Origin of the sequence: Pseudomonas haemolytica (assembly GCF_009659625.1) — a bacterium.
Taxonomy (GTDB): Bacteria; Pseudomonadota; Gammaproteobacteria; order Pseudomonadales; family Pseudomonadaceae; genus Aquipseudomonas; species Aquipseudomonas haemolytica.
Genome location: NZ_VOIW01000002.1, coordinates 859910 through 905156, shown reverse-complemented (window position 1 = coordinate 905156; position 45247 = coordinate 859910). Strand labels below are relative to the sequence as shown.

Genomic DNA, 45247 nt, shown 5'->3' with positions numbered 1-45247 from the left:
TTCGAAGCCATGACAGGCGCATCATCGACGTGCTCCTGTCGGACCAATACGGTCTGCTGAGACTTGCTGCGCACCGCCGGCATCGGGTTTGAAACCACCTGATCCCCAGCCTTCAACGGCGCAACCGGTACCGTCCTGATCGGCGTTGCCTGGCTGCTGAGCAATATGGGCTTGGCAGCTTCGGCGTGCTCATCCAAGCGGGCCTTATTGAATTGCGTGGCGAGCCGCTCCAACCATTCGCGGGCGCGGCGAGACTTGATGCCAGCCAGCACTTGCGTACTCATGCGCAGCACAACGCCCATACCGCCTGTCGCCAGCGCCAACAATAGATTGATCAGTACCTCGGCACTGATTTCCCCCAACAGCTCGTTCATATACGGCGGGGGCAACAAACGCATCCAACTGACCAGTGTCGCCAGGTAGATGAACAGCAAGGGTTCATCGCTGAGCACGAGTAGGCCCTTGGCAAGGGTCTCTGTGCTTAACGCCAGTAGCTTTTCAAGCTCGTCCTGGGAAAGGTAATGCAGTAGCTTTTCAGCATTGGCCAGCGGATCTGCAAGCCACTGAAACAATTGTTTGATGTTGTCCCACAGTGAATAAAGCGCTTCGCCAAATCCTCGGGCGTAGGCGTGGTGCAACGAAAGGTAGCGCTTGAGAAAGTTCGCCTCGGAATAGCCCTTCCATAGCGGTTCGAATGTGTCGTGCCATTCGTTGCGCAGCCAGTCTTCCAGCGGTGCGATAACCGACTGATAAGAGACATACAGGGCCTTGAAATGCGCCGTGGAAACGTTGGGGTAAAAACTGACTCGGTACTGCTGGTTGCGATCACACTCGGTGATTTCCAGAATGCCGCTGGGGCCGATGGTTTTATGGATCGGCTTGCCCAGCGCGCCACCGTTTAGATCTATGCGTTGCACCATCACTGGCGTATTGCCAATAGGCACGAACCGAACACTCTGGAACATGTGCACCAGCGTCAGAGTGCCGTTGGCCTGACATGTAGCGACAGTACTGCTGGGCAGGATAGAGCGGTTGATCGGTGCTACCAGCGCCACTTCATTTCCGACCTTGAACACCTGCTCGACATCCAGTGCCGAAAAGCTGAGGAAACTCTCTGCCCAGGTGTCGTAGGCGTTGAGGCATTGGCGGAAATCGGTGAGTACGGATTCGACGTCACGCGTCTTAGAATCCATCGCGGCCAGAACCAGAAAGCCGATAGCCTGGTTGGTCGCTCCGATCATGGGAGCCCCCCGTCAACCGAGGCTCTAACGAAAAATACCATCTGCAATCCCTCGCACTGTTTAATCAGGCGAGGGACTTTGCAGCGGTTTTCAGGGCTGAGGAGTAGAGCTTATCCGGCGGTTATGTGGGATTTTTCACCAGGCTCAGGTTGCCCAGCAGGTTTTTCCACAGCACGCCGGTGTTGAAGCTGGCAGCAGGGGAGATGGCTTCGCTGAAATCGTTGTTGTGTTTCACTCGCATGGTGCCGAGGGCGAAGCCGAGCATGTCGTCGCTCAGTTGCCAGGTGCCGCCGTTGACGTGGGTGACCAGGATTTCGATCTGTGCGCCGATGGCATAAGTATCTACACAACTCTGGGTATTGCGCTGAACCTGTGGCGTACCGAGAGTTGTGTAGATACTCATGGCTTTCGCAGGCAAGCCATAATGCCAGTCAGTTAAGCGCAGATCCCCTGTGGGAGCGGGCTTGCTCGCGAAAGCGGAGGGTCAGTCAACCTCAATGTTTGCTGGGCCGACGCCTTCGCGAGCAAGCCCGCACCCACATTTGATCTTCGCTGCTTTGAGCATTTCGTTCGCTTAACTGACCGGCATTAAGGCAAGCCAGGTCCCACATTAAAATGAGGGCTACCCTGGATAATGGCGCCAAAATTCCGGGTTTGTGGCAAACTTCGCGGTTATAAATGCCGGGATCGTCGTCAAAGCGGCGCGATGGAATAAAGCGTTGCCAGTTTGATGGCCGCTGGACGGGATCAAACGACTTACAGTTTGGTACGACGGTACCAATATCTTCTGCCTGACAGATTTAGAGGAACGACCGTGCATAACGTCGTCATCAGCGGCACTGGCCTGTATACCCCGGCCAACAGCATCTCCAACGAAGAGCTGGTGCAGTCTTTCAATGCCTATGTGCAACAGTTCAACGCAGACAATGCCGCCGCCATCGAGCGTGGCGAGGTGCAGGCGCTGACCGAGTCGAGCGCGGCATTCATCGAGAAAGCGTCCGGTATCAAGAGCCGTTTCGTGATGGACAAGGACGGCATCCTTGACCCGCAGCGCATGGCTCCACGATTGCCTGAGCGCAGCAACGACGAGTGGTCGGTGCTTTGCCAGATGGCTGTCGGCGCTGCGGAACAAGCCCTGCAACGCGCCGGCAAGACCGCCGCCGATATCGATGGCGTGATCGTTGCCTGCTCCAACCTGCAGCGTGCCTACCCGGCGATCGCCATTGAAGTCCAGGAGGCTTTGGGTATCCAGGGCTTCGGTTTCGACATGAACGTGGCGTGCTCCTCCGCCACTTTCGGCATCCAGAACGCGGCCAACAGCATTCAGTTGGGCCAGGCCCGGGCGATCCTGATGGTCAACCCGGAAGTCTGCACCGGCCACCTGAACTTCCGTGACCGTGACAGCCACTTCATCTTCGGTGACGCTGCCACCGCAGTGGTCCTGGAGCGCGCCGACCTGGCGACATCCGAGCATCAGTTCGACGTGGTAAGCACCAAGCTGCTGACCCAGTTCTCGAATAACATCCGCAACAACTTCGGCTTCCTCAACCGCACCGCGGAAGAGGGCGTCGGAGCCCCTGACAAGCTGTTCGTACAGGAAGGCCGCAAGGTATTTCGCGATGTCTGCCCAATGGTGGCCGAGTTGATCGGTGCGCACCTGGCCGAAAACCAGCTCAGTGTCACGGATGTGAAGCGCTTCTGGCTGCACCAGGCCAACCTGAGCATGAACCATCTGATCGTGAAGAAATTACTGGGGCGCGAGGCGTCGGTGGAAGAAGCGCCGGTGATCCTCGATACTTACGCCAATACCAGCTCGGCCGGTTCAGTGATTGCGTTTCACACCTACCAGGATGACCTGCCCAAGGGCGCTGTTGCCGTACTCAGCTCTTTTGGCGCCGGATATTCGATTGGCAGTGTGATCCTGCGCAAGCGCTGATTGCGCGGCCCGACGCGGTCAAATGTGGGAGCTGCCTGTATCGCAGGCAAGTCAGCTGCCACATTGACCGTATCTCCAAGGCAAGATTGAGGTAAACGATGGCAGCAGCGGACGACGCGCACCTGCTTGAACGCCTGCTCAAGGGAGAGCAGCGGGCCTACAAGGAATTAGTCACCACTTATCAAAGCGCAATGCGGGCGGTAGCATATGCCATCGTCGGCCAGCGTCACGCCGACGAGGTGGTGCAAGATGCCTGGCTCTCGGTGGTGCGCAACCTCGCCAAGTTCGAAGGGCGATCCAGCCTGAAGACGTGGCTGTTGACCATCACGGCCAACTCCGCCAAAAGCCGTTACAAACAAAATCGCCGGGAAGTACTGCTCGATGATTTGCCTTCGCCCCACGGCACCATTGGTGATGACCGCTTCAGCCCGGATGATGGCCATTGGGCAGTTGCCCCGTATGCCTGGCACCAGGACACCCCGGAAGCGCTGTTGACCGAAGATGAACTGCGCAAATGCCTGGAGCACACGATTCTGAGTTTGTCCCAATTGCAAAGCAGTGTGCTGGTGTTGCGTGAGCGCCAGGGCCTGGAGCTGGAAGAAATCTGTAATCTTCTGACCCTTTCGCTCTCCAACGTGCGTGTGCTGTTGCATCGGGCACGGCTTAAAGTCTTCGCCACGGTGGAGCATTTTGAGGAAACGGGAGAATGTTGACCTGTAGAGAGCAAGTAGCACGCTCCAGTGACTATCTTGATGGTCAATTGACCTTTCGTGAACGTCTGATGGTGCGTCATCACTTGATGTTCTGCCCGAACTGCCGGCGCTTTATCCGTCAGATGCGCCTGATGCAGGCGACGCTGAAGATCCTGCCGCAGGAGCCGGTGGAGGGGGCTGATGCGCTGGCTGAACGGCTGGCGGCCGAACGGCGCAAAGAGCAATAAAACAGCTCCAAGTTGTAAGCGACAAGTGGCGCGCTTCTACTTGAAGCTCGTCACTTGCCGCTCAAAGCTGTTTTTCTTAGAACTTGGCTTCAGCATCCAACTGCAGGGTGTTGGTGTTGGCATCACGCTGAGTGCGGCTGGCGAAGTCAGCCTTGGTCAGGAAGTAGGTGGCGCCGAGGGCGAAGTTCTTGTCGATGTCGTAGCTGACTTTCATTTTGTGGCCGCGTGAACCGGTGGTGCCGTTGGCGAAGTCCGAATCGGTGAAGGCACCTACGACCGCATTACGTTGCACGTCGCGGTAGTTGTAGTCCAGGTTGAAACCGAACACTTTGGACTTGGCGCCCAGCAACCAGGCGGTGTCCTGATCGGTCACGGCATCGTTGTTTTTCACGTATTGGCCGTAGAACGACAGGGGCACTGCCAGGCCGCCGACATCTGCCTGTGCAAAGCCTTCATACAGGCGGAATTCGTTGTTGGCCGAGTTACCGTTGACCGCCAGTGCGCAAGGCGTGGTGGTGGTCGTGCAACGGCTGTCCTTGTCGTTCTGGTAGGCGTAGACGCTGCCGCCCAGGGTCATTTTCAGGTTGTCGGTGACCGAGAAACGCGTCCCCAACTGGCCGGACGTCAGGCGCAGGTCGTGGCGAAATTGCACGCCGTCGCCGTCGACGTTGTCCTTGAGGTTGTAGTTTCCGAGGCTACCGAACAGTTCGGCGCTGCTGCCCAGTGGGTATTTGTAGGTGACTGCCAGGCCTTCAGGGTTGATGTCGCTATCCCAGATCACGTCGCCCATGCTTACCCACGGCTGGAGCATCTTGCCGCCGATGATGTGCAGGTTCTTGATCTGGTCCGGGTGGTAGTCGATGTAGCCGAGGTCCAGCCAGATCGATTTTTTATCGAAGTAACCGTCCTGATCCTGGTTGGTAGAGCGCGCATCGTCGCCACCACCAGTGGCGATACGAATACCGGTGTCTACCTGCGGGTTGATTTCGGTGTACGCACCCAGGCGGGCACGGATACGTTGACGGTCCTTATCGCGCCCACCGTTGTTAGGCTCGCCATCGATCTTGATGGTTTCCTGACGGAAGCGCACATCCCCCTTGAACTGGGTCTTCGCAGCCCAAGCCAGCTTCTGGTCGAACACGCTCAGGTCGTTGGTTTTTTTCGCGGTGGCCGCGATCTGCTCGTTGGTCTCTTGTTGAGCTTGCCGTGCGATCTGCTTTTCTTTCTGGTCATTGGCCAGTTCCGCTTGCAGTTCGGTGTACTGCGCTGCGGTGATCTGGCCGTTGGCCTTGAGCATGTCGAGCAATTTAGCGTCGACTGCAGCGCTGGCCGGTAGGCTCAGGGCCAGCAACAGGCCGCCACACAGGACCGCCGCAGTTTTAGTGGAAGCAAGACGCATATCAATCTCCGAAAGTGAGGAGGGATGGCAAACCATCCAGGACACAACCGACCGATAACGGACGGAAAAATAGCCGCCTGCTAGAAGCCGGCGCTCTAAAAACAGGCGTCAGTATCGCGATCGTTTATGACGGAGTAGTGGCTAAGTGATTTCATCTAGATGACAAACGGGTTGAGGGCGGAACTAATTATTTTCACGTCTGTCGGCGTGTTTTCGTGGTGTGCGCCGGGGTCTGATAAGCGATACTCGCCAGGCTTTCACGTCAAGAATCAGTGAGGATGCCGATGCCGTTGCAACGCCTGGACAGCCTGTCCGCAATCGCCCCAGAGCTCTGGGACGCCCTGGTGCCGCAGGCTCAGCCCTTTGTGCGGCATGGGTTCTTGAGCGCGCTGGAAGACAGCGCCAGTCTGGGCCGGCATTCGGGCTGGCAGCCGGAGCATTTGCTGCACTGGGAAGGGGAGCGGTTGGTGGCGGCATTGCCCAGTTATCGCAAATGGCACTCCTACGGCGAGTACGTGTTCGACCATGGCTGGGCCGATGCCTGCCAGCGCGCCGGTATCGACTACTACCCCAAGCTGCTGACGGCCGTACCGTTCAGCCCCGTCAGCGGCCCACGTCTTTTGGCCGCCAATGCCGAGGACGGCTTCGAACTGTTGAACAGCCTGCCGGGCTATCTGGAAATCGAAGGGCTCTCCAGCGCTCATATCAATTTCACCGACGCCTTGGCCGATGATGCTCTGGCCCGGCAACCGGGCTGGATGCAACGCCTGGGCTGCCAGTTTCATTGGCAGAATCGTGGCTACCGTGATTTCCAGGATTTCCTCGACGCCCTGAGTTCACGCAAGCGTAAACAGATGCGCAAAGAGCGCGAACAAGTGGCAGGGCAGGGTATCGAGTTCGAGTGGCTGAAAGGCCATGAGCTCAGCGAAGCCCAGTGGGATTTTGTCTATGCCTGCTATGCCAACACCTACGCGGTACGCCGCCAATCGCCCTACCTGACCCGGGCGTTTTTCAGCCTGTTGGCCGAACGCATGCCCGAGGCGATCTGCGTGGTATTGGCCAAACAAGGCCCGCGCCCGGTGGCCATGGCCTTTAGTCTGATCGGTGGCGACAGCTTCTACGGCCGTTACTGGGGCTGCCTGGCAGAATTCGACCGGCTGCATTTCGAAACCTGCTTCTACCAGGGTATGGACTATGCCATCGCCCACGGCCTGCAACGCTTCGACGCCGGCGCCCAGGGTGAGCACAAATTGATTCGCGGATTTGAACCGGTGATTACCCGCTCCTGGCACTACCTGCGCCATCCTGGGTTGAAGAGTGCCGTGGAGGATTTTCTTGAGCGGGAGCGGGTGGGGATTCTGGCGTATGCCGAAGAGGCGAGGGCAACCCTGCCTTATCGGCAGGGCTGACTCGTTTGCCTTTAAGCCTGCTCCTCCTTGCCCAACCAACGGTAGGTCACGCCGCCGATCACCGCGCCGAGGATCGGCGCGAGCCAGAACAACCATAATTGCTGGAGCGCCCAGCCGCCGACAATCAACGCAGGCCCCGTGCTGCGGGCCGGGTTGACCGAGGTGTTGGTGACCGGGATCGAGATCAGGTGGATCAGCGTCAGCGCCAGGCCAATGGCGATAGGTGCCAGGCCCGCCGGAGCGCGGCGGTCGGTGGCGCCAAGAATGATCAGCACGAACATCGCTGTCATCACCAGCTCACAGACAAACCCTGCCACCATCGAATAACCACCCGGTGAATGCTCGCCATAACCATTGCTTGCCAGCCCGGTGGCCAGTTCGAATCCAGGCTTGCCGCTGGCGATAAAGTACAGCAGCGCCGCGGCGACAGTGCCGCCGATCACCTGGGAGACGATGTAGGCCGGCAACTCCTTGGCCGGAAATCGTCCGCCCACTACCAGCCCCACCGAAACCGCCGGGTTAAGGTGGCAGCCGCTGATGTGTCCGATGGCAAATGCCATGGTCAGCACCGTGAGCCCGAACGCCAGGGCCACACCGAGCAAACCGATTCCGACGTTGGGGAACGCTGCGGCCAACACCGCACTCCCGCAGCCGCCCAACACCAGCCAAAACGTACCCAGTCCTTCCGTTACGGAACGCTTGAACAGTGACATGAACACATCCTTAGTAGATTTCTCTATCTGATTAACGGGTCTGTGAAGCATCCCTGCGGCCTTAAATCAGGGCCCTCCAGGGGCCTGATTGCAGTACAGCAGGATTGTGTCTCAAGACCAGCGGGATAGAGAAAGCTGTCAGAATTGTTCGGAATTGCCGGTGCACCTATCCAATGAAATCAATCTATTCCCACGAATCCGCCGGTCTGATGCTGCCACAACCGCGCATAAAGCCCGCCATGTGCCAGCAGCTCGGCATGGCTGCCGGTCTCGGCGATCTGGCCTTTCTCCAGCACCACCAACCTGTCCATTCGCGCAATGGTCGACAACCGGTGCGCAATCGCAATCACCGTCTTGCCCTGCATCAGGGTTTCCAGGCTCTCCTGGATCGCCGCTTCCACTTCCGAGTCCAGCGCTGAGGTGGCTTCGTCCATGATCAGGATCGGCGCGTCCTTGAGCAGTACGCGTGCGATGGCGATACGTTGCCGCTGACCGCCAGACAGTTTCACCCCGCGTTCACCCACATGGGCATCCAGCCCGGTGCGGCCTTCGGAGTCCGACAGCAGCGGGATGAACTCATCGGCGCGGGCCTTGTGCACGGCGGCCCAGAGCTCTTCGTCTGTTGCGTCGGGTTTGCCATACAGCAAGTTGTCGCGGATCGAACGGTGCAGCAGCGAGGTGTCCTGGGTGATCATGCCGATCTGTTCGCGCAGGCTTTCCTGGGCCACTTCGGCGATGTTCTGGCCGTCGATCAGGATGCGCCCGCCTTGCAGGTCGTACAGGCGCAGCAGCAGGTTGACGAGGGTCGATTTGCCTGCGCCGGACGGGCCGATCAGGCCGATCTTTTCCCCGGCCTTGATCTCCAGGTTGAGGCCGCCAATGATCCCGCTCTTCTTGCCGTAGTGGAAGTCCACCTGCTCGAATCGCACTTGACCCTGGGGCACGTCCAGGCGTGGGGCGTTGTCGCGATCGATCACGGCCAGTGGCTGGGCGATGGTTTTCAGGCCGTCCTGCACGATGCCGATGTTTTCGAAGATGCCATTGACCACCCACATGATCCAGCCGGACATGTTGACGATGCGGATCACCAGCCCGGTGGCCAAGGCAATTGCACCGACGGAAATCAGCGATTGGGTCCACAGCCAGAGGGCCAGGCCGGTGGTGGTCACAATCAGCAGGCCGTTCAAAATACAGATTACGGTGTCCATGCTGGTGAGCACGCGAGCGGCCAGTTGGGTTTTTTCGGTCTGCTCGATGATCGCTTGCTTGGCGTATTCCTGCTCATTCTGCGTATGGGCGAACAGCTTCAAGGTGGTGATATTGGTATAGCCGTCGACAATTCGGCCCATTAACTTGGAGCGCGCTTCCGAGGAAATCACCGAGCGTTGCTTCACGCGCGGTACGAAGTAACGAAGAGCCAGGCTGTAGCAAACGATCCAGGTGATCAACGGGATCATCAGCCGCCAGTCGGCCTCGGCAAACAGCACCAGGGCGCTGATGGCGTAGATCGACACGTGCCAGATGGCTTCGGCTGTCGCCACGGCCGAGTCACGCAAGGAGTTGCCGGTTTGCATGATCCGCTGGGCGATGCGCCCGGCGAAATCGTTCTGGAAGAAGTTCAGGCTCTGCTTGAGCACGTAGCTGTGGTTCTGCCAGCGGATCAGGCTGGTCATGCCGGGGTTGATGGTCTGGTGCACCAGCAAGTCATGCAGCCCGTTGAAGATCGGGCGCAACAGCAGGGCGACCACGGCCATCCAGATCAACTCGGTGCTGTGGATCTGGAAGAAATTCGCCGGTGGCGTGCCCTGGGCCAGGTCGATGATGCGACTCAGGTAGCTGAACAGCGCGACTTCGATGAGCGCACCGACCAGCCCGACCACCAGCAGTGCGGCGAAGCACGGCCATACTTGGCGAAGGTAATAGAGATAGAAGGGCAGGACTTTTTCGGGAGGGGCCGCGCTGGGAGCGTCGCGGAAAATATCGATCAGTTGTTCAAAGCGACGATAGAGCATTAGGTTTGACGCCCGCCGGGCGGGCTCTCCTTTCAAATGCGCACGGTGCCGTGCGGGCACCGCGCGAAGCTACCTGCAGACCTCAGTCGATGCGCTTGGCCGACTTGATCAGAACAGGATCGATTGGCACGTTCTGCATGCCTTGCTTGGTGGTGGTCTGGGAGTTGACGATGATGTCGACCACGTCCATGCCCTTGACCACTTTGGCGAATACGGCATAACCGGCATCGCGACCGGGGTCGAGGAAGGCATTGTCGGCGACGTTGATGAAGAATTGGCTGGTGGCCGAGTTCGGGTCATTGGTGCGGGCCATGGACAAGGTGCCACGCACGTTGTGCAGGCCGTTGCTCGCTTCGTTCTTGATCGGTGCTTCGGTGGGTTTTTGCGACATTTGCGCAGTGAACCCGCCGCCCTGGACCATGAAACCCGGGATCACACGGTGGAAAATCGTGTTGGTGTAGAAGCCCTTGTCGACATAAGCGAGGAAGTTTTTGCTACTGATCGGCGCCTTGACCGGGTCCAGTTCGATCTCGATGTCGCCATTGGTGGTGGAGATCAGCACGTGGGGCGCCTTGGCAGGCTCGGCCGCCATCAGGTTGGCAGCGAACAGAACAGAACCGGCAAAGAAGGCGAGTTTTTTCAGCATGGGTCAGTGATCCTGGGTAGTGGTTTCGACTGTCTTTAGAAAATCGAGCAAGGTCGCATTAAAGACTTCGGGTTGATCCAAGGGCGTGGCATGGCGGGAATCTTCGATCACCACCAGTCGCGCATCGGGCAGCAGTTTTACATAGATTTCTTTCTGCGCCACGGGGGTGTAGTCGTGGTCGGCGCTGATGACCAGGGTTGGACAGGTAATCCTCGAAAGTTGTTCCTGCACGCCCCAGCCCACAATCGCGTCGAAGCTGGCGAGATAAGCACGTTTGTCGTTTTTTGCCCAGCGTTCGGCCATCTTGTGGCGCAGGTCGGCTTGCTGTGGTTTGGGGAACAGTCGCTCGCTCAGGGCCTTGCCGATGGTGCTCAGGCTGAGTACGCGGGCCAGGGTCCAGCGCTTGGCCCACTGCCAATAGTCATCGGCACTGCGCACCTTGACCTCGGGCGCGCTGTTGACGATGCACAGGCTTTTAACCCGGGTGGGTTCCTCCACCGCCAGCTGGAAAGCGATCATGCCACCCATGGATAACCCCACCACGTGGGCGGCTGGCAGGCCCAGGTGTTCGATCAGGGCGAGCAGGTCGAAGGTGAACCCCTGGATACTGTAGCGCTCGCGGGGTTTATCGGAGCGGCCATGACCGCGCACGTCGACCACGATCAGGCGGTAGTGCCGGGCCAGTACCGGCACTTGCATCTCCCAATCCTGGCAGCTTGAGCCCAGGCCATGGATCAGTATCAGCGGGTTGCCGTGGCCGTATTCCTCGTAATGCAGGCTGCAGCCTTCATGGTCGAACCAGGCCATGGGTGAACTCCGTTTCAGGCTTGTTGGGGAGCGGCAAAAGGCGCGTCCAAGGGAGCGGTGTCAAAGGTACGCAGCAATTCCACGAGGATCTGCGTCGCCGGCCCCAGGGGTTTGTCCTTGTTCGCATACAGGTAGAACGTCGGGTTGCGGCTGCCACCTTTTTCCAGGGGTAGCTGTTTGAGCAAGCCCTCCTTGAGTTCGCGTTCGATCAGGTGGCGAGGCAGCCAGGCAAAACCCAGGCCGCTGCTGACGAAGGTAGCGGCGGTGGCCAGGCTGCCGACGGTCCAGCGCTGCTCCGCGCCGAGCCAGCCGACGTCCCGCGGTTGCTGGCGGCCGGAGTCGCGGATCACCACCTGCATCTGGCTTTCCAGATCCTGGAAACTCAGCTCACGGTTCAGGCGATGCAGTGAGTGATCGGGGTGGGCCACGGCGATGAATTCCACATCGCTCATTTCCGTGCCCAGGTAGCCCGGGATGATGAAACTGCTGATAGCCAGGTCGGCCAGGCCATCGAGCAGCAACTCTTCGACGCCGGACAGCACTTCTTCGCGCAAGCGGACCCGGCAGCCACGGCTCTGCGGCATAAATGCGGTGAGGGCGCGTACCAGGCGCGCATTCGGGTAGGCCGCGTCCACCACCAAACGTACTTCAGCTTCCCAGCCTTGTTCCATGTGGTGGGCAAGGTCTTCCAGTTGACTGGCGTTCTTCACCAGTTGCCGGGAGCGGCGCAGCAGTACTTCACCGGCTTCGGTCAGCACCGCCTTGCGCCCGTCGATGCGCAGCAGCGGGACGCCAAGCTGGTCTTGCATGCGGGCCACGGTGTAGCTCACCGAAGATTGCGAACGGTGCAGCGCTTCTGCTGCCTGGGCAAAGCCTCCATGGTCGACCACGGCTTGCAGCGTGCGCCATTGATCGAGGGTAACGCGGGGCGCTTTCAAGATGAGCTCCTCTTGTCCTAAGCTGGCGATCCTTATTGGAGACTGCCGAATGAGAAAATTCTGTTGTGTGTTGCTGGCGCTGCTGCCGATTAGCGCGTTTGCCTATCCCATCGACGTGACTAAAAAGATCGACGGTGTAAGCGTGGACTACACAGCATCCGATGTGGACGCCGACATCAGTTCGATCCAATTGAGTAATTACGGCGCTAACGACGCGGTGTGTTCGGTAACCTTCACCAACGGCCCGGAATCACCGCGCCGTCGCACTGTGACCGTGCCCGCCGGCAAAAGCACCAACGCCACGGCCAAGTTCAACCGGGCGATCATCAAGATGCGTATTGCCTTGGTCTGCGCCCCAAAATAAAGCAGCAGCGGAGCATGTCCACAGGAATACTCCGCTTAAGAACAAATTTCTAGATGGGTTATAGCAGTTTTTTGCGCTTTTTTATCGAATAGGCCCTGGATAACCTTCGCTCCATCGACTTACAGCAATTACCGATGGAGCCTACGAAGCCATGTCCAATGTCCTGATCATCGAAAGCAGTGCGCGCCAGCAGGATTCGATTTCCCGCCAGCTCACCCAACAGTTCATCAGCCACTGGCAAGCAGCCCATCCGGCGGACCGCATCACCCTGCGTGACGTGGCGCTCAACCCAGTGCCTCACCTGGACGCCAACCTGCTGGGCGGCTGGATGAAGCCGGCCGATCAGCGTAACGACGATGAACAGGTTTCCCTGGACCGCTCCAATGAATTGACTGACGAGCTGCTGGCTGCGGACGTATTGGTTATGGCCGCGCCGATGTACAACTTTGCCATCCCCAGCACCCTTAAAGCCTGGCTGGATCACGTGTTGCGGGCCGGTGTGACTTTCAAGTACACCGCCACCGGGCCACAGGGTCTGTTGACCGGCAAGCGTGCCATCGTACTCACCGCTCGCGGTGGCATTCATACCGGCGCGAGCTCGGATCATCAGGAACCGTACCTGCGCCAGGTCATGGCATTTATCGGGATTCACGACGTCACCTTCATTCACGCCGAAGGGGTGAACCTGGGTGGTGACTTCCAGGAGAAGGGCATCAATCACGCAAAAGCACAGCTGGCGCAAGTCGCCTGAAGCTTTAATCGCCAGATAATCCCGCGCTGTTTATATGGCGCCACGCAAACCCTTCAAGTACGCGTATCGAACCTCCCTTTGCACTTGTAGCTCCTGAGTGCTCCTGCCCGACTGCCGCTTCAGCGAGGTCGGGTTTTTTTTGCGCCGAGTTTCTTCAAGTCCCGAAAAGCTTTAATGTCGCGCCCATTCGAAATGAGGCGCACATGGGCTATCTACTGGTTGTCACCCTGATTCAGGCATTTTCCTTCAGCTTGATCGGCGAATACCTCGCCGGTCATGTCGACAGCTACTTTGCGGTCCTGGTGCGGGTGCTGCTGGCAGGGCTGGTGTTTATCCCACTGACACGCTGGCGCTCGGTGGAACCTGCGTTTATGCGCGGCATGTTGATTATCGGTGCGCTGCAGTTCGGCGTGACCTACGTGTGCTTGTACCTGAGCTTTCGTGTGCTCACGGTGCCTGAGGTGTTGCTGTTCACCATCCTCACACCGCTGCATGTGACCCTCATTGAGGACGCGCTCAACCGGCGTTTCAACCCCTGGGCGCTGGTGGCAGCCTTGGTGGCGGTGGCGGGCGCGGCGATTATCCGTTTTGACCAGATCACCCCGCACTTCCTCATGGGCTTCCTGCTGCTGCAACTGGCCAACTTCACCTATGCCGCCGGGCAGGTGATGTACAAGCATCTGGTGGCGCGTTATCCGAGTGATCTGCCGCACTACCGCCGCTTCGGCTATTTCTACCTGGGGGCGCTACTGGTGGTGCTGCCGGCGTTCCTGCTGTTCGGCAAGTCCGACTTCCTGCCGGAGGCGCCGCTGCAATGGGGTGTGTTGGTGTTTCTCGGCCTGGTCAGCACGGCGCTGGGCCTGTACTGGTGGAACAAGGGGGCCTGCCTGGTCAATGGCGGCACCCTGGCGGTGATGAACAACCTGCATGTGCCGGTTGGGCTGCTGCTGAACCTGCTGATCTGGAACCAGCATGAACCGCTGGGCCGTCTGGCCCTGGGCGGCTTGGTGATTGTGGGGGCGGTGTGGATCACCCGGCTTGATAGCGCTCGGCGACAGTCGATTGCTTGATCTGCGCCGCATCCACCTGGTCACCCACTTCCATCACTACGCCGGGCTGTTTTCGGGCTCAGGCAAATGGCTGACGCCCGCCAGCGCCGGTAGCATCCCGGCGCGCAAATCGTTGCCGCTGGGCTGCTGATACAGACTCAAGCCAAACTCCGGCAACACCGCCAGCAGATAATCAAAGATATCCCCCTGGATCCGCTCGTAATCCGCCCACGCCGTGGTGCGGGTGAAGCAGTAGATCTCCAGCGGCACGCCCTGGGCGGTGGTTTGCATCTGGCGCACCATGCAGGTCATGTTCGGCTGGATATCCGGGTGGCTTTGCAGGTAAGCCAACGCGTAGGCGCGGAAGGTACCGAGGTTGGTCATGCGCCGGCGGTTGGCCGAGAGTTGCGCGCTGTGGCCCTGGGCCTCGTTCCAGGCCTTGAGTTCGGCCTGCTTGCGGCCGATGTAGCCGGTGAGCAGGTGCACCTGGGTCATGCGCACTTCTTCGTCATCGCGCAGGAAGCGCACGCCGCTGGCGTCGATATACAGGCTGCGCTTGATGCGCCGCCCACCGGAAGCCTGCATGCCGCGCCAGTTCTTGAACGACTCGGACATCAGGCGCCAGGTGGGGATGGAGACAATGGTCTTGTCGAAGTTCTGCACCTTGACCGTATGCAGGGTGATATCCACCACATCGCCGTCAGCGCCGACCTGGGGCATTTCGATCCAGTCGCCGACCCGCAGCATGTCGTTGCTGGTCAATTGCACACTGGCGACGAACGACAGCAGCGTGTCCTTGTACACCAACAGGATCACCGCCGACATGGCACCCAGGCCCGACAGCAGCAACAGCGGCGAACGGTCGATCAGCGTGGCGACGATGATGATCGCGGCAAATACGAACAGCACCATCTTCGCCAACTGCACATAGCCTTTGATCGAGCGAGTGCGCGCGTGTTCGGTGCGGGCATAGATATCCAGCAGGGCATTGAGCAGGGCGCTCACGGCCAGCGTCATGAACAGGATGGTGAACGCCAGTGCCAGATTGCCAATAAACAGAATGGCGGTCTTGCTCAAGCCCGGCACCAGGTACAGGCCGAACTGGATCACCAGGGACGGCGTCATTTGCGCCAGGCGATGAAAGACCTTGTTGTGCAGCAGGTCGTTGAGCCAGTGCAGGGCCGGTTGGCGGCCAAGCAGTTTGATGGCGTGAATGATGAGGTAACGCGCTACCCGTCCAAGCAACAGGGCCACCACCAGCAACACCAGCAAGCCGAGGCCGGCATGCAGCAGCGGGTGTTCATCGAGAGTGCCCCAGAGGTCCTGGACGTTGAGCCAGAGCTGTTTGATATCCATGAATGAAAGCGATTCTTCTGTAAGACGAGACGAGGCGATTAGAGCATTTAAGTGCAACAAAGTTGACGTTGCAGACAAACGCGCTGACAAAAAAGCAGCTGATTAGCACCGTTCGCGTAAAGAAACTCGGTTTGGACGCCCGAAACCGGTACCCTATGCAGCTGATATTTTGTATTTCTTCGAGGTAGCACCCGTGTTTTCCCAATTCGCCCTGCACGAACGCCTGCTCAAAGCCGTGGCCGAGCTGAAATTTGTCGAGCCTACGCCTGTGCAAGCAGCGGCCATCCCGCTCGCGCTCCAAGGGCGTGACCTACGGGTGACGGCTCAAACCGGCAGCGGCAAGACCGCTGCTTTTGTCCTGCCGATTCTGCACCGCCTGATCGGCCCGGCCAAAGTCCGTGTGAGCATCAAGACCCTGATCCTGCTGCCGACCCGCGAGCTGGCCCAGCAGACCTTGAAGGAAGTAGAGCGCTTCTCGCAGTTCACCTTCATCAAGTCCGGCCTGATCACCGGCGGCGAAGACTTCAAGGTCCAGGCCGCCATGCTGCGCAAGGTGCCGGACATCCTGATCGGCACCCCAGGGCGCATGATCGAGCAACTCAACGCTGGCAACCTCGACCTCAAGGAAGTCGAAGTGCTGGTGCTCGACGAAGCTGACCGCATGCTCGACATGGGCTTTGCCGATGACGTGCAGCGCCTGGTGGCTGAGTGCGTCAATCGCCAGCAGACCATGCTGTTCTCCGCCACCACGGGCGGTTCGACCCTGCGCGACATGGTCGCCAAGGTCCTGAACAACCCTGAGCACTTGCAGGTCAACAACGTCAGCGACCTCAACGCGACCACGCGCCAGCAGATCGTCACCGCCGACCACAACGTGCACAAAGAGCAGATCCTCAACTGGCTGTTGGCCAATGAGACCTATCAGAAGGCCATCGTGTTCACCAACACCCGGGCTGCGGCTGACCGCATCTACGGTCGCCTGGTGGCGCAGGATTACAAGGCGTTCGTGCTGCACGGCGAGAAAGACCAGAAGGACCGCAAGCTGGCCATCGACCGCCTGAAGGCTGGCGGCGTGAAGATCCTGGTGGCCACCGACGTCGCCGCCCGCGGCCTGGACGTGGACGGCCTGGACATGGTCATCAACTTCGACATGCCACGCAGCGGCGACGAATACGTACACCGTATCGGCCGTACCGGGCGTGCCGGCAACGATGGCCTGGCCATCTCGCTGATCTGCCACGGCGACTGGAACCTGATGTCGAGCATCGAGCGCTACCTCAAGCAGTCGTTCGAGCGCCGCACCATCAAGGAAGTCAAAGGCACCTACACCGGGCCGAAGAAGGTCAAGGCGTCGGGCAAGGCCGTTGGCGTGAAGAAGAAAAAGACCGACGCCAAGGGCGACAAGAAGAAAGCCGGCGCCAAGTCGCCGACCAAGCGCAAGATCGCCAACCGCCCGAAGACCGACAACCTGTCGCTCGTCAGCAAGGACGGCATGGCACCGCTCAAGCGCCGCAAGCCAGAAGCACCCGCTGCCGAATAAGCACAGGGGCATAAAAAAACCGGACGATGTCCGGTTTTTTTTCGCCATCAGTTTGCTGTCTTGGCGGCCGCTTCCTTCAACTCCTTGAGCCGGGCCTCGATCAACTGGCACTTGTCAGGAAACTTGGCGCTTTCGGTATCCAGGTCCATTTTCTGCAACTCGTCATTCATCTCCTTGGCTTTCGTCGGGTTCTGCTTAGTGAGTTCGCTTACTTGTTTGGCCAACTCTTCGCGCTTGGCCGTGGCCTCCTCGGGCGTACAAGCCCAAGCGGGCAGCGCGGTTAGCAGTGTGGCGGCGACGGCCAGGTTTATCAGGGTTTTCATGAACGGACCTCCTTGGCGGTATATGCAGTTGAGGCGATGAATGTCTGGAAAGTTCAGAGAAATGACGCCCGTCCATTCGTTTGAACGGCAGGTGCCAGGACGTGTCACTACCTTTGACGGGCTAATTTTTCATCGGCCTGCAGGAGGAATCAGGATGACGACTTACAACTGGGATCTGATCGAACGTTTGCTGCATGAAGTGCAGAACGGCGAGGGCAGCTTTGCCCCGCGTAAATACGCTGAGCAGGAAGCGGCCGAGAAGGCGACGGCTGGCGAGGACACCGGGAACCTGGATGCGCTGAAAAAGACTGCTGCGGACTACGAGGCGCTGTTGTTCAAGCGCGGGTTCATTGAGTCGCGCCCCGAAGAGGAGGGCGGCAACGGTGAGAACTTCATCTTGACCCCGCGGGGTGCAAGCCTGCTGGCGTTGATCGACAGCTCGATTCCTGGCTATGAGCACCCCCGGCACGTAATGGACCAGCAGAACGACGCGCTGGATGAAGCCACTTTTGAGCGGGTCGCTTCTGAGGCTGCGATTGCCGGTGGCGCTATATAATCCCTGAATCCAATGTGGGCGGGAGCGATGCTCCCATTCCTATTGAGTTGCGCCGGCCTTGAGGCATTTGAGCGCTTTGAAATCGCTTCGTACGCCGTCGATTTTTTGCTTCAGCTTCTGACGCTGTTGCACCGTGCTCTCAGCCATCAGGTCCACGATCAGGCTGCGCGCTGCCGCTTCGGTCTGGGCATAGGCAGCACGGTATTCAGGCGTCCATAGGCTCTCCCTGTCCACCAGCAAACGTTGCATCTTCTGCGGGAAGTCGGCGTCGTGGCGGTGTTCGACGGCCTCGATAAACTGCGCCTGCCAATGGGCGCGGTTGCCGATCCACGCCTGGTTCTGTTCACCCAGGGCGATGGACCAGGCCGTTACGCGGTTTTGCTGGCTGGCATTTAGCGGGCCCATCCAGGCATCCAGGCGTTTACTCATGCGCTGGGCGCGCTCCTTGATTTGTTGCGCCAGCGGCGGCTTGAGGTATTCGTCTTGGCGTTTGCGCAGGTCCTTGACCAAGGCATCGTTCATGTCCTTGACCTGTTGATCATCCAGGCCTTGGAGCAATTGCACGGCTGACGGGGTGATTTCCCGCGCAATCTCGGCAATGGCTTGTTTGGCCTCGACAGTTCGGGCTTGCAATGCGGCGTCGGTGACCTGGTTGCTGTCGACCATTTGCTGCAGGCGGTCCAGCCAGTCCAGGTAACCTGGCAATTGCGTGGTGCAATGCCAGGCCAGGTGTTCCTTGAGCGTGTCGTTGAACCAGCTCTTCTGTCCGGCGTTCATATCCAGGTAGTCGTTGAGGGTCCAGGGGATGATCACGTCGAGATTACGGTAGGCAAGGCCCACGCGATTGCAGCCGGCGAGCACCAGGCTCAGGGTCAGCAATACCATCAGGAGTTTAAGCCGACGCAACATGGGCGAGTCCTTGCACGGATGGGGTTAATGCATGTGAACCTGCGCCGGGTGCGACAGTTCAGCCCATCAATAAAACGACCGGACAGCCTTCAAGGTCAACAGGCCGTCACATTGCGAATTGTGTCCGGAGTAGGCCGAGCAGTCACCGCCGCTGAGGCTGGAGTCGCTGTAGATCAGGTCCAGGTCAATACCCTTCCAGGCCCTGGAAAATTGCACCGACCAGTCGCTGAAACTGCTGATGGCACCGCTCTCTACCGAGACCGGTGTACCCAATTGATGGGTGGTGTATTTCATGCTGACGCCGATGCCGAAAGGCTGGGTACCGCCGAGGTCGGCAAACAGGGTGCTGTCCTGGCGGTCGGGGTCGTTGCTGAAGGACACCCCGAAGCGGTTGCCCAGCAAGTTCAGGCCGCCGTAGAACTCCTGGCTGTCGAAGGGGCTGAGCTTGGGGTAACTGTAGTGGATCAGGCCTACTTCGTAGCCCAAGGTCTGGTCGAAAGGGCGCTTGAACCCCATGTAGGAGTCGACTTCGAGGTTGTTGGCCGAAGAGAGGCCCATGTTGGGTGAATACTGGCCGACATACAGGCCGCTATCGTGGGTAAGGTCCAGGCCACCGTGAAATGATCCGCTGCCAGGGGAGGTAGGCTTTACCAGGCCCTGGGCCATGCTGCGGCTGGGGGTGGTGCCCAATTTCAGGTCGAAGTCACCCAATTCACGCTGGAAGATTTGCGCTTCGGCCAAAGGGCTGGCGACCAGGATACTGACCAGGAAAATGCAGCGTTTAAGCATGCTTCACTCCATGAAAAGCGAGGAGCAGTAACGGATGGATTCGGGCAGATGCCCGTGCTAGACGTGTGCAAGGATACCGGCGAATGCCAGGCGCTGAGGCCCGTTCGTCGATTAGCTTGATATTGAATGGCGTGCGAGGGGGGTTGAACTCTAGTCCTAGCGCCTTGAAGGCAAGACGCTTAGGGACCAGATGGTGTGCTGGGTATTACTTCTTACCCAGGCTGATCTGCTTGGACGGGCCGAAAGTCTGGCCGCTCACGCCTTTGGCAATCTGCTGGATTTCGCCGCCCTGCTTGAGGAATGCAGCAATCTGGCTGTTGATCGATTCGCTGGTTTCAACGGCGGGAGCTGGCTTTGCTTTGCTGTTGGATGCTTTTACGCGCATGGCGGCCACTAACCTGTAGAAAATTAACTTGGCCAGGCATCGTACAGGAAATACTTGACAATTGCTTGGCAAATATCCCTGAGGAGTAATTGCCAAACCGTGAAACAACCGAAGTTAATCGATGAAATAAAGCGCTAACTTGCTGTTTTAGCTCGAAACCATTGGACGCGTGGGGGCTGGCGGCATGGCAAAATTCAACCGCTTGATCAGACGAGTGGGGTGATGCCAGTGGAACGCCATGCCAGCCCGCGATTTTTCAGGCGTGCGCGCGTACGGGGCGCAACTCGGGTAGAATGCCGCCCACGTAATGAGGGTATTGGAAATGGCTTTAGTCGGGCGCTACAACAGCTTGCAAGTGGTCAAGCACACTAACTTTGGTTTGTACCTCGATGGTGCGCAAGATGGGGAAATCCTCTTGCCTAATCGGTATATCCCTAAAGATATTCCCAGCGAAGATGAAGACTGGCTTAACGTTTTCATTTATCTGGACAGCGATGACAAACTTATCGCCACCACCGAAAAACCCAAAGTTCAAGTCGGTGAATTTGCCAGTTTGAAAGTTGTGGAAGTCAACAGTATCGGTGTGTTCCTCGATTGGGGGCTGCCAAAGGATCTGCTGTTGCCGTATTCAGAAGAAAAACGCCAGCTGACGGCGGGTGAATATTGCGTGGTGCACGTCTACCTCGACAAACACACCAAGCGCATCACTGCCACTGCACGTCTTGACCGCTACCTGGATAAGACGCCAGCCAACTACCAGGTGGGCCAGGAAGTCGACCTGCTGGTGGCCGAAGCTACGGACATGGGCTTCAAAGCGATCATCAACAACAAGCACTGGGGCCTGATCCACAAGAACGAAGTGTTCAAGTTCCTGCGCCCGGGCAAGGAAGAGAAAGGCTTCATTAAAGAGATCCGCGCCGATGGCAACATCAGCCTGAGCCTGCAACCGGTTGGCCAGGAAGCGGCCTCCAGCCTGAACTCGAAGATCCTCGCCAAGTTGCGCGACAACAACGGCACCCTGCCGGTCAGCGATAAAAGCGACCCGGCGTTGATCAGCAACTTATTCGGCGTGAGCAAGGGCAACTTCAAGAAGGCCATTGGTGCGCTCTATAAACAAGGTCAGATCGTGATTCATGCGGATCGCATTGAACTAAGCTGAGCACGACTTGCTCTTCTGTAGGAGCGAGCTTGCTCGCGAAAATATTCCAGGCGCAGTGTGGCGTCGGATGTACGTTTTTCGCGAGCAAGCTCGCTCCTACAAAGGCTTGTGTCATGTCCAAGAGAACGCTGTTCGCCTACCTCGGTACCTTGCTCGCCTTCCTCGTGCTTGACGGCCTATGGCTCGGTGTCCTGATGGGCCCTACCTACAAATCCCTGCTCGGCCCGCTGATGCTTGATCAGCCGCGCCTGTTGCCTGCGGTATTGTTCTATCTCCTGTATGTGCTCGGTTGTGTAGTGTTGGTGGTCTTGCCCAGTGCAAGTTGGCAACGCGCTGCGCGTTCAGGCGCCTTGCTTGGCCTGGTGGCCTACGGCACTTATGACTTGAGCAACTGGGCCACGCTTCAAGGCTGGTCGGCCGGGTTGGCGGTGATGGACATGGCGTGGGGCACCTGCTTAACCGCCGTTTGCTGCGCTGTCGGCTACGTGTGTGCACATCGGATGCACCGGTAGTGGGCGGTTGATCAGTACTGAGCCCGCCAATAACAAACCGGCACCGGCAACCACCAGCGCCGGCTGCAGGCCACCACTGAGGTGGCTGCTCACCGACGCCAGCAACGGCCCGCTCAGTTGGCCGATGGCAAAGCTGGCAGTCAGCAACCCAGTGCTGCGTTGATAGCCGTGGGGCGCGACCTCCCGCAAGCGCGCCATCACCAGTTGCATGCACGCCAGGAAGGGCGCGCCGCACAGCAATACACCGAGCGCCAGGCCCCAACTATTGCCGAGCAGGCAAGCGAACACCCCCGCCGCTTGCAGCCATAAGGTCGCCATCAGCCAGCGGCGGGTGGTGTGCGGTTTTTTGCGGCGCAGGCTAGTCACCACTACACCCAGTGCGGCCGCCAGGCCAAAGCAAGGCCAGAACAGATCGGCTTGCCAGGCGCCTTTGAACTGCGCGTTGGCCATCTGCGAGAGAAAGGTCGCCGGGATGATGTAGCCCAGGCCGTACAAGAAGTAAATCCAGCACAGGTGCACGATGCTGCCGTTGTTGCCCGCGCTCGTCGCCTGTGTGACTGCGATGGTCGGCTTCGGTAAAAACGGTAGGATCGCCAGCAGCATAAGCAGCGCAACCAGGCCGTAGACTAGCCACAGCGTGGCAGAACTTTGCCCCATCAGGTTCGAGCCCAGCGCTAGCACACCCGTCAGTAAAATCCCCAGCCCAGGTCCGGCAAATATCAACGCGCCCAGGCGGGGCCTGCCGGCGGCAATCGCCAGTGGCTGGCTCAAACTGGTGATCATCACCAACACCCAGGCGCTGGCCACGCCGGTGCCGAAGCGCAACACCAAGTGTGGCCAGAACCCATCGGCCCAGTACGACGCCAGTGTCAGCAATACGCAGAGCCACAGCCCGCCGTAGAGGCGCCCGCGTACATGGTGGTGGCTGCGGGCGAAGATCGAGTCCACTGCGCCAACGAAGTAGCCCAGGTAATTGGCAGCTGCGATCAACCCGGCACCGGTCAGGTCGATCTGGCCTTCGCTGAGCAAATGCGGCATTTGCGGGGTGAGGGCGAAGCGGCCAATGCCCATGGCCATCATCAGGGCGATAAAGCTGGCGAGTAAGCGAATCAGCGGTGACATGCTCAGGTTTCCTACAAGAAAGCGAATGACTTGTAGGCTAGGGCGGATTGATTTTCTGTTAAATTGAATAATAGTGAGTAACTTGTTCAGTTTTGGAGAAGGGTATGGAGTTCAGTCAATTCCGGATTTTCCAAGCCGTGGCAGAGGAGGGCTCCATCACCCGTGCGGCCGAGCGCCTGCACCGCGTGCCATCGAACCTGTCAACCCGGCTAAAACAGATGGAGGAGCAACTCGGCGTTGAACTGTTCGTACGCGAACGCCAGCGCTTGCAACTTTCTCCTGCGGGCAAAGTGCTGCTGGACTACAGCACCCGACTGCTGGCGTTGCACGACGAAGCCCATGGCGCCGTTCAAGGTGGGCAACCGGCCGGCGATTTTGTATTGGGCAGCATGTACAGCACCGCCGCGATTCATTTGCCCAAGTTATTGGCGCGCTATCACAAGGCTTACCCGATGGTGAACTTGCAGGTGCAATCGGCGCCCAGCGGGGAATTACTGGAAGGTTTGATCACGGGCCGGCTGGATGCGGCCTTGGTGGACGGCCCGTTGACGATCGCTGCCCTGGATGGCGTACCGCTGTGCGAGGAGCGCCTGGTATTGATTTGCGAGGCCGATCACCCGCCGGTACGCGGTCCCCAGGATGTGGCTGGCCGTTCGGTGTTCACTTTCCGACGCAGCTGCGCCTACCGCACGCGCTTGGAAACCTGGTTTTCCCACGAGCGCGTGGCCATGGGGCGCGCTATCGAGATCGAATCCTACCAAGGCATGCTCGCTTGCGTGATCGCCGGTTCAGGGGTGGCATTGATGTCCGAATCGATGCTCGACAGCCTTCCGGGAAAGGACAGCGTGTCCGTTCATCCGCTGACCGGGCCTTTTGCCACTGCTACCACTTGGCTGATGTGGCGAAAAGGTATGCTCGGCGCTAACCTCAATGCATGGATCGACCTGCAGCAAGAGGGCAGAGCAGCGCATTTGCCAGACACCCGCGCGACGGCGTGAACGTTCCGTCAGGATTCGGATCAATCCAGTAATAGTTCGTTGTGGTTTCGTTCAAGCATTGCGTAGGACTTAGGGCTACTATCACTGTAGGAAACGGCGACAGAACTCACGCCGACCAGCATTACCCTCAAAGGGGGCAACCATGAAAGAGAAAATCCAGAACTGGCTCCACGATCTTGGCGTTGCGCTGGGCTTGATCGAGCCACCGCTGCAACCGGTGCCGATCCGTACGGATGATGAGCAGCGTCGGCCACGCCGCCGCTAAGCACTCGCTCTCACAATTGTCGTGTGCAGGGCCAAAAAAACGGGCGCGACCTCCGACGTCGCGCCCGCTGAAGTAACTCGCTAGATCCTTTTATAGCTCAAACTGTCCGAGCCGCCACCGTCTGAGGTCGGCGCGAGAGCAAGCTCACCAACACAAAACTCACCAGCGCTACTGCCAGGCTGTAGTAAATCGGCGTGTTAGCGTCCAGCCCATCCTTGAACATAAACACCAGTGCGGTCACGAAGCCCAGGCTCATGGAGGTGATTGCTCCCGAAGTCGTCGCCCGTTTCCAGAAGATCGCGCCGATCAATGGCACCAACATACCGCCGACCAACAGGTTATACGCCAGGGTCAGGGCGCTGAGCACGTCGTTCACCACCAGGGCGATACCCAGTACGGCAATGCCAGTCAACAGGGTGAACAGGCGGTTGATGCGCAGGCTTGATTGCTTGCCGCCGCGCAGCCGAGGCAGCAGGTCTTCGGTCAATACGGTGGAGGCGGCGAGCAGTCCGGCGCTGGCGGTGGACATCATGGCGGCCAGCGCGGCGGCGATCACCAGGCCACGGATGCCGTCCGGCAACGAGGCCTTGACGATGGCGGCGAAGGCATTGTTGACGTTATCCAGGTCCGGGATCAGTACGTGTGCCGCCATGCCGATCAGCGCACAGGCCAGGCCGTAGAGGATGCAGTAGAAACCGGCGAAGGTGCCGGCGTACTGGGCGACCTTTTCGTCACGGGCAGTGAACACACGCTGCCAGATATCCTGGCCGATCAGGATGCCGAAGAAGTAGATCATGAAGTAAGTGATGATCGTGTCCCAGCCGATAGCGGTGAAGCTGAAGTTCGACGCGGGTAGCTTGGCCACCAGTTCATCCCAGCCACCGACGCGGTACAGGCAGATAGGTAGCAGGATAAACATCAGGCCGACAGTCTTGATCACGAACTGCACGATATCGGTGAGGGTCAGCGACCACATGCCACCGATGGTCGAATACACCACCACCACGCCACCGCCCACCAGCACCGACATCCAGAAGGGCAGGTCGAACAGCACTTGCAGCACGGTGCCGATAGCCAGGATCGAGGTCACGCCGATCATCAATGCGTAGGCGAGCATGATCACCGCACTGGCCTGGCGGGCCATGGGGTTGTAGCGTTTTTCCAGGACCTGGGTGACGGTAAAGATTTTCAGCTTCAACAGCGGCTTGGCCAGGAACAGGTTGAGCGCAATGATCCCCGCACCCAGCGCGGCACACAGCCAGAAACCTGAAATACCGTGCACATACCCAAGGCGCACGGTGCCGACGGTGGAAGCCCCACCCAATACCGTAGCGGCCATGGTGCCCATGTACAGCGACGGGCCGAGGTTACGGCCGGCCACCAGGTAGTCTTCGTGGGTCTTGGCGCGGCGCATGCCGAAGTAGCCGAGCACGAGCATGCCGGCGGCGTAGAGGAGTACGACGAATAAATCCAAAGCCATGACGGTTCTCCGATTATCTTTTTTATGGGTGATCAGGCGGCAGCCGGCTCCGTAAACACGCGAGCAAAAGTCAGGTATATCGAGGGATGGGGGGCTTTGTGACCCCCGTAGTTGTTAGGGTGGAAGGACTTTGTTGTTATTTCATACCCTGTGCGCGCTTATCAGCGATGCGTCACACCAGGCAGTACGCAGAGCATCTCGTACAGCAGGTTGGCGCCCAGCAACGAGGTGTTGCCGGTGGTGTCATAAGGCGGCGAAACTTCTACCAGGTCGCAACCAATCAGGTCGAGGCCCTGACAGCCGCGGATGATTTCGATGGCCTGGATGGTGGTCAGCCCGCCGATTTCCGGGGTGCCGGTGCCGGGCGCCCAGGCGGGGTCGATGCCGTCGATGTCGAAGCTCAGGTACACCGGGCCACCGCCGACTTTCTCGCGCACTTCAGCCATCAGCGGCGCGAGGGAGTGGTGCCAGCATTCTTCGGCCTGTACGACGCGAAACCCCTGTTTGCGGCTCCAGTTGAAGTCTTCGGCGGTGTAGCCCTGGGCGCGCAGGCCGATCTGCACCACGCGGTCGCAATCGAGCAAGCCTTCTTCCACGGCGCGGCGGAAGGTGGTGCCGTGGGCGATTTTCTCGCCGAACATATGGTCGTTGACGTCGGCATGGGCATCGATGTGCACCAGCCCGACCTTGCCGTGTTTCTTGTGGATCGCCCGCAGGATCGGCAGGGTGATGGTGTGGTCGCCGCCCAGGGTCAGGGGGATCACGTCATGCTCGAGGATTTCATCGTAGGCTTCTTCAATGATGCGCACGGCGTCGAGCAGGTTGAAGGTGTTGATCGCCACATCGCCGATATCGGCCACCGACAGCGAATCGAACGGTGCCGCGCCGGTGGCCATGTTGTACGGGCGAATCATCACTGACTCGGCACGGATCTCCCGTGGGCCGAAACGCGTACCGGCGCGCAACGAGGTGCCGATATCCAGGGGCACGCCGATAAAGGCCGCATCCAGGCCCTTGGCGGTTTGCAGGTGGGGAAGACGCATCATGGTGGCGATGCCGGCGAAGCGCGGCATTTCGTTGCCGCCCAGTGGTTGGTGGAAAATCTTGTCCACGGATTGCCTCATCGTTGTTTTGTTTATTAGGGGCCGATTCTGCGAAAAGCCTGGCGTAGGAAGAATCGGCAGGGGCAAATACTTAGTTCAGATTTTTCTGAACTAAAGCTTGAGGTAAACTCGCCCCCACAGGTTTTTTGTGTGCCTCTGGAGACCCCATGGCCAACGCCTTGCCCGACCTGAAACTCCTGCGCATCTTCGTCAGCGTCGTGCGCCACCAGGGGTTCGCCAACGCCCAGCACGAACTCAATCTGTCGACGTCGGCGATCAGCACTTACATGAGCCAGCTCGAATCAGCCCTGGGCCTGGTGCTGTGCCATCGCGGGCGCGGCGGCTTCAGCCTGACCAGCAAGGGCGAACTGTTTTATCAGGAAACTCTGCGCCTGTTGGGCGAACTGGAAGGCTTCGAGCAGTACGCTGCTGCATTGAAAGGCGAGCTGCGCGGTACTCTCAAGCTCGGCGTGCTCGACTCCACCGTCAGCGACAAGGCCTTGCCCTTCGCCGAAGTCATCGGCGCCTACAGCCTGGAGCACCCGGCGGTACACCTGCATCTGTCGGTGATGAGTCCCTACGAACTGCAGCTGGGCGTGCAGGACAACCGTCTGGACCTGGCCATCGGCGCCTTTTCCAATCGTATGAGCGGGCTGATCTATATGCCGCTGTACCGCGAGCAGCACTGGCTGTATTGCAGCAATCGGCACTCGTTGTTCAACGAGCGGCGCATCCCCGAGCAGGTCATCACTCAGCAACGCATGGTCGGGCGCGGCTACTGGAGTCAGGCCGAGCTGGCGCGCCACGGTTTCAAGCACAGCGCCGCGACGGTGGAAAGTATGGAGGCGCAACTGATCCTGGTGCTGTCCGGCGCCTACATCGGCTACCTGCCCGAACACTATGCACAAGCCTGGGCCGACAAGGGCGACCTGCGCGTCTTGCTGCCGGCCACTTTTGGCTACCAGGCACCGTTTTCAATGATCATGCGCCGTGGCCGCAGCCGCGAACCGCTGATCCAGACCTTCCGTGACTTGCTCAAGACCCAGCTCAATCAGGCCTGAAAATCATGTCCAGACCCCAATGCCCGCGCTGCCTCAGGCCGACCACTCACTGTCTCTGTGCGCTGATCCCCAGCCTCGACAGCCGCACCCGCGTATTGCTGTTGCAGCACCCGAGCGAGGTCAGCCATGCGCTCAATACCGCACGGTTGGCGGCGTTGGGCCTGAATAATGCGCAGTTGGTAGTGGGGGAGGTGTTTGATGATCTGGCGACGTTATTGAACCCGCCTGGGTACCAGGCGCGGCTGCTGTTTCCTGCCGATGACGCCCAGCCTTTGCAAGTCTATGCGCCCGGTGATCTGCCGCTGTTGCTGGTGGTGCCCGATGGTACCTGGCGCAAGGCACGCAAACTGCTGCACCTCAATCCTCTGCTGGCGGCGTTGCCCCGGGTGGCATTGGCTGACGGCGGCATCTCCCGGTATCGCTTGCGCAAGGCACCGGGGCCTGGAGCCTTGTCGACAGTCGAAGCGATCGTGCAAGCGCTGCAGGTAATGGAAGCGCCAGCATCGTTCGAGCTGCTGCTCAAACCCTTTGAGGCACTGATCGAAGGGCAGATTGCTGCGATGGGTGAAGAGGTTTTCCAGAGAAATCATGGCGACGGGCGGCAGGAATAACAGGTTTATCGAGGCGTCTGCACAGCCAACACTTGATTGGCTTATTTCTATAAGCAATAAGCACCACACTTTGCGTGATATGGCCCGTCGGCCTTTCCCGGTATGATGTTCGCCCCCGCAGTCTGGATTGCGAATACGCCATGACCTTGCAGTACCCAACAATCGCCGATTGCGTCGGCAACACGCCCCTGGTCCGCTTGCAACGCATGGCGGGTGAAACCAGCAACACCCTGTTGCTCAAGCTCGAAGGGAACAACCCGGCCGGCTCCGTCAAGGACCGCCCGGCGTTGTCGATGATCGCCCGCGCCGAGCTGCGCGGGCAAATCAAGCCCGGCGACACCCTGATTGAAGCCACCTCGGGTAACACCGGGATCGCCCTGGCCATGGCCGCGGCGATCAAGGGCTACAAGATGGTGCTGATCATGCCCGACAACGGCAGTGCCGAGCGCAAGGCGGCGATGACCGCTTATGGCGCCCAGCTTATTCTGGTGAGCCAGGAAGAAGGCATGGAAGGTGCCCGTGACCTCGCCGAACGCATGGCCGCCGAAGGCCGTGGCGTGGTGTTGGACCAGTTCGCCAACGGTGACAACCCCGAGGCGCACTACACCAGCACCGGCCCGGAAATCTGGCGCCAGACCCAGGGCACCATCACCCATTTCGTCAGCTCCATGGGCACCACCGGTACCATCATGGGCAACTCGCGCTACCTCAAGGAGCAGAACCCGGCGATCCAGATCGTCGGCCTGCAACCGATGGAAGGCGCGGCCATCCCGGGCATCCGCCGCTGGCCTGAAGAGTACTTGCCGAAGATCTACAACGCCACGCGGGTAGACCGCATCATCGACATGGCCCAGCGCGAAGCCGAAGACACCACGCGCCGCCTGGCCCGTGAAGAAGGCATCTTCTGTGGCGTGTCCTCTGGTGGCGCCGTGGCCGGTATGTTGCGCTTGTCCAAGGAAGTGGAAAACGCGGTGATCGTCGCGATCATCTGTGACCGAGGCGACCGCTACCTGTCGACCGGCATTTTCGACGAACCCAACTGATGGCCAAGCACGAGAGGGGCCTGCGCTTCCAACCGACGGGCGGCAGCCGGGCCCCGCAGATTCCAGTCGGCAAGAAACAGCGCCTGACTATCGAGCGCCTGGCCAATGATGGCCGTGGCATTGTGTTCTTTGAAGGCCGTACCTGGTTCGTGAATGGTGCGCTGGCCGGCGAAGAAGTCGAAGCACGGGTATTGGGCACCCATGGCAAAGTAGTGGAAGCCCGCACCGAGCGGGTGTTCAAGGCCAGCGAACTGCGTCGCCCCGCACCCTGCGCCCACGTTGGCCGCTGTGGCGGCTGCAGCGTGCAGCACCTGCCCCATGATCAACAACTTGCCCTGAAACAGCGCATGCTCGCCGAGCAACTGTCCCGGGTGGCGGGTGTCGAACCGCAAGAGTGGGCGCCGCCTTTGAGCGGGCCGGAGTTCGGTTATCGGCGCCGTGCCCGCGTGGCCGTGCGCTGGGATGCCAAGGCGAAAAAACTCGAAGTGGGTTTCCGTGCCGTGGCCAGCCAGGACATCGTCGCCATCGATGAGTGCCCGGTGCTGGTACAGGCCTTGCAACCGATCATGCAGCGCTTGCCGAATATGCTGCGGCGCTTGAGCAAACCGCAGGCGCTGGGGCATGTGGAGCTGTTCAGCGGTTCGTCCATCGCCGTGTTGCTGCGGCATATGGCGCCGTTGTCGGAAGCCGACCTGCTGATCCTGAAAGAATTCTGCACCTTCCATGGCGCTCAATTGTGGCTGCATGGCGAGGGCCAGCCGGAGCCTGTCGAGCCCGACCAGGCCCTGGGCTTTCGCTTGGACGCCTGGGATCTTGAGCTGGCTTACCGACCGGGAGATTTTGTGCAGGTCAACGCCGGGGTCAACCAGGCGATGGTCGCCCAAGCCCTGGAGTGGCTGGCGCCGCAGGCCGACGAACGGGTGCTGGATCTGTTTTGCGGCCTGGGCAACTTTGCCTTGCCACTGGCTCGCCAAGTGCGCGAAGTGGTGGCGGTGGAAGGTGTGCAGGCCATGGTTGAGCGTGCGGCACTCAATGCCCAGAGCAACAATGTGCATAACGCGCAGTTTTTTCAGGCGGATTTGTCCCAGCCTTTGACAGACGCAGAGTGGGCCAAACAGGGCTTTTCTGCGGTACTCTTGGACCCACCCCGCGATGGTGCCCTGGAGGTTGTGCGCAAGCTCGCCACCCTGGGCGCCAAGCGCCTGGTGTATGTGTCCTGCAACCCGGCCACGCTGGCGCGGGACACGGTTGAGTTGGTCAAGCAAGGCTACCGGCTAAAGCGTGCCGGGATCCTCGACATGTTTCCGCAGACCGCGCATGTCGAGGCCATGGCATTATTTGAAGCGGGCTAGGATGCCCGTTTAATCCGACCGGCCTGTCGTCTCCAGAGCGAGTGATCTGCCAGGGAGACCGCAGTGTGAGCTTTAGTGATAAAGCAGACCGGCGATGATTTTTGACGCATCTAAAGTGCGTCGTAGGGAAGGTAAGCAAGATGGTACAGGTGAGAGCACACCAGCCGATCAACACCGACGGCAGTATCAATCTCGAGGCATGGCTGGATCATGCCGTCAGTGTCGACCCGGCACTGGACCGTGAAGCCTTGAAAGCAGCCTGCGAGTTCGCTCGTGAGTCTGAACAGCAAGACAATGCAGCCAAGAACCTGTGGGCCGAAGGCACTTCAAGCTTTCGCACCGGGTTGGAAATCGCCGAGATCCTCGCCGATCTCAAGCTGGACCAGGATTCGCTGATCGCAGCCGTGCTCTATCGCGGCGTGCGTGAAGGGCATATTGCCTTGCCACTGGTCAGTCAGCGTTTCGGCGCCGTGGTGGCCAAGCTGATCGACGGCGTGCTGCGCATGGCGGCCATCAGCGCCAGCCTCAGCCCGCGCCAGTCGATGGTGCTGGGCACCCAGGGCCAGGTGGAAAACCTGCGCAAGATGCTGGTGGCGATGGTCGATGACGTACGCGTCGCGCTGATCAAGCTGGCTGAACGTACCTGCGCGATCCGCGCAGTGAAGACCGCCGACGACGAGAAGCGCAACCGCGTCGCCCGCGAAGTCTTCGATATCTACGCGCCGCTGGCCCACCGCCTGGGTATCGGCCATATCAAGTGGGAGCTGGAGGACCTGTCCTTCCGCTACCTCGAACCCGACCAATACAAGCAAATTGCCACGCTGCTGCACGAACGGCGCCTGGACCGCGAGCGCTTTATCAGCGACGTGATGGGCCAGCTGCGTTCCGAGTTGCAGGCCACAGGCGTCGAGGCCGACATCAGCGGCCGGGCCAAGCATATCTATTCCATCTGGCGCAAAATGCAGCGCAAGGGTCTGGCCTTCAGCCAGATCTACGACGTGCGTGCGGTGCGCGTACTGGTGCCGGAAATGCGCGATTGCTACACCGCGCTGGGTATCGTCCACACCCTGTGGCGCCACATCCCCAAGGAATTCGACGACTACATCGCCAACCCCAAGGAAAACGGCTACCGCTCGCTGCACACTGCGGTGATCGGCCCCGAGGGCAAGGTGCTGGAAGTACAGATCCGCACCCACGCCATGCACGAAGAGGCCGAGCTGGGCGTGTGTGCGCACTGGCGCTACAAGGGCACTGACGTCAAGGCCGGGTCCAATCAGTACGAAGAGAAAATTTCCTGGCTGCGTCAAGTGCTGGAATGGCACGAGGAACTCGGCGACATCGGCGGGTTGGCCGAGCAACTGCGTGTCGACATCGAGCCGGACCGGGTCTATATCTTCACCCCCGACGGCCACGCCATCGACTTACCCAAGGGCGCCACGCCGCTGGATTTCGCCTACCGCGTGCACACCGAAATCGGGCATAACTGCCGGGGCGCCAAGATCAACGGGCGCATCGTGCCGCTCAACTACAGCCTGCAAACCGGCGAACAGGTCGAGATCATCACCAGCAAGCACGGCACGCCGAGCCGCGACTGGTTGAACCCGAACCTGGGCTACATCACCACCTCGCGGGCGCGGGCGAAGATCGTCCACTGGTTCAAACTGCAGGCACGCGACCAGAACGTCGCCGCCGGCAAAACCCTGCTTGAACGCGAATTGGCGCGCCTGGGCCTGCCCCAGGTGGACTTCGACAAGCTGGCTGAAAAAGCCAACATGAAGATCGCCGAAGATATGTTCGCCGCCCTCGGTGCCGGCGACCTGCGCCTGGCGCAACTGGTCAACCTGGCCCAGCAACTGGTCGAGCCGGAGCGCGGCAACGAGCAGCTGGAACTGATCCCGCGCAAGGCCAACGGCTACAAGCCTGGCAAGCGGGGCGATATCCAGATCCAGGGCGTGGGCAACCTGATGACGCAAATGGCAGGCTGCTGCCAACCGCTGCCGGGCGACGCCATCGTCGGCTATATCACCCAGGGGCGTGGCGTGAGCATTCACCGCCAGGATTGCGCCTCGGTGCTGCAACTGGGCGGGCGCGAGCCGGAGCGGATCATCCAGGTCAGCTGGGGCCCGGTGCCGGTGCTGACCTACCCGGTGGACATCATCATTCGTGCCTACGACCGTTCCGGTTTGCTGCGTGATGTCTCGCAAGTGCTGCTCAACGAGCGGATCAACGTGCTGGCGGTCAACACCCGGTCGAACAAGGAGGACAACACCGCGTTGATGTCCCTGACCATCGAGATTCCGGGCTTGGATGCGTTGGGGCGGTTGCTGGGGCGGATTTCGCAGTTGCCGAACATCATCGAGACGCGGCGTAATCGCACACCATGATGTATTCACTTGAAGACTTGCTGCACCTGATGAACCGCCTGCGGGACCCGCAATACGGGTGCCCGTGGGACATCAAGCAAACCTACGCCACCATCGTCCCGCACACGCTGGAAGAAGCCTACGAAGTCGCCGACGCCATCGAGCGCGGCGACTTTGATCATCTGCAGGGAGAGCTGGGCGACCTGCTGTTCCAGGTGGTGTATTACAGCCAGTTGGCGCGGGAAGAAGGGCGCTTCGAATTTGCCGGGGTGATCGACAGCATCACGCGCAAGCTGATCCGGCGCCATCCCCATGTGTTTCCCACCGGCGACCTGTATGCGCCGCTGGATATCCCGCAATTGAGCGAAGAGCAGGTCAAGGAACGCTGGGAGCAGATCAAGGCCGAGGAGCGTGCAGAAAAATCCGACGCGCCGGAGCAGCTTTCCCTGCTGGATGATGTACCCGCTGCCTTGCCGTCCTTGTCCCGTGCCGCCAAATTGCAAAAGCGCGCCAGCCAGGTCGGTTTCGACTGGCCGGCCGCCTTGCCGGTAGTAGACAACGTGCGCGAAGAGTTGGACGAAGTGCTCGAAGCCATGGCCGATAATGATCCGCAGGCCATTGCCGATGAAGTCGGTGACCTGCTGTTTGCCGCAGTCAACCTGGCGCGTCACCTCAAGGTCGACCCGGAAGCCGCGTTGCGTGGCGCCAATGCCAAGTTCGAGCGACGTTTCCGATTTATCGAACAGGCATTGCGCGATACCCACCAACCCATAGAAGATTGCACCCTCGAAGAGTTGGACGCCCTGTGGGGCGAAGCCAAACGTCAGGAAAAGAATGTGTCCAGCTGCGGTTGAGCAGTTGCCTAAGTGAGTAAGCACCATGAGCCTTTCCCTTCGCGACCAGTTGCTCAAAGCAGGTCTGGTCAACCAAAAGCAGGCCAAGCAGGTCGGCAAAGAGAAACAGAAGCAGCAGCGCCTGGTCCACAAGGGTCAAGCTGAAGTCGATGACACCCAGGCACGCCTGGCCGCCGAGGCCCATGCCGAGAAGGTCAAGCGTGACCAGGAGCTGAATCGTCAGCAACAGGAAAAGGCCGAGGCCAAGGCCCGTACGGCCCAGGTCAAGCAACTGATCGAGACCTCGCGCTTGCCCAAGCTGACGACCGAGGACTACTACAACTTCGTGGATGACAAGAAGGTCAAGCGCCTGTCGGTCAACACACTGATGCGCAACAAGCTGAGCAACGGCTCCCTGGCCATCGTGCACCACGGTGGCGGCTACGAGGTAATCCCTCGAGAAGCAGCGCTGAAGATCCAGGAGCGGGCGCCGGAACGTATCGTGCAGCTCAACATCCTCACCGAAAGCCAGGTACCGGATGAGGATGATCCTTACGCCGCGTACCAGATCCCGGATGATCTGATGTGGTAAGGCTGTAGAAACAACAAACCCCGCTTAAAAGGCGGGGTTTTTGTTTGTAGACGGCCCGGCTGCGTGGGCCGGGCGTCAACATGATTTCAGAGCTTCAGGAGCTTTTTGCCTGGCGTTGCAGTTCGAGAGTTTCGAGCTCGTTTTTATAATTGTGGGCGTCGTTCTCGTTGTGAAACATGCCGACCAATACGTCTTGCTGATGGACATCCCAGATGTGAATCCCGTGGCCTACTGCTTCATGGGACATATGTTCATCGTCGCGTTCAGTTACTTTTACAGTCATCTGCTTGCTCCAATCTCTGGTTGATCTGCGGCAAGTCGTCGCAGGCCTCTTTTATATTATTTGTTAGCTTGCTAAGTAAACGGGTTTTACGCGCAACAATTCATTGCAGCAAACGCAACAATCCCGCAGGCCGCGTAAACCGTGACATTGCGCCGCAGGGCCATGAGTTTTATGACAAAAGTTTCATGTTCGACGCTTCACATAAAAATCCCCAGGCAAAAAAAAGCCCCGCATTCAGCGAGGCTTTCCCAGCACATCAGCGCAATCAGCTGCCCTTGACGGCCTGACCATCAACAGTGCCATCCTGCAGCATGATGTTGTATTCCTTGCCATCAGTCTCAACCTGACGCAGGGCCACCAGAATGCCGCCTTGGTCCTTGGCAAACCACATCTGGGTAATGCGCTTGCTCTGCGATGGGTCACGCACGCGCTCGACCTTGATCGCGTCGATTGAGCCTACCTTGGTCTGGACCTTTTCCGAGCCGATAACGCGGAAGTCGTAGGTATCGGTATCAGTGCCTTCGACCACACGATAGCTCATGCTTTTCTTGCCAGCGGCCACATCGCGCTGCAAGGCGAGCTGGTAGGTGGACTTGTCGAGCATGGCGCTTTCAAGCGTGACATTGACCGGGTCTTTATTTTCAAAGCCGGTCACTTTCTTGGCGCTCTGGTCGAAGTCCAGATTGATTTTCTTCGCCTTGCCCAGCCCGCCGCGCTCGAAGCTGTAGCTCTTGGGTTGCAGGGTGTCCTTGTCGAACAGGATCACGCTGGTTTCGGTCAGGCTGGCAATCATCATCGAGGCCTTGAAGTTCAAGGTCCAGGTGCCGTCGCCATTCTTGACCAGGCTGCGTTCAGCCGAACCACTCATGGGCAGCTGCTTCCAGTCGGCGGTGTAGCTGACGGAGAAAGGGTGAAGGTCTGCCGCTTGTACGGCAGGCAAAGCGAACAGCGCAAAAGCGAAGAGCAGGGCGCGACGCATAAAATCTCCTAGGTTCGAATCAAGTGGCCGCTGGCCGCGAGTAACTGACCGTCCAATAATGCACCTTGGTCACCGAGAATCAACCGCCCCTCGGCAAACCAGCGAACAGCCAGCGGGTAAATCCTGTGTTCCTGGGTATGAACCCGTTGCGCAAGTGTCTGCGCCGAGTCGCCTGACTCTACCGGAACCACTGCCTGTACGACCAGAGGCCCGCCATCGAGTTCCTCCGTGACAAAGTGCACGCTGCAGCCATGCTCGCTGTCACCGGCGTCGAGGGCGCGCTGATGGGTATGCATACCTTTGTACTTGGGCAGCAGGGAAGGGTGGATATTGAGCAAGCGCCCCTCGTAGTGCCTTACGAAATCTGCGCTGAGGATGCGCATGAAGCCGGCAAGCACCACGAGTTTGGGCGCGAAGGCGTCAATCAGTTCGATCAAGGCGCTGTCGAAGGCCTCGCGACCCTCGAACGCCTTGTGATCCAGAGAGCGGGTGTCGATACCCGCGTCCCTGGCGCGTTGCAGGCCGTAGGCGTCGCTGCGGTTGGAAATCACCGCAGCGATGCGCACTGGGCTGTCGCCAGTGCGCGTGCTATCGATCAGGGCCTGCAAGTTACTGCCGGTGCCGGAAAGCAGCACCACGACATCACAGGTTGCAGGCATCAGTGTGCCTTAAGGTTCTTCAGTTCAACCTGGGCCGCGCCTTCCGGGGCGGTTGCGATCTGGCCGATGACCCATGGCTGTTCGCCGGCTTCACGCAATACGTTCAGCGCGGTTTCCACGTGCTCTTGTGCCACGCAGATGACCATGCCCACGCCGCAGTTCAGCACGCGGTGCATCTCGGTTTCGTTGACGTTGCCTTTTTCCTGCAGCCAATCGAAGACCGCCGGGCGCTGCCAGCTGGCCACGTCGACAATCGCCTGGGCGCCTTTTGGCAGGACGCGCGGGATGTTGTCCAGCAGGCCACCGCCGGTGATGTGGGCCATGGCCTTGACTGCGCCAGTGTCCTTGATCAGCTTGAGCAATGGCTTGACGTAGATACGGGTCGGGGCCATCAGCAGGTCGGTCAGTGGCTTGCCGTCGAGCTGGATGTTCTCGATGTCGGCGCCGGACACTTCGATGATCTTGCGGATCAGCGAGTAGCCATTGGAGTGCGGGCCGGACGATGGCAGGGCGAGCAGGGCGTCGCCGGCAGCCACTTTGGAGCCGTCGATGATCTCGGCTTTTTCGACAACACCAACGCAGAAGCCCGCCAGGTCGTAGTCTTCGCCTTCGTACATGCCTGGCATTTCAGCGGTTTCGCCGCCGACCAGGGAGCAACCCGACAGTTCGCAGCCAGCGCCGATGCCGGTCACGACTTGGGTCGCGGTCTCGACATTGAGCTTGCCGGTGGCGTAATAGTCGAGGAAGAACAACGGCTCGGCGCCGCACACCACCAGGTCGTTGACGCACATCGCAACCAGGTCGATGCCGATGCTGTCGTGCTTGTTCAGGTTCAGGGCCAGGCGCAGCTTGGTACCCACGCCGTCGGTGCCGGACACCAGTACAGGCTGCTTGTAGCCGGCCGGGATTTCGCAGAGGGCGCCAAAACCGCCCAGGCCGCCCATGACTTCGGGGCGCGCAGTGCGCTTGGCGACGCTCTTGATGCGTTCGACCAATGCTTCACCGGCGTCGATGTCTACACCGGCGTCCTTGTAGCTCAGGGAGGGTTGCTTGCTCATGATCCAGGCCTTTAGGGGGGATTTCTGGGTAACGACCGGGCGGGCGCAGGCTTTTGGAAAAGGCCCTGCCGTTGACGGTCTGCGAAGGCGCGCGATTTTATCAGGCTTGAGGGGCAGCGGCCATCCTCGGGCCGACGGGCAGGGCCATATAGGTAGAAAACCGCTTAAAAAATGCTGATCGGCTCTGCTTGGGTGGCTGTTAAGGTATAGCCTTGAACCGGCTATCGTTATGACAGTACAAAAACTTACCGAGGCCCTGTGAATGTTTTGCTGGCTGCTGTGGTCACAGCCCTGCCAAGCCGAGTTCACGCGGGCTGTTCCAGCCGCTAAATTTGTCGTTCGGGAATCTTAAATGCGTCTGTGTAAATTCTTCTTTGTAGGCTGCTTGTCGTTGGTCAGCCTGGCGAGTCATGCCGAAACCCTCAATGGACTCTATCAAGTGCTCGAACCGGTCAGCAGCCAGTCGCCCCAGGAACGCGACCAGGCTACCCAGCGTGCCGTGCAGACCCTGGTGATCCGCCTGACCGGCGACGCCAAGGCCGCCGATGGCCCGGGCTTTGCGGCGATCCGCAAGGACCCGCAGCAAATCATCAGCCAGTACGGCTACGACGCCGGCCCACCGGAAAGCCTGCAAGTAGACTTCGACCCGGTCAGCACCGACCGTGCCTTGCGTGAGGCGGGCTTGTCTATCTGGGGCAGTAATCGGCCGTCGATCCTCGGTTGGTGGCTGAACGATTCTACCGAAGGCAGCAGCCTGGTCGGCGACGGCCAGGCCGTTGCCCAAGCGCTGCGCCGGGCCGCGCAACACCGTGGCTTACCGCTGCGCTTGCCGCTGGGCGACCTGGATGAGCAGGTCGTTGCCACGGCGCCGAATCTCGAAAGTGCCGACGCTACGCCCTTGCGTGCAGCCTCCGAGCGCTACGGCGCCGATGCTTTGCTCGCCGTGCATGCGCGTCAGGAAGGTAATCAGTGGCAGGCCAACTGGCGCCTATGGCTGGGTGACAAGGCCGAGCAGGGCGCCGCCCAAGGGGCTGACACTGCCGCGCTGGCCGACGCTGTAATGCTGGCGGTCAGCCAAAAGCTGGCGCCGCGCTTTGCGGTCAAGCCGGGGGTGAGCAGCGAGCAATTGCTTGAGGTGCAGGGCATGAACCTGGAGCGCTACGCCGCACTGGGCCGTTTGCTGGAACCCTTTGGTGGTCAGCCGCAGTTAGTGGATGGCAATCGCATTGTGTATCGCGTCCATGGCAGTGCCGATCAACTGCGTACCCAATTGAGCCTGGCCAAGCTGCAGGAGATCCCTGCTGGCGAAGTCCCGGCCCAGCAACCCGTGGTGGATGGCACGCAACCGGCAGTTGCACCTGAGCCCCAGGCGCAATTACGTTTTCGTTGGTAAATAGTGTTTCTTCTTCTATATAGAAGAAGGGCGTAGATAACAGATGGAGTGGTGTATGGCGGATACGCGTCGTTGGGTGTGGCTTGGCGGGATTGTCCTGCTGTGCGGTTTTGTGTTCTTGCTGCATTCGATCCTGACGCCGTTCCTGGTGGCGTTGCTGCTCGCCTATCTGTTCGATCCCGTGGTGGATCGCCTGGAAAAAGCCGGCATGTCACGCACCTGGGGCGTGGTCACGGTGTTTGCGCTGTTCACCCTGATCATCACGGCGCTGGTGTTGATACTGGTGCCGATGTTGGCCAAGCAGCTGTTTCGCCTCTATGAACTGGCGCCGCAGATGCTCGACTGGTTGCAGCACACGGCAATGCCGTGGGCACAGTCCAAGTTTGGGCTGGCGGATGGTTTCTGGAAGTTCGACAAGGTCAAGGCGGCCATCAGCGAACATATGGACAAGACCACCGACATCGTCAGTGTGGTGCTCAGCCAGGCGACCGCTTCAAGCCTGGCGCTGATCGGTTGGTTGACCAACCTGGTGCTGATCCCGGTGGTAGCGTTCTACCTGCTGCGGGACTGGGACATCATGATGGCCAAGATCCGCAGCCTGCTGCCCCGTGACCGTGAAGAACGCATCGTTTCCCTGGCTGGTGAGTGCCATGAGGTACTGGGTGCATTTGTCCGCGGCCAATTGCTGGTAATGCTGGCCCTGGGGGTTATCTATGCCGCTGGCCTGATGGCGATCGGCCTGGAGCTGGGGCTGTTGATCGGCCTGATCGCGGGCCTTGCGGCCATCGTGCCGTATATGGGTTTTGTGATTGGCATCGGTGCGGCGCTGGTTGCCGGGTTGTTCCAGTTTGGTGGCGACCTCTACCCGATGCTGGGGATTGTCGCGGTGTTCATGGTCGGCCAGGCCCTCGAAGGCATGGTGCTGACACCGCTGCTGGTGGGTGACCGGATTGGCCTGCACCCGGTGGCGGTCATCTTTGCGATCCTGGCGGGTGGCGAGTTGTTCGGCTTTACCGGCATCCTGCTGGCGCTGCCAGTGGCGGCGGTGATCATGGTGCTGGTGCGTCATGTTCACGACTTGTACAAGGATTCCGACGTATACACGGGCGTTGATGAGCCCGATCTGTAATCGCGATGTCACAAACCCGGCCAAGGCCGGGTTTGTTGTTTCTGGCGCCGGGTGCGTCAAACATTCCGCGTAAATCTGCCGAGTTAACGCAAACCTTTGATTTTGCTTGTGGTCTGCTGCATTGTGCGCCCGGCGTCACGGGTATAAACTTTGCAAACTTTACATAGAGGCCACTAACGGTTCGATGGGAGCCGTTCAGTCAGCATGAAACCGATTCAGCTGCCCCTAGGTGTGCGTCTGCGTGACGACGCTACCTTTATCAACTACTACCCAGGCGCCAATGCCGCTGCACTCGGCTATGTCGAGCGGCTCTGCGAAGCCGACGCCGGGTGGACTGAAAGCCTGATCTATCTGTGGGGCAAGCATGGCGTGGGGCGTACCCACCTGCTGCAGGCCGCGTGCCTGCGTTTCGAACAGATGGGCGAGCCGGCGGTGTACCTGCCGTTGGCCGAGTTGATGGACCGCGGTATCGGGATCTTCGACAACCTTGAGCAATATGAGCTGGTGTGCCTCGACGACTTGCAGGCAGTAGCGGGCAAGGCGGAGTGGGAAGAGGCGCTGTTTCACCTGTTCAACCGCCTGCGCGACAGCGGCCGCCGCCTGTTGATCGCGGCTTCTACGTCGCCTCGTGAGCTGCCGGTGAAGCTGGCCGACCTCAAATCGCGCCTGACCCTGGCACTGATCTTCCAGATGCGCCCATTGTCCGACGAGGACAAGTTGCGTGCCCTGCAACTGCGCGCATCCCGTCGCGGCCTGCACCTGACCGACGAAGTCGGGCACTTCATCCTGACCCGTGGCACCCGCAGCATGAGCGCGTTGTTCGATTTGCTCGAACAGCTCGACCAGGCTTCGTTGCAGGCCCAAAGGAAATTGACGATCCCTTTCCTGAAAGAAACCTTGGGTTGGTAAGGTATTGATTTCCCATGGTTCGGCACTTTTCAGGCGTCAGAAAACCTGCGTTTGAGCCCGGCGGGCCACGCAGTTGCAGGGATAAATTGAATTACGGCTTAGATGTCATAGTCGAAACCAGAAGTCACATAGATCGCGATTGAATTTGCAAATCGATGTGATAGAGGGCATAGTCTCGGCTTCTTTACACATCAGCCACGGTCGTGCCCATGCTAAATCGCTTCGCACCCCTCGTGCCTCTCGCACTCGTTACCCTGTTGTTTGGTTGCGCCTCCCACCCTCAACAGGTGGTTGAGCAGCAGAAACCACAACAACAGACTCAACAGAAATTCGTCGCCGCGCAGTCTTCCACTGTCTATGAAGAAGAGCTGGCAACCGAGAAGGAACTGGCCGATTTCTCCGGCAGCAAGCCTTATCAACTGCCTCTGCTGGCCGACAGCATCCTTGAACGCGGTAAGTCCCTGATCGGTACACGTTACCGTTTTGGCGGCACCTCTGAAGCCGGTTTCGACTGCAGTGGTTTCATCGGCTACCTGTTCCGTGAAGAAGCCGGCATGAATCTGCCTCGCTCGACTCGCGAAATGATCAACGTGGATGCACCGTTGGTCGCACGGAACAACCTCAAGCCGGGTGATCTGCTTTTCTTTAGTACCAGTGGCCGCGGTCGTGTCAGCCATGCCGGTATCTACCTGGGCGATAACCAGTTTATCCACTCCAGCAGCCGCCGCAGTGGTGGTGTTCGGGTAGATAACCTGGGTGACAGCTACTGGAGCAAAACCTTCATCGAAGCCAAGCGCGCACTCGCCATGGCCCCGACTGCGGTTACCGCTAGTAAGTAAAGTTAAAGTGATACTTGAAGTTTGACGTGTAAGCGCTAGAATTCCTGGACATTGTTGTCATCCGTTCGCGCGAGCTTTGCTTGCGCGTTCTGGTTTTCAACGTTCGGCAGCGAAAGCCGCATCCAGACCAGGATTGTTCTGCACATGTCGACCTCGGCCCGCCTGATTCTTATTGTTTGCGCCGCGCTGCTCAGCGCCTGCGCTAGTCGCCCGCCGCCGCCCGCTCCTGTAGCGGCCAAGCCTAAGCCGGTGTTCAACTACGCCACCCAGAATTTCTCGCCTGCTGCCGAAGACGTGCTCTTCCGTGCGCTGGGCCTGGTCGGCACGCCTTATCGCTGGGGCGGCAATACACCGGACTCGGGTTTTGATTGCAGCGGCCTGATCGGCTTTGTGTTTCGCGATGCCGCCGGCATCTCCCTGCCGCGCACCACCCGTGAGCTGATCGTGATGCGTGCCCAGGACGTCAGTGAGCAGAACCTGCAAACCGGCGACCTGCTGTTCTTCGCCACGGGCGGTGGTTCACGGGTCAGCCATGCGGGGATCTATGTCGGGGAAGGGCGCTTTGTGCATGCGCCGCAAACCGGCGGTACGGTGAAGCTCGATACGCTATCCAAAGCGTATTGGCAGAACGCTTACCTGAGTGCCAAGCGGGTGTTGCCGGGGAATCTGGCACGCAATCCTTGAAAGCAGCGGTAAGCTTCAAGCTCTAAGCTGCAAGAGGGCGCAACGCCTGCTTGCAGCTTGCAGCTTGCAACTCTGCTATTTAGCAGCCGACACCCGCCACACCTTATTCCCCACATCATCCGCCACCAACAAATCTCCCTGCTGGTCGATCACCACGCCTACCGGCCGACCCATGGCTTTCTCGTCGCTGTTGAGAAACCCGGTCAGCACATCCACCGGTTGTCCTTTCGGCTGACCGCCTTCAAACGGCACGAAAATCACCTTGTAACCACTGTGCGGCTTGCGATTCCACGAACCATGCTGGCCAATAAATGCGCCGTTGCTGAACTGCGCGGGCAGTTTGTTGCCCTCGGCGAAGGTCAATCCCAAAGAGGCTGTGTGAGGGCCTACCGCATAGTCTGGCGCGATGGCCTTGGCGACCAGGTCCAGATTTTGCGGGGTGACGCGCACATCTACATGCTGGCCGTAATAGCTGAAAGGCCAGCCATAAAACCCGCCATCCTTGACCGAGGTGATGTAGTCGGGCACCAGATCGCTACCGATCTCATCGCGCTCGTTAACCGCGGTCCACAGTTTGCCGCTCTGTGGCTCCCAGGCCATGCCATTGGGGTTGCGCAGGCCAGAGGCAAAAATGCGGTGCTGGCCGGTAGCGCGGTCGACTTCCCAAATCGCGGCGCGGCCCTGTTCTGCCTCCAAGCCGTTTTCGCCAACGTTGCTGTTGGAGCCGACGCTTACATACAGCTTGCTGCCAGCCTTGCTGGCGACCACGTTTTTGGTCCAGTGGTGGTTCAAAGGGCCACCCGGCAAATCCACGACAGTGGTGCCTTGGGCTTTGATCGCGGTTTCACCTGGCTGGTAGGGAAAGCGCAGTAACTTATCCGAATCCGCCACATACAGGTCGTTGCCCACCAGCGTCATGCCAAAGGGCGAATTGAGATTCTCCAGAAACACCGTGCGGGTTTCCGCCACGCCGTCGTGATCGGCGTCGCGCAATAACGTAATGCGGTTCGGGCTCGGCACGCCTGCGCCGGCACGCCCCATGACTTTTTCCATCACCCAGCCACGCACGCCCTTGGAATCATCCGGCTTGGGCGGTGCATTGGTCTCGGCCACCAGCACGTCACCGTTGGGCAACACGTAGAGCCAGCGCGGGTGATCCAGGCCCTCGGCGAACGCGGCAACCTGGGTGCCAGCGGCGGCCGTTGGCTTGGCGCCTTCAGGCCAGCCAATGGCCGGGGCGATATTGACGGTGGGGATCAGGGTCTTGTTCGGCTCCGGCAGTTTGGGCGAGGGCCCGGTGCCGTCGGAGACCTGCAGGGTAGAGCTTTCACCGCAGGCCGCGAGGCTGCCTGCGAGCATGATCAGTAAGGCGAGTCGGGTTTTATGCATGGTTTTCTCCTTAATACCTGTAAGGGTAGAGAAGCACGGCGTGCGGATGGTTCAAGTACAGAGCCAGCTTTAATTGACGCTCCACCCCCAACCCACTAACCTTCGCGGCTTGTTCCAGGTGCTCTGTGGCGTACGCGTCGACAGAGTGAAACAGGGAAGCCGGTGAGTGAGCGCACTTGTACACAGTGCTGCCGCGATTCCGGCGCTGCCCCCGCAACGGTAAATGAGTCAAGACGGTGCTGTTTGCCACTGTATCGCCCGCGATATGGGAAGGCGCGCCCTCGGCTGCTTCGATAAGACGCGCCACTCATGAGTCCGGAGACCGGCCTTGAACATTCAACAGCATCACGGTGGGCGATGCTTGGCTGTCTGTTTTTTCTTTTTCCTGCCCGCCGTTTTTGTCCAGCCCCAACGGAGAGCTGCCATGACTGATTCCCCCGACCGCGACGAACGCCACCTGGCGCGCATGCTGCGCAAAAAAGCCGTGATCGACGAACGCATCGCCAATTCCCCCAACGAGTGCGGCCTGCTGCTGGTGCTGACCGGTAACGGCAAAGGCAAGAGCAGCTCGGCATTCGGCATGTTGGCCCGGGCTATGGGCCATGGCATGCAGTGCGGTGTGGTGCAGTTCATCAAGGGGCGTAACAGCACTGGCGAAGAGTTGTTCTTTCGCCGTTTCCCCGAGCAGGTGCGCTTCCATGTGATGGGCGAAGGCTTTACTTGGGAAACCCAGGACCGCCAACGCGACATCGCCGCCGCCGAAGCCGCTTGGGCGGTGTCCCGCGAGCTGTTGCAAGACCCGACCATCGGCCTGGTGGTGCTGGACGAACTGAACATCGCCCTCAAGCACGGCTATCTGGACCTGGACCAAGTGCTCAGCGACCTGCAAGCCCGCCCGCCGATGCAGCATGTGGTGGTCACCGGCCGCGGCGCCAAGCCTGAGTTGATCGAAATGGGCGACACCGTCACCGAAATGGGCATGCTCAAGCACGCCTTCCAGGCCGGTATCAAGGCACAGAAGGGCGTCGAACTTTGAATCAGCCCCGTCATTGCCCAGCCGTATTGATCGCCGCTCCGGCGTCCGGCCAGGGCAAAACCACCGTCACCGCTGCGCTGGCCCGTTTGCACCGCAACCTGGGACGCAAGGTGCGCGTGTTCAAATGCGGGCCGGACTTCCTCGACCCGATGATTCACGAGCGCGCCAGCGGTGCGCCGGTGTATCAATTGGACATGTGGATGGTGGGCGAGCAGGAAAGTCGCCGCCTGCTCTGGGAAGCGGCGGGGGAGGCCGACCTGATCCTGATCGAAGGCGTGATGGGCTTGTTCGACGGCACACCTTCCAGCGCCGACTTGGCGCGGCACTTCGGT

At 59.7% G+C, this 45247-nt stretch carries 47 protein-coding genes, 1 pseudogene and 1 riboswitch (1 of these 49 only partly in view); of the genes and pseudogenes, 27 read left to right on the top strand and 21 right to left on the bottom strand.

Annotation, left to right across the window (positions count from 1 at the left end; all coding sequences use genetic code 11):
• Positions 1–1241: pseudogene (locus FRT59_RS10360) on the bottom strand (type IV secretion protein Rhs); the annotation flags it as partial.
• A 121-nt stretch (positions 1242–1362) separates the two neighbouring features.
• A complete protein-coding gene (locus FRT59_RS10355; RefSeq protein ID WP_034120648.1) occupies positions 1363–1644 on the bottom strand; it encodes a hypothetical protein in 282 nt (93 codons plus the stop codon).
• Positions 1645–2055: 411 nt separating this feature from the next.
• Here FRT59_RS10355 and FRT59_RS10350 point away from each other — a divergent pair, with 411 nt between their 5' ends.
• The 3 genes from FRT59_RS10350 (at position 2056) to FRT59_RS10340 (ending at position 4117) form a co-directional block, all read left to right on the top strand.
• Positions 2056–3177, top strand: coding sequence for a beta-ketoacyl-ACP synthase III (locus FRT59_RS10350; protein ID WP_198809652.1), 1122 nt, complete (start codon positions 2056–2058; stop codon positions 3175–3177).
• 98 nt (positions 3178–3275) lie between these two features.
• Positions 3276–3890, top strand: a complete 615-nt coding sequence (locus tag FRT59_RS10345) for an RNA polymerase sigma factor (protein ID WP_034117171.1) — start codon at positions 3276–3278, stop codon at positions 3888–3890.
• Entirely contained in the window at positions 3884–4117 is a 234-nt protein-coding gene (locus tag FRT59_RS10340; protein WP_034117170.1) for an anti-sigma factor family protein, read from the top strand. Before FRT59_RS10345 ends, FRT59_RS10340 begins: the two co-directional genes overlap by 7 nt.
• Positions 4118–4193: 76 nt before the next feature.
• On the opposite strand, the gene FRT59_RS10335 is transcribed toward FRT59_RS10340, so the two are convergent.
• Entirely contained in the window at positions 4194–5516 is a 1323-nt protein-coding gene (locus FRT59_RS10335; protein WP_034117169.1) for a putative porin, read from the bottom strand.
• A 284-nt stretch (positions 5517–5800) separates the two neighbouring features.
• On the opposite strand from FRT59_RS10335, the gene FRT59_RS10330 reads away from it, so the two are divergent.
• The gene (locus FRT59_RS10330) at positions 5801–6925 is read left to right on the top strand and encodes a GNAT family N-acetyltransferase (protein WP_153871113.1); all 1125 of its coding nucleotides are present in this window, start codon (positions 5801–5803) and stop codon (positions 6923–6925) included.
• Positions 6926–6936: 11 nt separating this feature from the next.
• Here FRT59_RS10330 and aqpZ read toward each other — a convergent pair whose 3' ends face one another.
• From aqpZ to FRT59_RS10305, 5 genes are all read right to left on the bottom strand, one after another.
• Complete coding sequence (aqpZ, locus tag FRT59_RS10325) at positions 6937–7638, bottom strand: aquaporin Z (RefSeq protein WP_153871112.1); 702 nt, start codon at positions 7636–7638, stop codon at positions 6937–6939.
• 179 nt (positions 7639–7817) lie between these two features.
• Positions 7818–9650 carry an ABC transporter ATP-binding protein gene (locus FRT59_RS10320; RefSeq protein ID WP_034117167.1) on the bottom strand — a complete coding sequence of 611 codons (1833 nt, stop codon included), beginning with the start codon at positions 9648–9650 and terminating at the stop codon, positions 7818–7820.
• Between the two features lie 82 nt (positions 9651–9732).
• Entirely contained in the window at positions 9733–10296 is a 564-nt protein-coding gene (locus tag FRT59_RS10315; protein WP_153871111.1) for a peptidylprolyl isomerase, read from the bottom strand.
• 3 nt (positions 10297–10299) lie between these two features.
• Complete coding sequence (locus FRT59_RS10310) at positions 10300–11103, bottom strand: alpha/beta fold hydrolase (RefSeq protein WP_153871110.1); 804 nt, start codon at positions 11101–11103, stop codon at positions 10300–10302.
• A 14-nt stretch (positions 11104–11117) separates the two neighbouring features.
• A complete protein-coding gene (locus FRT59_RS10305) occupies positions 11118–12041 on the bottom strand; it encodes a PA3225 family LysR-type transcriptional regulator (protein WP_034117164.1) in 924 nt (307 codons plus the stop codon).
• Between the two features lie 49 nt (positions 12042–12090).
• On the opposite strand from FRT59_RS10305, the gene FRT59_RS10300 reads away from it, so the two are divergent.
• The 3 genes from FRT59_RS10300 to FRT59_RS10290 all read left to right on the top strand — a co-directional run bounded on the left by FRT59_RS10300 (position 12091) and on the right by FRT59_RS10290 (position 14226).
• Positions 12091–12405, top strand: coding sequence for a hypothetical protein (locus FRT59_RS10300; RefSeq protein WP_034117163.1), 315 nt, complete (start codon positions 12091–12093; stop codon positions 12403–12405).
• A gap of 151 nt (positions 12406–12556) precedes the next feature.
• Positions 12557–13156 (top strand): FMN-dependent NADH-azoreductase, encoded by a 600-nt coding sequence (locus tag FRT59_RS10295; protein ID WP_034117162.1) that lies wholly within the window; start codon positions 12557–12559, stop codon positions 13154–13156.
• Between the two features lie 203 nt (positions 13157–13359).
• The gene (locus FRT59_RS10290; protein WP_153871109.1) at positions 13360–14226 is read left to right on the top strand and encodes a carboxylate/amino acid/amine transporter; all 867 of its coding nucleotides are present in this window, start codon (positions 13360–13362) and stop codon (positions 14224–14226) included.
• Positions 14227–14262: 36 nt separating this feature from the next.
• On the opposite strand, the gene FRT59_RS10285 is transcribed toward FRT59_RS10290, so the two are convergent.
• Positions 14263–15561 (bottom strand): mechanosensitive ion channel family protein, encoded by a 1299-nt coding sequence (locus tag FRT59_RS10285; protein WP_153871108.1) that lies wholly within the window; start codon positions 15559–15561, stop codon positions 14263–14265.
• 193 nt (positions 15562–15754) lie between these two features.
• Here FRT59_RS10285 and FRT59_RS10280 point away from each other — a divergent pair, with 193 nt between their 5' ends.
• Entirely contained in the window at positions 15755–17101 is a 1347-nt protein-coding gene (locus FRT59_RS10280; RefSeq protein WP_034117156.1) for a DEAD/DEAH box helicase, read from the top strand.
• A gap of 47 nt (positions 17102–17148) precedes the next feature.
• On the opposite strand, the gene FRT59_RS10275 is transcribed toward FRT59_RS10280, so the two are convergent.
• Positions 17149–17424 carry a hypothetical protein gene (locus FRT59_RS10275; RefSeq protein ID WP_034117155.1) on the bottom strand — a complete coding sequence of 92 codons (276 nt, stop codon included), beginning with the start codon at positions 17422–17424 and terminating at the stop codon, positions 17149–17151.
• A gap of 154 nt (positions 17425–17578) precedes the next feature.
• Here FRT59_RS10275 and FRT59_RS10270 point away from each other — a divergent pair, with 154 nt between their 5' ends.
• Complete coding sequence (locus FRT59_RS10270) at positions 17579–17980, top strand: transcriptional regulator (RefSeq protein ID WP_153871107.1); 402 nt, start codon at positions 17579–17581, stop codon at positions 17978–17980.
• A 39-nt stretch (positions 17981–18019) separates the two neighbouring features.
• Here FRT59_RS10270 and FRT59_RS10265 read toward each other — a convergent pair whose 3' ends face one another.
• The 3 genes from FRT59_RS10265 to FRT59_RS10255 form a co-directional block, all read right to left on the bottom strand.
• A complete protein-coding gene (locus FRT59_RS10265) occupies positions 18020–18889 on the bottom strand; it encodes a DUF6279 family lipoprotein (protein WP_153871106.1) in 870 nt (289 codons plus the stop codon).
• Positions 18890–18955: 66 nt separating this feature from the next.
• A complete protein-coding gene (locus FRT59_RS10260; protein ID WP_153871105.1) occupies positions 18956–19678 on the bottom strand; it encodes a TorF family putative porin in 723 nt (240 codons plus the stop codon).
• Positions 19679–19883: 205 nt separating this feature from the next.
• On the bottom strand, positions 19884–20063 hold the full coding sequence (locus FRT59_RS10255) for a hypothetical protein (protein WP_034117151.1): 180 nt from the start codon (positions 20061–20063) through the stop codon (positions 19884–19886).
• Between the two features lie 322 nt (positions 20064–20385).
• On the opposite strand from FRT59_RS10255, the gene FRT59_RS10250 reads away from it, so the two are divergent.
• Complete coding sequence (locus tag FRT59_RS10250; RefSeq protein ID WP_034117150.1) at positions 20386–21222, top strand: CvfB family protein; 837 nt, start codon at positions 20386–20388, stop codon at positions 21220–21222.
• A gap of 113 nt (positions 21223–21335) precedes the next feature.
• A complete protein-coding gene (locus tag FRT59_RS10245) occupies positions 21336–21734 on the top strand; it encodes a DUF2177 family protein (protein WP_080752902.1) in 399 nt (132 codons plus the stop codon).
• On the opposite strand, the gene FRT59_RS10240 is transcribed toward FRT59_RS10245, so the two are convergent.
• The gene (locus FRT59_RS10240; RefSeq protein ID WP_153871104.1) at positions 21678–22856 is read right to left on the bottom strand and encodes an MFS transporter; all 1179 of its coding nucleotides are present in this window, start codon (positions 22854–22856) and stop codon (positions 21678–21680) included. The genes FRT59_RS10245 and FRT59_RS10240 overlap by 57 nt on opposite strands.
• Before the next feature lie 104 nt (positions 22857–22960).
• Between FRT59_RS10240 and ptrR the strand changes: the two genes are divergently transcribed.
• Both ptrR and FRT59_RS27375 read left to right on the top strand, forming a co-directional pair.
• Entirely contained in the window at positions 22961–23854 is an 894-nt protein-coding gene (gene ptrR, locus FRT59_RS10235) for a putrescine utilization regulator PtrR (RefSeq protein ID WP_153871103.1), read from the top strand.
• A 142-nt stretch (positions 23855–23996) separates the two neighbouring features.
• A complete protein-coding gene (locus FRT59_RS27375) occupies positions 23997–24119 on the top strand; it encodes a PA1414 family protein (protein WP_003193089.1) in 123 nt (40 codons plus the stop codon).
• 97 nt (positions 24120–24216) lie between these two features.
• On the opposite strand, the gene FRT59_RS10230 is transcribed toward FRT59_RS27375, so the two are convergent.
• A complete protein-coding gene (locus FRT59_RS10230; RefSeq protein WP_153871102.1) occupies positions 24217–25599 on the bottom strand; it encodes a sodium:solute symporter family protein in 1383 nt (460 codons plus the stop codon).
• Between the two features lie 161 nt (positions 25600–25760).
• Positions 25761–26711, bottom strand: coding sequence for an agmatinase (gene speB, locus FRT59_RS10225; protein WP_198809651.1), 951 nt, complete (start codon positions 26709–26711; stop codon positions 25761–25763).
• A gap of 158 nt (positions 26712–26869) precedes the next feature.
• On the opposite strand from speB, the gene FRT59_RS10220 reads away from it, so the two are divergent.
• The 7 genes from FRT59_RS10220 (at position 26870) to FRT59_RS10190 (ending at position 34557) form a co-directional block, all read left to right on the top strand.
• Entirely contained in the window at positions 26870–27763 is an 894-nt protein-coding gene (locus FRT59_RS10220) for a LysR family transcriptional regulator (protein WP_153838138.1), read from the top strand.
• Between the two features lie 5 nt (positions 27764–27768).
• The gene (locus tag FRT59_RS10215) at positions 27769–28374 is read left to right on the top strand and encodes a tRNA-uridine aminocarboxypropyltransferase (RefSeq protein WP_153871100.1); all 606 of its coding nucleotides are present in this window, start codon (positions 27769–27771) and stop codon (positions 28372–28374) included.
• 140 nt (positions 28375–28514) lie between these two features.
• Positions 28515–29417 carry a cysteine synthase CysM gene (cysM, locus tag FRT59_RS10210; RefSeq protein ID WP_005790197.1) on the top strand — a complete coding sequence of 301 codons (903 nt, stop codon included), beginning with the start codon at positions 28515–28517 and terminating at the stop codon, positions 29415–29417.
• The gene (gene rlmD, locus FRT59_RS10205; RefSeq protein WP_034117143.1) at positions 29417–30769 is read left to right on the top strand and encodes a 23S rRNA (uracil(1939)-C(5))-methyltransferase RlmD; all 1353 of its coding nucleotides are present in this window, start codon (positions 29417–29419) and stop codon (positions 30767–30769) included. The genes cysM and rlmD overlap by 1 nt, the downstream gene beginning before the upstream one ends.
• A gap of 140 nt (positions 30770–30909) precedes the next feature.
• On the top strand, positions 30910–33153 hold the full coding sequence (gene relA / locus FRT59_RS10200) for a GTP diphosphokinase (protein WP_034117142.1): 2244 nt from the start codon (positions 30910–30912) through the stop codon (positions 33151–33153).
• Positions 33153–33986 (top strand): nucleoside triphosphate pyrophosphohydrolase, encoded by an 834-nt coding sequence (mazG, locus tag FRT59_RS10195; protein ID WP_034117141.1) that lies wholly within the window; start codon positions 33153–33155, stop codon positions 33984–33986. The genes relA and mazG overlap by 1 nt, the downstream gene beginning before the upstream one ends.
• A 25-nt stretch (positions 33987–34011) precedes the next feature.
• Positions 34012–34557 (top strand): DUF2058 domain-containing protein, encoded by a 546-nt coding sequence (locus FRT59_RS10190; protein WP_014719402.1) that lies wholly within the window; start codon positions 34012–34014, stop codon positions 34555–34557.
• Between the two features lie 94 nt (positions 34558–34651).
• Here the strand turns inward: FRT59_RS10190 and FRT59_RS10185 are convergent, their stop codons facing one another.
• From FRT59_RS10185 to purM, 4 genes are all read right to left on the bottom strand, one after another.
• Complete coding sequence (locus FRT59_RS10185; RefSeq protein WP_034117140.1) at positions 34652–34840, bottom strand: hypothetical protein; 189 nt, start codon at positions 34838–34840, stop codon at positions 34652–34654.
• 265 nt (positions 34841–35105) lie between these two features.
• Complete coding sequence (locus FRT59_RS10180; RefSeq protein ID WP_034117139.1) at positions 35106–35819, bottom strand: DUF3108 domain-containing protein; 714 nt, start codon at positions 35817–35819, stop codon at positions 35106–35108.
• Positions 35820–35827: 8 nt separating this feature from the next.
• Positions 35828–36478, bottom strand: coding sequence for a phosphoribosylglycinamide formyltransferase (gene purN / locus FRT59_RS10175; RefSeq protein WP_153871099.1), 651 nt, complete (start codon positions 36476–36478; stop codon positions 35828–35830).
• Positions 36478–37536 carry a phosphoribosylformylglycinamidine cyclo-ligase gene (purM, locus tag FRT59_RS10170; protein WP_005790182.1) on the bottom strand — a complete coding sequence of 353 codons (1059 nt, stop codon included), beginning with the start codon at positions 37534–37536 and terminating at the stop codon, positions 36478–36480. Before purM ends, purN begins: the two co-directional genes overlap by 1 nt.
• Positions 37537–37888: 352 nt before the next feature.
• On the opposite strand from purM, the gene FRT59_RS10165 reads away from it, so the two are divergent.
• From FRT59_RS10165 to FRT59_RS10145, 5 genes are all read left to right on the top strand, one after another.
• Positions 37889–38929, top strand: coding sequence for a DUF2066 domain-containing protein (locus tag FRT59_RS10165; RefSeq protein ID WP_153871098.1), 1041 nt, complete (start codon positions 37889–37891; stop codon positions 38927–38929).
• A 55-nt stretch (positions 38930–38984) separates the two neighbouring features.
• A complete protein-coding gene (locus tag FRT59_RS10160) occupies positions 38985–40058 on the top strand; it encodes an AI-2E family transporter (RefSeq protein ID WP_034117136.1) in 1074 nt (357 codons plus the stop codon).
• Positions 40059–40262: 204 nt separating this feature from the next.
• Positions 40263–40967 (top strand): DnaA regulatory inactivator Hda, encoded by a 705-nt coding sequence (gene hda, locus FRT59_RS10155; RefSeq protein ID WP_003193052.1) that lies wholly within the window; start codon positions 40263–40265, stop codon positions 40965–40967.
• Positions 40968–41176: 209 nt separating this feature from the next.
• A complete protein-coding gene (locus tag FRT59_RS10150) occupies positions 41177–41806 on the top strand; it encodes a C40 family peptidase (protein WP_153838135.1) in 630 nt (209 codons plus the stop codon).
• A gap of 144 nt (positions 41807–41950) precedes the next feature.
• Complete coding sequence (locus FRT59_RS10145; RefSeq protein ID WP_153838134.1) at positions 41951–42490, top strand: C40 family peptidase; 540 nt, start codon at positions 41951–41953, stop codon at positions 42488–42490.
• A gap of 75 nt (positions 42491–42565) precedes the next feature.
• Here FRT59_RS10145 and FRT59_RS10140 read toward each other — a convergent pair whose 3' ends face one another.
• Positions 42566–43879, bottom strand: a complete 1314-nt coding sequence (locus tag FRT59_RS10140; RefSeq protein ID WP_153871097.1) for a PQQ-dependent sugar dehydrogenase — start codon at positions 43877–43879, stop codon at positions 42566–42568.
• A 99-nt stretch (positions 43880–43978) separates the two neighbouring features.
• A riboswitch (cobalamin riboswitch) is annotated at positions 43979–44224 on the top strand.
• 79 nt (positions 44225–44303) lie between these two features.
• On the opposite strand from FRT59_RS10140, the gene cobO reads away from it, so the two are divergent.
• Complete coding sequence (gene cobO, locus FRT59_RS10135; RefSeq protein ID WP_049712109.1) at positions 44304–44915, top strand: cob(I)yrinic acid a,c-diamide adenosyltransferase; 612 nt, start codon at positions 44304–44306, stop codon at positions 44913–44915.
• On the top strand, positions 44912–45247 hold the 5' portion of the coding sequence (locus FRT59_RS10130; RefSeq protein WP_153871096.1) for a cobyrinic acid a,c-diamide synthase CobB. It continues 1023 nt past the right edge of the window; only the first 336 of its 1359 coding nucleotides appear in the window; the start codon lies at positions 44912–44914; its stop codon lies beyond the right edge, outside the window. Before cobO ends, FRT59_RS10130 begins: the two co-directional genes overlap by 4 nt.

Excerpts from the sequence above, each read along its gene's own strand:
- FRT59_RS10355 (WP_034120648.1), bottom strand. The coding sequence starts at position 1,644 with ATGAGTATCTACACAACTCTCGGTACGCCACAGGTTCAGCGCAATACC.
- FRT59_RS10345 (WP_034117171.1), top strand. The coding sequence starts at position 3,276 with ATGGCAGCAGCGGACGACGCGCACCTGCTTGAACGCCTGCTCAAGGGA.
- FRT59_RS10340 (WP_034117170.1), top strand. The coding sequence starts at position 3,884 with ATGTTGACCTGTAGAGAGCAAGTAGCACGCTCCAGTGACTATCTTGAT.
- FRT59_RS10335 (WP_034117169.1), bottom strand. The coding sequence starts at position 5,516 with ATGCGTCTTGCTTCCACTAAAACTGCGGCGGTCCTGTGTGGCGGCCTG.
- FRT59_RS10330 (WP_153871113.1), top strand. The coding sequence starts at position 5,801 with ATGCCGTTGCAACGCCTGGACAGCCTGTCCGCAATCGCCCCAGAGCTC.
- aqpZ (WP_153871112.1), bottom strand. The coding sequence starts at position 7,638 with ATGTCACTGTTCAAGCGTTCCGTAACGGAAGGACTGGGTACGTTTTGG.
- FRT59_RS10320 (WP_034117167.1), bottom strand. The coding sequence starts at position 9,650 with ATGCTCTATCGTCGCTTTGAACAACTGATCGATATTTTCCGCGACGCT.
- FRT59_RS10315 (WP_153871111.1), bottom strand. The coding sequence starts at position 10,296 with ATGCTGAAAAAACTCGCCTTCTTTGCCGGTTCTGTTCTGTTCGCTGCC.
- FRT59_RS10310 (WP_153871110.1), bottom strand. The coding sequence starts at position 11,103 with ATGGCCTGGTTCGACCATGAAGGCTGCAGCCTGCATTACGAGGAATAC.
- FRT59_RS10300 (WP_034117163.1), top strand. The coding sequence starts at position 12,091 with ATGAGAAAATTCTGTTGTGTGTTGCTGGCGCTGCTGCCGATTAGCGCG.
- FRT59_RS10295 (WP_034117162.1), top strand. The coding sequence starts at position 12,557 with ATGTCCAATGTCCTGATCATCGAAAGCAGTGCGCGCCAGCAGGATTCG.
- FRT59_RS10290 (WP_153871109.1), top strand. The coding sequence starts at position 13,360 with ATGGGCTATCTACTGGTTGTCACCCTGATTCAGGCATTTTCCTTCAGC.
- FRT59_RS10285 (WP_153871108.1), bottom strand. The coding sequence starts at position 15,561 with ATGGATATCAAACAGCTCTGGCTCAACGTCCAGGACCTCTGGGGCACT.
- FRT59_RS10275 (WP_034117155.1), bottom strand. The coding sequence starts at position 17,424 with ATGAAAACCCTGATAAACCTGGCCGTCGCCGCCACACTGCTAACCGCG.
- FRT59_RS10270 (WP_153871107.1), top strand. The coding sequence starts at position 17,579 with ATGACGACTTACAACTGGGATCTGATCGAACGTTTGCTGCATGAAGTG.
- FRT59_RS10265 (WP_153871106.1), bottom strand. The coding sequence starts at position 18,889 with ATGTTGCGTCGGCTTAAACTCCTGATGGTATTGCTGACCCTGAGCCTG.
- FRT59_RS10260 (WP_153871105.1), bottom strand. The coding sequence starts at position 19,678 with ATGCTTAAACGCTGCATTTTCCTGGTCAGTATCCTGGTCGCCAGCCCT.
- FRT59_RS10255 (WP_034117151.1), bottom strand. The coding sequence starts at position 20,063 with ATGCGCGTAAAAGCATCCAACAGCAAAGCAAAGCCAGCTCCCGCCGTT.
- FRT59_RS10250 (WP_034117150.1), top strand. The coding sequence starts at position 20,386 with ATGGCTTTAGTCGGGCGCTACAACAGCTTGCAAGTGGTCAAGCACACT.
- FRT59_RS10245 (WP_080752902.1), top strand. The coding sequence starts at position 21,336 with ATGTCCAAGAGAACGCTGTTCGCCTACCTCGGTACCTTGCTCGCCTTC.
- FRT59_RS10240 (WP_153871104.1), bottom strand. The coding sequence starts at position 22,856 with ATGTCACCGCTGATTCGCTTACTCGCCAGCTTTATCGCCCTGATGATG.
- ptrR (WP_153871103.1), top strand. The coding sequence starts at position 22,961 with ATGGAGTTCAGTCAATTCCGGATTTTCCAAGCCGTGGCAGAGGAGGGC.
- FRT59_RS27375 (WP_003193089.1), top strand. The coding sequence starts at position 23,997 with ATGAAAGAGAAAATCCAGAACTGGCTCCACGATCTTGGCGTTGCGCTG.
- FRT59_RS10230 (WP_153871102.1), bottom strand. The coding sequence starts at position 25,599 with ATGGCTTTGGATTTATTCGTCGTACTCCTCTACGCCGCCGGCATGCTC.
- FRT59_RS10220 (WP_153838138.1), top strand. The coding sequence starts at position 26,870 with ATGGCCAACGCCTTGCCCGACCTGAAACTCCTGCGCATCTTCGTCAGC.
- FRT59_RS10215 (WP_153871100.1), top strand. The coding sequence starts at position 27,769 with ATGTCCAGACCCCAATGCCCGCGCTGCCTCAGGCCGACCACTCACTGT.
- cysM (WP_005790197.1), top strand. The coding sequence starts at position 28,515 with ATGACCTTGCAGTACCCAACAATCGCCGATTGCGTCGGCAACACGCCC.
- rlmD (WP_034117143.1), top strand. The coding sequence starts at position 29,417 with ATGGCCAAGCACGAGAGGGGCCTGCGCTTCCAACCGACGGGCGGCAGC.
- relA (WP_034117142.1), top strand. The coding sequence starts at position 30,910 with ATGGTACAGGTGAGAGCACACCAGCCGATCAACACCGACGGCAGTATC.
- mazG (WP_034117141.1), top strand. The coding sequence starts at position 33,153 with ATGTATTCACTTGAAGACTTGCTGCACCTGATGAACCGCCTGCGGGAC.
- FRT59_RS10190 (WP_014719402.1), top strand. The coding sequence starts at position 34,012 with ATGAGCCTTTCCCTTCGCGACCAGTTGCTCAAAGCAGGTCTGGTCAAC.
- FRT59_RS10185 (WP_034117140.1), bottom strand. The coding sequence starts at position 34,840 with ATGACTGTAAAAGTAACTGAACGCGACGATGAACATATGTCCCATGAA.
- FRT59_RS10180 (WP_034117139.1), bottom strand. The coding sequence starts at position 35,819 with ATGCGTCGCGCCCTGCTCTTCGCTTTTGCGCTGTTCGCTTTGCCTGCC.
- purN (WP_153871099.1), bottom strand. The coding sequence starts at position 36,478 with ATGCCTGCAACCTGTGATGTCGTGGTGCTGCTTTCCGGCACCGGCAGT.
- purM (WP_005790182.1), bottom strand. The coding sequence starts at position 37,536 with ATGAGCAAGCAACCCTCCCTGAGCTACAAGGACGCCGGTGTAGACATC.
- FRT59_RS10165 (WP_153871098.1), top strand. The coding sequence starts at position 37,889 with ATGCGTCTGTGTAAATTCTTCTTTGTAGGCTGCTTGTCGTTGGTCAGC.
- FRT59_RS10160 (WP_034117136.1), top strand. The coding sequence starts at position 38,985 with ATGGCGGATACGCGTCGTTGGGTGTGGCTTGGCGGGATTGTCCTGCTG.
- hda (WP_003193052.1), top strand. The coding sequence starts at position 40,263 with ATGAAACCGATTCAGCTGCCCCTAGGTGTGCGTCTGCGTGACGACGCT.
- FRT59_RS10150 (WP_153838135.1), top strand. The coding sequence starts at position 41,177 with ATGCTAAATCGCTTCGCACCCCTCGTGCCTCTCGCACTCGTTACCCTG.
- FRT59_RS10145 (WP_153838134.1), top strand. The coding sequence starts at position 41,951 with ATGTCGACCTCGGCCCGCCTGATTCTTATTGTTTGCGCCGCGCTGCTC.
- FRT59_RS10140 (WP_153871097.1), bottom strand. The coding sequence starts at position 43,879 with ATGCATAAAACCCGACTCGCCTTACTGATCATGCTCGCAGGCAGCCTC.
- cobO (WP_049712109.1), top strand. The coding sequence starts at position 44,304 with ATGACTGATTCCCCCGACCGCGACGAACGCCACCTGGCGCGCATGCTG.